Genomic DNA, 57,471 nt, shown 5'->3' with positions numbered 1-57,471 from the left:
ATCGATATCTCGACGTCCTTGCGCTCGAGTCCGGGCATCTCGGCTGTAACTTCGATCGCCTTGTCACTTTCGGAAATTTCGATGTTCGGCACGATGTTCGCTTTGCCGCTCGGGCCGATGCCTTGCGCGAACTCGCTAAAGAGCCGATCGATCTCCCGATGCAGACCGAATAGCCCGAAATCGGGTCGCATCAATGCGCCCGCATCTCCAAACGGGACCAGTGATTTTAACCTCATTGCATTCTCCTTCTTTGAGTGAAGTTCTGCTGGCTTGGGGAGGACTAGTAAGGCCGGACGACAATCCGGTCTTCGACCTTTGTGACGCCGGGCGCCGACCATGCAACACGTTCGGCTTCCTCGCGCTCGATCCAGGAGCGAACGGTGCCTTCCAGCACCACTTCGCTGCCCCTCACGTCCACGCTGATGCGCTCCGCATCAACCTCGGCGCTTCGTTTGAAGGCATCCTGGATCTTGCGCTGGATGTCGGTGGGCTGGACCTTGGGCTTCAGTGTAATGACGTTGGTGACGCCTTTCACGCCCTTGACCTTGCGGACCGCCGCGTCTGCGGTGGTCTTCTGGTATCGCCACTCCACCGTGCCTTCGAGCGTGATCCAGCCATCCTTGACGATGACCTTTATCTGGTCGTGGGAAATTGGCAGTTGTGACTTCAGCGCGGCAACTGCGTCTCGGGCGATGTCGGGATCCGGACGTTGGTCGATCGCTGGTAGCCGCACTTCGATGTCGTTTGCGACGGCAAGAACACCGGCGACCCGCTTCGCGGCTGTCTCGGCCTCAAGCCTGTCGGTGTAGCTGTGGGTGAACCCCGCTAGCGTGACGACACCATCCTTGACTGACACGGCAATATCGTCGGCATTCAGATCGGGATCCCATTTCAGTTCGTCCCGAACATCGCGCTCTATTTCGCTGTCGGACTTCATGTTGTTCTCCTGGTCTGCACGAGACTCGGTAAACTGTCTCACATCATTTTTGACGATAGAGTTGGAATCTATGCTGGCCAATGGAGGCGGCCATGACGACCATCAACTTCCTCACAAGGTTTTGTGCGGTCGATGAAGCCGTTTCCCGAGAGTGCTTCGCAATGCTGGCTCCAACGAACGATGAACTATGGCCGCCCCAAGGGTTCGTTCCCTAACCACGGATCGGGCCGCAGCGAGTGAAACGGGAGATCGTCGGTCGTTTTGGCGATATCGATTTCGTGGATGTGAACGGCCTCTCCGCCGTGGCGAAGCAGAATTTCCTGTGCCAAAGCTTCCTTCTCCGGGGACTGAACCCGTACCCAGATCAGCAACCCGTCCCATTCGGCGGCAGGTTCCAATCCGCGAACCCGGTCACGCTGCATCACCCGTCGCAGCGGACGTATCGCAACGGCGGCCGCGACGATCCCGCCGAGGACAGAAACGAGGATAACGCTCGGTGGCGTTATTTCGCGCGATATGAGATAGAGCGCGATGGCAAGGGCGACAACGCAGCCGACCACGCTGGCCGTGACGACTTCGAGGCCAAGCCGATCGTCTCCGCCTACGTAGGGCCTCCGCGCCGCTGCCGGTATGTCGGCAAGGTCGGCGGCCGGAATAGCCTGATAGTTTAGCCGCCGTTGCTGTTCATCGGGCGAGGCGCTGATGTCGATGTCGGCTCGGTCAAATCCCGAGGACAACAAATCCTGGGCGGCGGTGTCGAGCGCTCTCCGGGAATGGAAGACGCCCGTCACCTCTCGTGTGCGGAGCTGGTCAAGGACATCGGAAGGTCCGGACATCGGACGCGCGCTCCTGTCCGACTAGGACGATTTATAATGGTATTCCGTCAGCTTCTTTAGTTCCTCCTTTGATGCGCCGGGCAAGGTGATCTTTTGTCCGTTGTCGTCGATGGCGAGGCTCTCATAGGGCACGACTATCAGGCGGCCGCCGACGCCGAGGAACCCGCCGACCTGCAGCACAGCAAAGTTCACTTGCTTCTTGTCCGCGATGACATCATCGAGGGTCCCGATCTTTTCGTTCTTGTCGTTGATAACGTTGCTGCCGAGCAGCTTGCTCATGCGGTAGCCATTGGCCACAACCGAGAAGTCGACCTTGACGAGACTTACGCCGGCTTGCGGAAGTGCCGGAGTGGTAGTCAATGCCGTGATCGACGCGAGCGCAAACCAAATCATCCAGTCGGGAGCGGTCCTGTGCGCTGCCAAGGCGTGACTAGGTGAGTGCGGCGATGCAGTGCGGGTGTCAGAATCAAGAGAGGCTCCAAGTCTGTTGAATGCTATCATGGGTATCTCCTGGGCTTGATCATCACTGCAGAATTAAACCCTCAATCCCGGCAGCGGCGATGACGGTTATCAATGTGGCGGACCGCTAATCGCTCGGGCACGTCCAACGCCGACCTGTTGGCTTGTCAGGCATGGCTATCGGCTGTAGCTCGCAAACGCCGTCGCTATCACGATAGGCGCTGTATCTCTTTGTTACTGCGCCCTTGGGCTCGAAGTCAGCGAGCAGGGGAAAATGCAAATGCCGGTCACAGCGAAGGCCGCCGCGTGGTACCGAGCTCCGTCGACGGAAATTACGAGTATTTCCGCGCTGTGTTTGTGAAAGTCCGAAAGCAACTCGTTATATCGCGTCACCTGATCGGCGCAGATTGGACTCCAGTCAGCTGGGTAGAACGCCAGAATGACAGGCCTGCCCCTGAGATCGGACAACGTGAGCATTTGGTCGTGGCTGACATGCAGCATGAAGCTCGGCGCGACGATACCCGCGGCTCAGGGTGAATGACATCGTCTTCCTGGTGCGTGACTTGCGGCCCGAATTGAATCGATGCCGTTTTAGAGCAATGAGCCACTTGCTTCGTTGATTGCCGTCAATTGTTTGGTGTCCAAATCTTCAACATGGCTGCGGAGCTGCGTCGCCCTGATCCGGCCGGCGTTACGTAATTTTACGGTACGCAAATCCCTCGAATCTTTGGAACGCGGGCATCCTGGATTGTTTATGGAGCCAGATAGTGCCGGCGACCTTCGAAAAGGGTTGAAATCATGAAAAAAAGCGCGCACGCGGCAGACTACTATCGGCGGATTCTTTCGGGGCAGGCCCATTCGTTGACGCAACTAGATGCGTTCGCCAAGATTGTGCTTTGTAATCGTGGTCAGAAAATTCCACGAAGTGTGAGTTCCGCCGGTCAATGGTATTGCGTCATTGCCGGGGCGGTTCGCAGGTGCGCGCTCCGAGCCGACGGACGGCGGCAAATCCTTGATCTGATGCTGCCCCGAGACTTCTTCTTTGTGAGAGGCGACGGGGACGAGGTCACCATCGAAGCGATTGTGGACGAGACGGCGCTTGCCAGCTATCCCGGCGAGGGAATCGAACAGCTGGCCGAGCGTGATCCGAAGTTTGCGCGCGAGCTCCGCGACGTAGCCTTCCGGGCGTTAGGCAGATCCCAAGCCCAGTTGATGATTGTTGGCGGCGTCACCGCACTCGAGAAGGTCGGTTCCTTTCTCCTTTCCCTCGACCGTCGTTCCTCGGACGAAGATGGACAGGTTGTGCTGCCCGTCTCGCGCTACGATATCGCTGACTACCTTGCGGTTTCGGTCGAGACGGTATGTCGCTCCTTCACCAATCTGCAGCAGCGGGGTGCCATTAGGCTGGCGGGCAAGCGTACGGTCAAAATCCTGAACCGCGCTGCGCTGGAAGACAATATTGGCGAACCAGGGAGCCGGGGCCTAACTCTATCTCTTAAGCCTGTTGAGCGTCGAAGTGATTTCTCAAAAGAAGGGCTTGCGCGAGCTCGCGCATGCCAAGCCGGTCCATCATACGCGCGGTGAACTTCGACCATCGCCGAGGCCGAGATTGTACACGAGCGCCTTATTGGAGTGACCGTCCATCAAGCCGACAGCCACCTGCCGCTCGCGCGCCGTGCTGCGTCCGCAACCTCGTCGTTGTAATCGGACTGCACACGTTCGCTGTATGGCTTCTCAAGGAAATCGATCGCCCGAAGCGGGTCACTACGATTACCGGAGATCGCGTCTGAGGCGTTGCTGGGCCCCAGTTCGTCATGCCTTGCAACCGGATATCGAGCAAGAGGCAACCCGCCTCGATCGGTTTCGCAACTGTGAGGAACGCGGCCGGATGCTCGAAGGTGACGGAGTCGAACTTCGCCGAGCGCAAAAGTCGCTCCATGCAGGGGCGGACTAGCTCACGGTCGTCGAGACAGACAGCTCGTCCCGTGGGCATCGACACGTCGTAAGGAAACGATCGTCTCGCCTGTATCTGGTGCGACCGTCAATCGATGGCCATAGGCCTCGTGATCGATCACAGTCACATTGTAACTATGCCTCGTAGGGCATGGTACCATCTTGGGGGATAAGCAATCAAAAAATGAAGTTGACGTGTCTAGAATCAAAAGGGTCTGTTCGGCCGAACTTGGCTTGGGTCGCGCGACCGCGCTGAGGCGATCCACTATTCTTACATTAATGCCGTTGCCTGTTTCTATTAAGCGGCCGTTCGGGCAACCGTTCGGTTGATCTGTTGGTTCTGTCTGAGCCGCAGCTTGAAGGATAGGATGACAAGCGCGAAGCCAAATGCGATGGCATAGGCCCCCATCCACCATGTCAGAACGATCGCCCCGATGAGCGGCGTGGCGACCAGAAGCGCTCCATAGCCGACGGACAACAATCCGCCCAGAACGAGCCACCACCTGCCGTGGCTGACGCTCAGCCGGAAAGCAGCGGCCGTCATCAACGCGCCCGAGACGATTGACCAGGCGGCAACAAGCAACACGAAGGCCAGAACAGTCATGCCGGGCCACAGAAAGGCAAGGATGGCTACGGCTATATTGACAGCGCCTTCGAAGATCAGCCATCCCCACCGCTCCTCCTTGCGCTGGATCGCCCTTACGGCCGAGATGATGCCGGCAACGCCATCGACAAGTGTGTAAGCCGAGAACAGGAGTACCAGGGAGAGCATCGTTGGGCCGGGAAAGATCAGCGCAACAACGCCGAAAAGGATTCCTAAAATGCCTCGCAGCAGGAACAGCCACCAATTCTGAGCCAAATTCTCGCTCGCCGAGGTGGACTCGGTGCCGAAACCGGAATTAACTGTGCTAATCGGCATGACGTTCTCCCAAGTGCAACCTGGTTTCCGACCAAATTGAAGTGTCGCTGCCTCCGCACCATAATTCTCCTATTCCATGCGCCCAAGGGATGCATTGACGCCCGTCAGTGTGGCTCGGGTAGTCTTTTCGAAAAGCTCGCGGCACTGGGTACCCGCTGTCGCACGATGATCCATCACCGGCAGAGCCCATAGATAGGTGACGTGGCTGGTGTGTCTTCCAGAAGATGCCGGTTATCGGGAACGCGCCGCCTGCCGTTCCGCGGGCGCTACTTGTGGTGTTTCCTCGAAACGGGGATCGAGCTTCTGCGGGCGATTTAGCGCAGCATCAATCGCGTCGTCGACCCGCTCAAGCCATATGAAGCGCAATCGGTTGCGCGCATTTTCAGGGACCTCCTCGATATCCCTTCGATTGCGGGCAGGGAGCATGATCGTGGTAATCCCTGCCTGCAGCGCGCCGAGCACTTTCTCCTTCACGCCACCGATCGGGAGGACCAGGCCGCGCAGTGAAATCTCGCCGGTCATCGCTGTATCGCTCCGGACCGTGCGGCGGGTTAGAAGTGAAGTCAGTGCCAGAAACATAGCCACGCCCGCGCTTGGGCCATCTTTGGGAATGGCGCCTGCCGGGACGTGAACGTGGACATCGGATTTCTGCAGCGCGATCGTATCGATGCCAAATTCAATGGCGCGCGACTTGACGAGGGAGAGTGCCGCCTGCGCGCTTTCCTTCATCACCGCACCCAGCTGACCCGTGAGGATCAGTTTGCCCCGGCCGGGAATGCTGGTCGCCTCGACAAAGAGAATATCGCCGCCGGCGGGAGTCCAGGCGAGGCCAGTAGCGACGCCGGGCACGCTAGTTCGCATCGCGACCTCCTGCTCGAAACGCCGCGGCCCCAGAATGGCAGGAAGGTCCGTCGGCGCGGCGATAAAGCGTGTGACGCTCGCCTCGGCTATCCGCATAGCCGCGTGCCGGCAAATGGCGCCGATATGGCGCTCCAAGTTGCGCACGCCGGCTTCGCGCGTGTAGTTGCGGATGACGGCTGTAATGACGTCGTCCGAGATCTCACATTGCTCGCTGGTTAGACCAGCGGATTTCAGTTGACGCGCGAGGAGATAGCGTTTGGCGATCGCCAGCTTTTCCTCCTCAGTGTAACCCGGCATCTCGATGATTTCCATGCGGTCGCGCACCGGGGCCGGGATATTGTCGATAACGTTGGCGGTGCCAATCAGCATGACCTTGGAGAGATCAAAGGGAATCGCAAGGTAGTTGTCGCGAAACGCCGCGTTCTGCTCGGGATCGAGCACTTCGAGCAGCGCCGCCGCCGGGTCGCCGTGAAATCCCGTACCCAGCTTGTCCATCTCGTCCAGCATCAGTACCGGATTGCGCGTTCCTGCCTTCCGGATCGATTGGATGACGTTACCCGGCAACGCGCCGAGATAGGTTCGGCGGTGTCCGCGTATTTCGCTTTCGTCATGGACGCCGCCGAGGCTCAATCTCACGAACTTGCGTCCCGTGGCGCGGGCGATGCTTTGGCCGAGCGAGGTCTTGCCGACGCCGGGAGGGCCGACAAAGCAGAGGATTGGGCTTTTGCCTTCCGGATTGAGCTTGCGCACAGCAAGGTGTTCAAGAATTCGCCGCTTCACCTTCTCAAGGCCATAGTGATCGTCATCGAGAATTCGCCGCGCTTCGACAATGTCGATCTGTTCCGGATCCAGCTTCGACCAAGGCAGCTCGGTCAGCCATTCGAGGTAGCTTCGCGTCAACCCATAGTCTGCCGCGGCCTCCGGCATGCGTTCGAGCCTTTTCAATTCCCGCCTGGCCTGCTCCTCGGCCTCCTTCGGCATCCCGGCCTTGTCGATCTTGTCACTGAGTTCCTCCAGTTCAATGGACTTGGCGTCGTCGTCGCCTAGTTCCTTCTGAATCTGGCGAAGCTGTTCGCGAAGAATGTGTTCGCGCTGCTGCGACGAAAGGGTCTGTTGCGTCTGTTCGCCAATCGCCTTTGAAAGCTGCAGGACCTGAATTCGCTTCGCCAGCAGGCCGAGCAGCTTGTCGAGAAGCTGGGTTACGTCGAAGGTTTCTAGCAGATCCTGCTTCTCGCCTACAGGAATATCGATGATGCCACCGAGAAAGTCGGCGAGCACGGACGGCGAATCCAGGCCTTCAATCGCCGCTGAAATTTCCGGCGGCAGATTCGGTAGCAACTGGATCGCTTCCCGGGCGCGCATCTTGAGCAGATTCATGCGCGCCTCGACCTCGGGGGTCATCACCTCTGATATGCCGACTTCCTCGATGCGCGCTACGATGTAGGGAAAACCGGAAAGAAATTTCTTGACACGGAATCTGTTTATACCGCGGCAGATCGCATAGTGGGTAGCCTCCGAAGTGACATAGCGCAGGATTTCGGCCACCGTACCGACGTGCCGCAGATCCTGTGGCCCCGGCTCCTCAACGGTGGGGTCCTTCTGTAGCAGCAGACCGATTTTGCGGCCGCTGCGGACGGCTTCCTGTGCGGCAGCGATGGACGACGGCCGGGCAATCGTCAAAGGCAGCACGACACCGGGGAACAGCAGCGTACTGCGAACCGGCAAGATGATGATTGCATCCTCGGGCACACCAGCCTGGCTTTGATCGGTCGTGGTGCCGGATTCGCGTTTGGATGCGTCAACCATCGGTCGATCCTTCTATCGATTGCTTGAAGAAGGCCAGCACGAGACATCCGTTGCGGTATTCCGATTGACCGAACCGTAGGCCCTTAGTCGGAAACGCAATCCGGCGCTCGAATGTCCCGTAGGGGATTTCGAGACGGACCGCGGTGCCATCGCGCGGAATCGTGCCCTGACGGCGAAGGCCAACGACCGAAACGCCATCATCGTCGATCGCCACATTCAAGTCGTCCCGGTCGACGCCGGGAAGAGCGACCGTTATTCGAGCCTCGGAATCGGTCGCAATGATATCAATTGGAGGCTCCCAACGGGCTGCGGAAGCGATGGCGGTGATCGGCTGGAAGAATTGACGATGCAAGCGCTCGGCGCGCTCAATCATTTCGCAGGCAGTGGCCCACATAAGAGTTCCTGGATCGACTGCGGCCATGTCATCCTCGCGCGCGTGCCCGTCGAGCCTATGACGCAACTCCAGAGGTGACCTTGACGATCGTCAACCGGCAGCTATCCGGCATCGTCGTAGTGGGCGATGACCAGTGGTACCGGTGAATGATGCAGGAGTCGTGAAGTCGTGCTGCCTGACAAGAATACGTGCAAGCGCGAGTGGCCATAGCTGCCATCACGAGAAGGTCGGCATCCAGTCGCCGGCATTCTTCGATCACGATGTCGGCAATTTCGTCGTCCTCTCCGACCGCGCGATACTTTACCGCGTTGATGCGTGATGCCGCAGATGCTGCGCGGCATCGTTGCTCCTCGGCGCATCGGTCTGGGCCGGACGCTCGTATTCCACCACGAGAAGCCAAACTTTCCTCGCTGGCTGCAGACAGGAGAGGGATTCGGACAGAGAGCGCGCAGACGGCTTCCGTTCCAGGCAACCACGACGTGATCGAGAGGCGCCATGGTTTTCTCGTCCTTCGGAACAAGAGCAGATGACGTCCCGCACCGTAGAGGAGTTCTTCGATCAGACCCCGCGGTTCGTTTGGTTGGCCGTTCAGGCGAAGCGCCACAAGGTATCGGCGGTTGGTTGCTGCAACCGCTCCAGCCGCTGTAGCGCCGTGGCTTCGGCGGCGTCGCCGGCCTTCCTTGCATCGTGCGGCAGTTTTGCCGGTCCGCTGGACCCTGCATCCTGGACCAAATCTGATATAGCCGCCGGCAAGACGTTGAATAGCAGCTCGGCGATATGACTTTCGAAAGTTGCGGCGATCCGGCTGACAGCGGCCAGCCGCGCGAAGTCTTCTGCTGTCCCATCCAACCGAAGCAAGATGTCCTTGATCATGATGACCTCACAAGACGTCGCCAGCACGCCGAAGAAGAAGGACCGCTCGGATTTCGCCGGCGGTCCAAGTCGGGGGAGGAGCCCCCCGGGGAGGGGGCACCGGCAGGAGGATACTGCCGATCATGCAAGACTACGAATAGAACGGGGCTCCGCATTGACAACGCTCAATTTCCGTTCAACCTTCGTGACCCGTGGGCGGATACTTCGCTGCGTGCTCGTGGAGCGCCGGGCATCGTCTACTGATTGGTGCGCGACCGCGATCAGCGCGTGGACGAGGACGCCTGAGGTTGCGCATTGTACAGGTAAACAGGCAGTTTCTCCAATGCCGCGCGATTTGCCCCCGGAAGCACGATGAAGCCGCGTGAATCGTCCAGCTTCAAACTGCTGAAGGGAACGGCGACCAAGCGGGGTCCGGCGCCGATGAAGTCGCCCACGGAAAGCACGGCGAAGATACGTTCATCCTTGCTGAAGATGAAATCGTTGATCTTCCCGATCGTCTCGTTCTTGTCATTGACGATTATCTTCAACTTCAGCGTCTCGGCGGGATAACCGTTCGCGACCTCGTTGACGTCAAGCGTAACAAGCCCGACTGGTTGCGCCGCCGAGTATTGCCCCGGCAAACAACAGAGGACAACGGCAACCGCAGCAAGCCACGGCGAAGGAAGCCCTCCTTGGGGCGGCTTCCGTCGAGTGCCGTAGAGGCGTTTGCGCGTTACGAGCATGGCGGTACGGTGCCGGCGCCACAGCTCGAACGACGGACGATGTTCTCGGAGCTCGAGCCGCTGGTATTTGGCTCCCCTACAATCTCGGTCACGAGTTTCGTATCGGGATTGATGAACACGATCCGGTAGGGCAGCTTCACTAAGAGAAGGCTCGTGACCTCCGGCACCTGATCGGTGACTTTGTCGGGAAGCGCTTGCGCCTTCATCGAGTCCGGCTGCTTGCTTCCGACCTGCGGTTGCGTGCCGCCGGGCGCGGATTCCGGTGGCGAGGCCGCAAGTCCCTGGCCAGTTATTTGTTGCTGACTCGACGTCAGATCAGCTTGGGCGGTGTCGGCCTTCCGAGCAGCGGCGAAACCTGCGCTGCCAAGAAGTGCAAGGGTGACGGTGACTGCACAAAGGGGTTTCTTCATGGTGTTATCTCTTCGATCGGGACCCGGCGTCGTGCGTTGGCCATTGTACTCGCAAGGAACGGCAAGGCGGCAGGCCTGGAGACCATCGTCAAGATTTGCGGGAATTGAATGATGGAGCGCAAATCGCCAACGCTAGGCCGTGTGTGGTGGATCCAGATATGTCGGCGTCTTTTTCGCGCGTTGCGGCGTCATTTTTGCCGGCGATGGCTTGCCGGGAACACCACGAGGTCCAAGCAACTCCTGCTGGATATCATCCTCGGTCTTGCGTGGCAGTCCATCATCAAGTTGGCGAGGTTCACCGAATATCAGCATCTTGCCACTCCGGATTTCCTGCTTAGTCCATGAGAGTTCAATTTCGTCCAGGAGACTTCAATGGGCATTGACGGTTGTCAAAACCGACCAATCGTTTTCTAACCACCATCGGCTGGCTTTGGCAAAAGGCAAGGTAAACCGGAGGATCGTTCCGCCTCCAGCGTTTGGTTCGTAGCGCGGCGCGCCGCGACCAGAGGAAAGATTATCATCGAGAAGTTCTAATTCCTCCCGATGATCGACCGGACAGGCAGCTACGTAAAAGTACTGAATTGCCGACTGCGTTGGACTCTTAGTAGTTGCCAGTCACTGAAGCCAAAGCGAGTTGAGGCGTTGCATGCAGGACATTCAGAAGCGGATCGATGAGCAGAAGCAGATCGATGAGATAGATGTCCAGGCGGCCGAATCGGCCTTGATTGCTGATCTGGCTACGGATTATGAGGCGCGAATCTACAACGGCAGGCGCGCGCGGCAGCTTCGTGAGTTTGCGGCGGACCTGCGTAAGCAGACACAAATCACAGGGAACGCACCGTCTTTCGCGGGCACCGTCGGGCCCTCGTCCGACGGTCGTGCTCGGTAAAGGTCCCGTCCGCCATGCGATATCGATCAAAGCCACACCGTTTTGAAGACCAGCTAGCGGTAGCAAAGGAGCGGCTGCAACAAGAGGTCGCGAAGCTGCCTGCTGGTTCCGGAAGGGATGTATTGGTCAGGAAACTCAGCCAGGTTGATACAGCTGAACGCATGAATGCGTGGCTATCATCGCGCGGCTTGTCGACGCCGACGCTAGTTCCGTGGGCGAGCGTAACGCGGAAAAATGCGCCGAAGCGATAGACTGCAGGATTGGTCTTCGGAGGCGATGCTAAGTGCCCTCGCAGGTATAGTTGCGACGCCAATTAGCTTGCCTTCCTGGCCCGCATCGACGACCGTTTCGCCGCGACTTGCCTGGATCTCCTAGTGGCACGCTGATGATGCGCTAAAGGCGTGCTGCGGCCACCTGCTGCGCTCTGGCGCAATGCATCCATCAGGTCAATAACCTCAGCCGAGGGCCGCTCCTTTAGTTTATCGATCTTTTCGCCGCGTTGTTTCCTCTTAATTATCGCTCGCAGGGCCCGCTCGTAGTGATCTTCAAATTGTTCGGGATGAAAGTGACCAGCCTTCATCGCGAGTATTTTCCTCCCTAGCTCAAGCATTTCTTTCGGTACTCTCTCCTCTGGCAGATCAGCGAAATAATCCCTTTCGTCCCGGATTTCATAGGGATATCGCAGCGTCACGCCCAACAGGCCCTTGCCACGCGGCTCAACCGCCATCACATGTTCGCGCGTCGTGAGCACCACCCTGCCGAGCGCTACCATACCCTCTTTCCTGATTGCTTCTCTGATGACCACGTACGCCTGCCGGCCGATTTCTCCCGCCGGGGTCATGTAGTAGGGACGACTCAAATAGAGATCGTCAATCTCGCTTCGTGGCACGAACTGGTCGATCTCGATTGTATGCGTCCCTTCGATCTCGATCGCCTTGAGCTCATCCTCGGTGAGGGCGACATATTGGCCCCTGCCGGCTTCGTAGCCCATGACGATGTCTTGCGGGTCTACCTGCTTACCCGTCTCGGCATCGAGCTTGCAGTATTTGATCCGGTGCCCGGTCTTCTTGTTGATCAGATGAAATCGGACTTTCTCGCGGTCAGAGATCGCCGGAAACAGCTGGATCGGACACGATACTAGCGACACACGCAGATAGCCCTTCCAGTAAGCACGTGGACCCATCAACCTCTCCATTCGCAAATCTATCGTGTGTCAGCTAGTTGCAACGAGTTTCTGACTGGGCTGTCTACTTTGCGACAGGGCCAGACGACGCCCAGGTGACTGGCCAAAGCGCGCGGATCTCCTTCGGCAGAGACTGAACTACGTGGCCGATTTCTCCTGCGGAGACATGGTTCTCAAGGGTCTTGAAGACGGCACGTACAGCATCTTCGCGGTTGACGAGCGCTGTGTTGGGGAGGCGCGTGTCAATCCAGGCTAGGAATTCGTCCCGCGACCGAATCTTTTCCGGCTTCCGGGCCGGACGCCATGCCTCGTAGTAGATGCCACGTATTAGCATCGGGAGTTGTTCGCCGAGATGAGCCGCCTCATCGGTTGTCAAGCGGTCGCGGAGGCAATGCAGCACCACTCGCAACGCCTGATAGGCCTCGTGACGATCAGAGCCTAGCATCTCGCCGATTTCTTTGAGCCACGTGTTCGTTTTGTGAAGCGTTTCGTCAAACACTTCTAGGCCGGTCAAGCTCATGATCACACCTTCCGGATTGAATGCTAACATTCCAAATGCGGGTCGAGCCCGAGTGATCGGTCACGCCCCCCAAAGCTTTAAGATTTTGCGCGCGACCGCCTGAGGCGCCTTGATGGGCGTCAATTCGGAGCATTTGCCCTGACCGTAAGCACTGCGCAGTGACGGCCTTGCAAAGAGTTCTAGGTCTCCCCCGGCTTGCCCGTCTATAAGCGACGCAGTCAACGTTCAATGCGGAACGAGGCTGCACCGATACACAGGTGAATTATTTCTATCCTCAATTGACAAGTATCAGCATTGTCGTTCGGAATTTTGAACCGGGTTGGCTAGGAGTACTTGAGGGGAGTGGACCACAAGCCGCCACTGGGGACCCACTGGAAAGATGCCCATGCGCAACCAAGCTTCGGCGACCGTTGGTTTTGTGCTCGACTCAACGATGGGACAGCATCTACGCGGCCATCGAAAGAGTGATGATCTAGCCACTGCCAGGACAGTCGATCGCTTCGTACCGCAATCAGGTAAAAAATTCCGCGTTTGAAGCCGCAGGAACGATAGGGCGAAAAGCGGATTGATAGAGGAGCTCGTCTGAAGGAGTTTCCTGATGGATCTGAAAGGCAAGAAGATCGCCATCCTGGCGACCCATGGCTTCGAACAATCCGAACTTGAAGTGCCTCGCGACCGTTTGAAGAAAGCGGGTGCAACCGTCGAGGTGATTTCGTTGGCTACTGGCGAAATCAAGGGGTGGGACATGAAGGACTGGGGTCGGCCGGTGAAGGTCGACAAGTCGCTCGATCAAGTGTCGTCGTCGGACTACGACGCCATCGTGCTACCGGGCGGCCAGATCAATCCCGACCTGCTCCGGGTCGAACCGAAAGCCCTCAAGTTCATTAAGGAGATTTTCGACGCCCAGAAGATCGTCGCCGCGGTCTGCCACGCACCGTGGCTGTTGATCGAGACCGGGATCGCGAAGGGACGGATGATGACGTCCTACAAGTCGATCAAGACCGACGTCATCAATGCCGGTGCGAAATGGGAGGACTCCCAGGTCGTAGTCGACCAGGGTGTGATCACCTCGCGGAACCCCGGTGACCTCGAAGCGTTCAGCGCGAAGATCATCGAGGAGGTCAAGGAAGGCCGCCATGTCAGGCGAAACGTAGCCTAGCCACCGTGTGTCGGCCGTTGTGGTGCAATAGCGGCCGAAGCGGGGGCGTCCTCGTCTCGCCGGGGCCGCTTGCGCCTCGCCGTGGAATCGCAGGAGGCACCAATGACAATGGTGCGAAAGATACGAATTCACCGCCATAGCGGGAGCGACTTCGTTCGAGCCAATCAACTGAGCAGTCGCAGCCAGACGTTAGACCCAAACGCGCTGGTTCCGACTCGCGGCCAAAGGCTACAAGCGCACTGCTGTCAACGAGCTGCGAAGTCCTTAGCCTGATCGGCGGTGTGGCGGAGAGCGATAGCGGCAAGGCCAGCCTTCACCTTCACGCTGTGTTGGTCTGCGGGTGGCTCGGTGCGCGGTGGTCACTTTCTGTCAGGTTCAGTGCGGCCGACGCTGGAAGTCACGATCAACGAAACAGTCAAGTATATGCGGCGGAAAAAGCGCTCTTTCGCCGAAGACGGCGCCGAACTTTGCTATCGCGCGATGAATAATTAGGATCACTTCTGAAAATGATTGAGCTCGGGCTTTGACGGGATGCGTTGTGTGAGCATGGCAAAATTTGTGAAAAGTTGATCGTTGTCAGCGCGTAGAAACGGGCTGCCAGTTACTGGCGTGGGGAATCCGGCGGAATCTAACTCGGAGACTCCGAACAATGGCAAAGAAGCTCGAAAAATCGCAGTGGAGCGTCTATTTCGATCTCATTTCAAAAGCACTGGGCGGCAAACATGCCGAGATCGAGGTGACGTCGCTTAAGCTCGGTGATCAGGTCGAGGCGCACTGGCTGCCGTTCTTTGGGGTTTCCTATGATCCAAAGGACGACCTAATCTCGCTCGTGCTCGAAGGACACGACCATCTGATCCGCAAACCAAGAGAAATATACATCGAAGGCGAAGGTCTGGAGTTGTCCAGCCTTGAGGTTATCGACGCGGACGGCGTGCGTCAGATCGTCGTCCTCAGAGATCCTCTGATGCTGCCGGCGCCATCTGCGGTAAGGGCGGGCTGATCTTACACCAATTCAAAGAAACAAACGAATGCTCATGCTTTATGCCGCGATCATCCAATCGGGCGTCTGCTCGCGATGAGAGCCCGGACGCGCTCCAACAGGAGTAGCATATGCTCAGGCGTCATAGTTTTAAACGGCTCTTCGCACAAGCGAAATTTGGAAGGGATGCCGCAGCAATAGCCCGGTTCAGCCGTCGGGAGCGATCGAGGGTCCCCGACAGTGCTGCAAGACGAAGACAGCTCCGACTCAGGCATTCAACTCCACGAATCTGTCAATCGATCGCAATAGGTGATTGGCGGAACGTGCCGCTCGGGAGGGCCGGCAGGCGGCGCATTTCCGCGGTATGGCGCCATGGATCATCTCGTGGCCCAGCGCGTTGATCGAAACGCCCGTAACTAAGGAGCAAGCGATGTCCGAGCTAACCGTTTCACGCGAAAAGGTCAGCTTTCTGATCGAAAAAGCGCATGAGTTTGATGTCAAGGACCTGCCGACCGATGAAGAGTCCGGATCGAATCCTACTGATGATGCTGAAGTCGACGTGTTGCAGGACGATGGTTGCGACGCTGTCGCTGCCGAGCTGGCGAGCTTCATCAGGGCATTGAACGAGGACGAACAGATCGACCTTGTCGCGTTGATGTGGCTCGGACGGGGCGATGGCACGATCGACGAGTGGGAAGATCTGCGTAGCCAGGCGGCCGAACGGCGAAACGAATACCGCAACCCGCGTTGGGAGACCGTGCGCTACCTGCTCGGCGAACCGCTGTTGGGCGATTTCCTGGCTGAGGGCCTGGACAAGTTCGGAATATCCTGGGGCGATGAGGCGCCCACGCCCTGACGAGCACAATCATGGTGGCCGAGAGGAGCGTCGTGAAATTAGCTCAAGCTGATCGAACAAGCCCTTGGATTGGAAACGCGGAATCCGCGCTGTTGGCGCAGCCGAGCGCGGGACCGGAGACCAAATCAGACCCATTAACGCGTACGTACTATGACAAAGCGCACCCTGACATTTTATCGACGAGGCAGGACACTTCGAAAGGCGAGAGTGGAAAGCGCCAATGAAAAGCTAACGCGCTCTCGATGTCTTGAAAATCAGAGGCGCGCCGACGCGATCAAAGGGAGACTTGCGCACGCGAAAGTGGAGATAATTTATGTTGTCTGACTATCCGAAGCCGCCTTACCCCAATCAGCACCCGGTTGGACCGCGAAGCTGGACCCGCGTCCGGATCATGGCGAGCAGCTACAGTGGCACAGGTAAGTTGAAAGGCATGCGGGCCGCCATCACGGGCGGCGACAGCGGCATTGGACGAGCGGTGGCAATCGCCTATGCGCGCGAAGGTGTCGACGTTCTTATCGCCTGTCTAATCGAGCACGAGATGCGCAGGAGGTCAAGGCGTTGGTCGAGAACGAGGGGCGCAAGGCCGTCTTAATCGCCGGCGAGCCCTAGCAGCAGCAGCCCCGATTGACCCCACCCCAGCTACGTATATCTCGACTACCCTTTCGAAGCTCTCGTCATATGAATAGACGTCCAAGAATGAGCCTAGGATCTGATGCACGGCAAAGCCGCGCACTAAGCTCCGAAGCATATCCAAGGCGTCTTCTGCGTGTTGCCCATGCACCCCACATTCGGCGAGAACAGATTTGATGAGGTCGCAAAGTTCTCCGTGGCTTGCCCTCCACTCAGCGCAATCGCTTGTGGACGTTCTCGATCCGGCAGCCCACAAGGCGGGACGCTCCAACGCATATTGTCGCATTTCTCGGGCAACTGACCTAAGAGCATCAAAGGACGTTTTGCCCTCGCGTGCTGTCGTCAGCCTAGCGAGCAGGTCGCGATAGCACTTGATGGCGAAAAATGTCCGCAATTCCGGAATTGTGCAGCGCCTGTCGGAGGAGAAATGTTCTACCTCTGAGGCGAGATCTAGCGCAAGCCGCTGATCCCAGGATGCCGACAACATTTCATTGACGTGGAAGCTACGTTCGCGGTTCATAAATCCAGCCCCACGTTCAGGAGGAAGGCCGGTTGCTTCCGCAGACACGCGACTTCGATCACGTTGCCGCGTGTGCTGACTCTTCTACATTGCCTTGACACCGGCTTTGGACGGGACGTGATAGAACTCAGTGAGATCAGCCGGGAGACTTGCCTCAAGTTGTGCGCCGGTGTGCCAAGCGCTCAACACCAAGCAGTTTGTCGACCACAAACCATCGATCGACCTGCATCTGGCGTAAAGTGGGGTGGAGAAAACTACGCGCTTCGGCTCCGCTAGATTTAAGGGCGGGAACCCCAGCGTTTGCTTGTTCCTATCCTTTTTGTGGAGGACATTGGCTCGCGGGAACGAAACGTTTCCGGGCTCCACTGGCGGTGTTTCTGTCTGCCGAGACGTCTGACGGTGATGCATCGTGGGTCGTCAAATCTGCAGCCTCCGCGTTATTGCGCATTCCGGCGAAAAGCTACTAAGTTTCCTTAGAGTGGACGTGCAACAACGCAGTCTCGAGTTGCGTTTGTTTCTAGCAGATGCTCTGTGATTTCAATCGGCGGCCATGGATCAATTCGTCGGCTGATCTACGGTTAACGAACGGCAAACACGTGGAAACTATCTTCTCGACCTCCTCGGTTCATCCCCGCGACCGATTTGATTATTGGCACAGCCTGGCCTGCAAGAAGATCGTGGGTCATGACTCTGTGCCGGAAAATCGCCTGACATTCCAAGCCGAGATCAAAGCCGCGAAGTTCGGCAACCTGGACCTGGTTGAATTCAGCAACTCACCGATGCAGGTCTCTCACACCTTGGCCCACGTCGAGCGCACCGGCCCCGACACGTTGTTCCTGTGTTACCAATTGTCGGGCAGGGTCCTTATCGTCCAGAACGCGCGCGAGGTTAACCTGGACGCCGGTTCTTTGATGCTGCTTGAGCCGCTGTTGCCTTATGATGCGAAGTTTTCGCCAGACTCGAAAACTCTCCTCATCAAGGTTCCGCGCCGTGAGCTACGCGCACGGATCGGTACAAACCGCGAGTTGATCGGGCGTCGCGTGACTGCCGAGCGGACGGACGATGATCTGGCGCTTTCGGTCGCTGCAAAATTGCCGTCGCTCGCTGGGAGGACAGCTTCCATAACAGAAGAAATGGTCGGCAATCACGTGCTTGACTTACTCGGACTATCCATTGCGAGAACAATTGGGAGCGCTACCGTTCGCGTCTCGAATCCAAAAGCGCTATTGCTGGGGCAGATTCGTTCAGTGGTGGAAGCGAGGCTCACCGATCCCGACCTCGACGGACAGAAGGTCGCCGATATCGTTGGAATAAGCGTCCGATACGCCAATGCGCTTCTTGCCGAACAGGACTCCTCACTTCACCGTCTCATTCTGTCCCGACGGCTCTCGCGTTGCCGGTTTGCTCTTGAAGACCCCAACCAAGTCCATCGAACCATAGCCGAAATTGCACAGGGATGGGGGTTTTCGGACATGACGCATTTTGGCCGCTGCTTTAAAGGGGCTTATGGGGTTTCACCGCGCGAGTATCAGAAAGCAGCGGCGCAATCCCGGCAAGATGGTCGGCCCTGACCCTGGGCGCGCTTTTCGGGAGGAAATCGTGGCCGACCTCCATCGGCGGTCCGCTTAGAACTGTCGACGTATTTTTGCTTCTGGATTTCAACAGCATTGCAAGCGATGTCAGCGTCACCTTGCCGGCTGGATCTTGGTCGGCTGCCTCGAGCTTCGTCGCGCCGATCGCGCGCGCCTGATCGAAGCGCCGAACGCTGGCGACATTGACCGGGTTATAGCTCTTGCGCACTGCTTGTTGCGGTCGGCCGTCTTGGCCATCTTGTTGGACTGATCCTCGGCCGTGCGGCCGCCGGCGTCGCCGTCGACGGCGCCCGAGCGGCGCTGGGGGATCTCGGTCTCGCCGAACGCGAGCTCGCACACGGATGCAGACATTGGGCTCACAGCTCGCGGTCGCCACCAAGGACATCGCCGAGATGAAGGCGTCGATTTTGTTACAAGTGATCTCTTCGATTCGATCGCCCGAACATGTGATCTGCTGGTATCTAAGGTTCCCTACGCACCGGACACTGCCGCCAAGGCGAGCGATAATTTTTGGAGCGGTGGAATAGACGGTACTGAGCTTCTGCGAAGAGTCGTCGTGGCTCTTCCCACGAGTTGGACGCGGACGGAACAGCCTGCATCAATTCCCTGTTTCCGAATCCTCCGGAACGAAGGTCAGGGATCATTTTAATGCTTGGCTTGGAGGCAATCTCACCGAGTGGGGATGTGCTGGATAACACCTGGCATGTGCCGGGATATCAAGATTTGCTCTCCGAGCAGCCATTCTAAGGTGATATGAGCGCGTGGCGCTTTGGCGTGGTCAGTATGCGTCGATCTCGGATTGGCCGCGGTTGGTGGAAGGAAGTCGCAGGCAATGGCGTGTTCTTTGCAGAAGATAGAAGCTGCAGCGTCATCGCTGATCACGATGCCTACGGGTCATCTGCTGGATTATCGCCGAACAGCCCGTAGCGTGCGCTGTCGAGCACAGCATCGATTTCATCGATCGTCAGAAGAGTTCCTATAGCTGGGCATCAGGCTGCTATTCCGTGGCGGGTCAGTTCGTCACCCTTGCGCCGGCCACGTAAATCCCGTCCCATTGTCGTCCAGTGCAAAGCCCGCGATTGTCAGCGTCTAGCGCTGGGCGCAGGTCTTCTTGACCCAGTCCCGGCTGCGGGCGCCGGTCGGATAGACACTGTTTGCTACCTTCGACACCACGCCCTCGTAGCCGAGCTTGCAAGCATGGGTGAACATCTTGGGGCCGTCGATCGCGAAGCTTTCGCTGAACTGGATGGCGGCGCCGGCAAAGGCCGTCAATAAGGTCGGCAATAGCCGCAAGCGAGTTGAGGGCCGGCTGAGGTCGGCGATGAAGAAGTCGTTAGGAACGGCACCTTCGAAGCGTGGTTAGCAACGTGCCGCTCCCCGGCACAGCGCATTCGCGAATGAAGGTGCCCCGGCTCTTGCCCCCCAAAGACCCGGGGCACATTCGCGATTCATTCCCATGGGGGCCGTAGCTGTGGAGCGGATAAAGCGCAGCTTTTTTCCCGCCGGGTACCCGCTAAGCGGGCAGCTCGAAAACCAGACCGCGTCGCGACGCTGGGAAATAGTGGCAACATTACCGCCACTGGATTAACGTGGGTTATTTCCACCCGATGCAAACCGTTGCTAGCCGCGCTGTTATCGTTGGATTAATGCCGGAGTGAGTTATGCCTGCCAAGCCGTGGTCCGAAGAGGACGAGCAACAGTTGCTAAAAATGATACGAGAGACAGCCCTAACGCAGTTGGAGATCGCCCGGAAGCTTGGACGAACGGAGGCTGCGGTAAGCAGTCGGCTTACGATCATCAGAAAGCGGGAGCAGGTTGTCGGCGCCCGAGCAAAGCACCCCCGCGGCGTGCCTGCTCGAGCTGTCATTTCGTCCTCTCGAAGGACGACCGGGAAATAGGAACTAAACGGCCGAGTGCTGGTTCTGGCGGGAAGGTAATCATGGCAACTCGGCCTCGGCGCCCCCCACCGCGCTGGGGCCATTTCGCGAAGAGGCCGCCAACTGAGTGGCCTCCGCTATCGAAAAATATCCTACGCACCCTACAACGACGACCAGCCAGACGAGCGATAAAATTCGATATACGGTATTGGGCAGCACCATTAAGGTTCTTCGGCCTCCTCCGTTACCGAGCCTTCTTATTTGTCATGCTGGCGGACCCGCTGTCCAGCTACACTTCAGGAACAACTGTTGCGGTGACGGGCGGAAAGCCGTTTATCTGATCGCTCTCTTCATCAATTTCATCCATTCGAGAACCTTGCCAACAAGCTGCCTTCAGCTCTCGGCGGCGAGTCAGTTCGGGCAGAGAGCCGAACCTTTCAGCTTTTTGCGCGCCATCAATCTCGCACCGCCGTCAAGTCTGTCGACCTAGATTATCTTTCAAGCTTCGGTTACTGAGATGATGACCTTGAGAGCGTTCGTCTTGGCCGCCTCGCCGAACGTCGCATAGGCGTCCATGATATTGTCGAGCTTGAAGTGGTGCGTGATCAGTCGCTTGGGATCGATCTTGTTTGATTGTACAGTCTTAAGCAGCATCGCCGTTGTGACGGTATCGACGAGTCTTGTCGTGATCGCGACGTTACGGTCCCAGAGGCGTTCTAGATGCAGATCTACCTTGACGCCATGGACGCCGATGTTAGCGATGACACCACCAGGCGCCACGATGTCCTCGCAAGTGACAAAGCTTGAGGGAAGGCCGACGGCTTCGATCGCGGTATCGACGCCACGACCGTCGGTCATCTTCATGATTTTCTCGACTGCCTTGCCGTCCCTATTGTTTATTGTTGTGGTCGCACCGAAGCGGGACGACATTTCGAGCCGGTTGTCGTCAAAGTCGATCATTATGAGTTCCGACGGTGAGTAGAATTGAGCCGTCAGCAACGCCGCAAGCCCGATCGGGCCGGCTCCGACGATCGCGATGGTCGCGCCGGGTTGAACCTTGCCGTTGAGCACGCCGCATTCGAACCCGGTGGGCAGGATATCGCTCAGCATTACTGATGCTTCCTCATCCGCTCCGGCGGGGATGCGGTATAGGCTGGTTTCGGCAAAGGGAATGCGGACATACTCGGCCTGGGTGCCGTCAGTCGTGTTGCCGAGGATCCAGCCCCCGTTGACACAATGCGAGTACATTCCGCGGCGGCAATAGTCGCATTTTGCGCAGGACGAGATGCAGGACACGATCACGCGGTCGCCGGCCCGAAAGGCGGTGACGGCGGCGCCGACTTCTTCGATGACGCCGGTACCTTCGTGGCCAAGGATACGGCCTGGTGTACAGGTCGGCACGTCGCCTTTGAGGATATGCAAATCTGTTCCGCAAATCGTCGTCCTGACGATCTTGACGATAGCGTCCGTTGGCGCGGCAATCTTCGGCTTTGGGCGATCCTCAAGCGCCTTCTTTCCGGGGCCTTGGTATACCAGCGCTTTCATAACCATTCTCCTACGTTCGATTTTGCCAATCGAGTGAATCGTCTCGAGCATCAGGCGATGCCCCAGTGTCACCGGTGCGCCTGGGCATAGTCGCGTTTCATTGCAGAGAGCAGGTGAGCGGTCAGAACCGCGCCGGGCGCTCCGATCGGACAGCCGTGGGCAACGGCACCGCACTCGACCTTGATGACTGAGCGAGTCCAAGCTGCCGGTCAGGGCGATGGTGATCGATGCAGAGGCCTCATCTCGATGCGTCCAATCTCGCCAACCCGATCAGGCGCCTGCCGGACGACAAGATGGAGCCGAGCCCCAACATGCGTAGCGAAAACTATGACAGTTACTTCCTAGTTCCCTTGATAACCATCAATCGCCCGTATTATTCGGCGAGCAGGAGCAACTGGGAATATATGCTTGTTCATCACAGGTGTAGGATTGCGACCCGACCGCGCCCGAGCCGATCGACGTCACTGTCGACGGAAGACGCATCAAGCCTGCGCCGATTACTTCGAGGCGCTCGTGAGAGGACCTGTTCATTGACGATGGTCAATGCCTGAAGCCGTTGCGGAGTTCATGATTCCTTGTGATGCCAGCAGCAAAGGAAGTTTCTATGCGGCTCGGGAAAATATGCATCGCTCTTGCGATACTACCCGGCCCGCCCGCTTCCGCCCAGGCCGGCCGGTCCGGGTTTTGTCCTGTAAAGCATGCGGAGATTGTATCCGCATGAAGCCTGCTCAGACATTTTGATGTTCTCGATTGTTAAGTCCCGGAACGCCAGCAAACATTGCGAACCGGCGCTCACGCGATCGACAAACAATGTACTACTGGTGTTGGGGCATCGGTTGACGGTCTTTGGAACGCAGGTTCATCATGAAAGTCGGAATCGTTGGAGCAGGTAGGGTAGGGTGTTCCTGTGCTCTTGCCATGGTGGTACGGGGGAGTGCCCGGACAATTGTGATCGTGGACCGAACGTCTAAGCGGGCGAGGGCGGTCGCCACCGATCTTCGTTACGGAGCGCCGCTCGGCCCAAAGACCACCATTGTCGATGGCGACTATGAAGAGCTTGCCGATTCTCAGCTGGTCATGATTGCCGCAGGCATCAATGAAAAGGCGGGGGGCGCCACCGACCGCAGCGATTCCCAGGGCAGGTTGCGGTTGCTTGACAAGAATGCTGAAATCTACCGCGAGATCGTTCCGCGCATTGTGCACGCCGCGCCTAGCGCGGTGATATTGGTCGTGACCGATCCGCCGGATCCGCTCGCCGATATTGCGCGCGCAAGCGTATGCCATGATCGCGTGCTAAGTACCGGTACGTTTTTGGATTCCTTGCGTTTCCGCGTTCATCTGGCGGCGCATTTCGGCGTCGATGCCAATCATGTAGAGGCGCAGGTGGTCGGCGAACATGGGACCTCGCAGGTATTCCTCTGGTCAACCGCCCGGATCGCCGGCGTGCCGGTCGGCGAACTCGTCGGACTTCGTGGCCGAGTGCCTCACAGTTTACGCAGGCAGATCGAGGCAGACGTTCGTTACGCGAATATCTCTATCATCGAAGGCAACGATGCGAGCCAGTTTGGCATTGGTATCGTTGCGGCGCGGATCGCGGAAATTGTTCTTCGCGATGAACGAGCGGTGATTCCGATCGGCAGCTATAACGGCAAATTTCGCGTTACTCTCTCACTTCCAAGCGTCGTCGGGCGCGAGGGAGTGCTTCGGATTTTCGAACCCGAGATGTCCGTCGAGGAGCAGCGGGCGCTGGAACTGGGCGCGGCTAACTTAAGGAGGTCGCTAGGTCGTCGGTAGACGGAAAGCATTTTGTCGGGCTGCAGCGCCGGACGCGAAATGCGCCCGGCGTGCCAGAGCTGATTGATAATCAATCCGTCAGCCTGGTCCGCCGCTCTCGTGACCTCACGCCGTGCCTCCTGCTTGCGGCGTGGATGCCGGGGGCCAGGTTGGCCTTGCATCGACAGTTGCTTGTAGTAGCAGGCCGCGAGGGCACGTTGCCGGTTGACGCGCCCGCGAGCGCGTCAACGACGCCATGACCATTCGATGCGGCAGCCTGAAAAGGACCCAGCCGGTACGGCAGGAACAGCGTGTTGGTGTCCGCCGTCTGCCTGACGCGAGGGCTGCCGCAACGATGGTGGCTTCGTCTATGTTTCCCTCCTTTCGAGGATGAAGAGACCCGCGGGATGGTGACCCGCGCTGAAGTCCACACACGCAACAAAGATGTCGCAACTTCGAGGAATTGCTCCGTGACAAAGATCAATTTCGTGTCCGTGCGAGAAGATCGCGCGAAACTGACGACCGTCAAGGGGGAGGCTGGCCTGCGCACGGTATCGTGCGGCGAGGAGACGCTGCCTATGATTATCGCCGCCGTGCAATCGAACCAGCCGCGCGCCAGCCATGTTATGCGCATGGCGAGATTCGAGCGATTTTTTCGGATCGTAGCCAGCGTCGATGTCGACAAGCAAGACATCAAGCGCTACAGCGATTTTATCAACCAAAAACTTTATGATTTCCTGCCGCGGGCCCAGGCGGTCGCCAAGGCGAACGGCGGCGTGATCCTGGAGCCATTCGACCTGCCGGTCACCAGGGGATTGCAGGAATGCATCCATGAATTCGTGAGACTCGACGAAGAGATCGAGCCGCGGCTGATCCTCGACCGCGTCGCCACGCGCCCGCCGATTGATCTTGCTTACGGAGAGGATCGAGGCTCGCCTACCGGACATCGTGGGAGGTCTGAGTGTCGCGCTCGCGCATACGTTCAACATCATCGTCCCCGGGTTGTAGAATCCATCGAACGAGCACTGGCGGAAGTGTTTTCGTATTTTCGATCTGCTGCTGTAGCTGCGCGAACAGCCGAGTAGCCAAACATCGCGACGGCCGTCGCGAGCGAGGAGAGAGCGATGATCAGGGATGTAATGGTGTGGCTGGACGGCGGCGCCTCCGACGAAATTCGTCTGGCAGCTGTCGCCGACATGACCCGCCAGCTGGAGACCCGCGTGGTCATCGGGTTGTATCTCAACGTTCTGCCTTTGCCGGGGTCGATTGAGGGCGACGTCACCGCCACAATCGTCGAGCATGCGCGCCAAACTGGTAATGCGGTGGAGGAGGCACTAGCCAAGCGGCTGCGAATGCTGGATCGGATGGTCGAGGTCCGGCGCCTCGATGTCTTGTCCGATGACGTAGCCAAAATTGCCGCGCGAGAGGCGCGCTCCGCCGACACCTTCGTGGCACTTCGTCCCAATGGCGCGATGGATCCGGAACAGCTCGTCGAAGGCGTGCTGTTCGGCTCTGGCAGGAATGTCTATCTCGTTCCCGAGACGGAGCGGCCGAGGATCGCCTTCGATCGCATTATGGTCGCTTGGAACGGGAGCCGGGAAGCGGCTCGTGCGCTTGCCGAAGCGATGCCGTTTCTTCACAAGGCGGAAAGTGTGTCGGTCATCGTTGCGACTGGCGAAAAGCCTACCGAGGAGGAGGCGGTGATGGGGATCGATGCCGTTAATCATCTTCGGCATCATGGAATCAAGACCAGTCTGCATCGCATCAAGTGCCGCTCAAGCGAAGTCGGGCCGCAATTGATGGCTGAGGCCGAGCGCCGGAAGGCGAACCTTATCGTTATGGGCGGATATGGTCACATGCGCCTGCGCGAGCGGCTGCTCGGCGGGGTGACCTACAGCCTGTTGCACGAAGCGCCTATCCCGCTGCTGATGGCGCATTAGGACACGTCGCACCTTGCCCCGACAGCGAGATTGCAGATGCCGACGATTGATAGCCGCCGCGAGCAGATGTTTCCCAAGCTTGCGCCGCATGAAATCGACCGTCTTCGCCGCTTCGGCGCGGTGCGGAATTACCGTGCCGGCGAAGCGCTGTTCGTGACCGGAGAAGTCGCCCCGGGCATGTGTGTGCTGATCAAGGGCTCGGTGCGCGTCGTCAGGCGCGATCCGCTAGGCCATTGCGCGCCGATTGTGGAGCAGGGACCCGGTGAATTCGTCGCCGAAGTGGGACAATTGTCAGGCCAGCCCGCTTTTGTCGACGTTCACGCCATCGACGATGTCCAAGCCCTCTTGATCCCGCCGGAGAATCTACGTGCGTTGATGATTGGGGAGCCCGAACTCGGCGAACGGATCATGCAGGCTTTGATCCTCCGCCGCATTGCGCTGGTGGAGGCAGGCGCCGGTGGTCCAGTCCTAATCGGCCCCGAATCGAGCCCAGACGTTGTGCGCCTGCAAGGCTTTCTCGCCCGCAATGCGTATCCACATCAAGTGCTCGATCCAGCAAAGGACCCCGACGCGGCGAAGCTTGTCCAGCAGTATGCACCAAATCCGGCCGACCTGCCGCTTGCGGTGTGTCCGAAAGGAACAATCCTGAAAAATCCGAGCGAAGCAGAGCTGGCGCGCGCGCTTGGAATGGTGCCGATCGACGACGAGAGCCGAACCTATGATGTCGCAGTCGTTGGCGCTGGCCCGGCGGGCCTCTCGACGGCGGTGTATGCCGCATCAGAGGGCTTGTCGGTCGTCGTCTTCGACGCCCGTGCCTTCGGCGGGCAAGCCGGGGCCAGCGCGCGGATCGAGAACTATCTCGGTTTTCCCGCCGGCATATCCGGCCAAGCACTCACCGGCCGCGCCTACGTCCAGGCGCAGAAATTTGGCGCGCGGATGGTGATCCCTGCGGGGATCTCGCGGCTCGATTCGAGGGAATCGCCGTTCACGCTGCACCTGGAGGATCGGCGGTGTGTGAGGGCCTCGACGGTTGTGGTTGCGAGCGGCGCCCGCTACCGCCGCCTCAACGTGCCGAATCTGCCGAGTTTCGAGGGACGCGGCGTTTGGTATTGGGCTTCGCCGATCGAGGCACGCCTGTGTCGGGGCGAGGAGATCGTCCTGGTCGGAGGCGGAAATTCAGCGGGCCAAGCCGCCGTATTCCTGCGCAACTTCGCAAAAAAAATCTGGATGCTGGTTCGTGGACCAAGCATCACGGAGAGCATGTCGCGTTACCTGATCGACCGTATCGCGAATCTCGATAATATCGAGGTGCTGACTCACACTGAGGTGGTCGCGCTTTATGGCAGCCGGGAAGGGCAATTGGAGCGCGTACGCTGGCGCAACAGCTCGACCGGCGAGGAAACCGAGAAGCCAATCCGCCACCTCTTCCTCTTCATTGGCGCGGAGCCGGCAACGGCTTGGCTTAAGGGCGCCGGCATCGCGTTGGACAGCAAGAATTTTGTACTGACTGGATGGGACACTCCCTCCACCATCCGCTCGAAGGGTGGCGCTGGCCGTCCGTTGCTACTCGAGACCAGCGTAGACGGTGTATTCGCCGCCGGCGACGTGCGATCTGGGTCGGTCAAGCGCGTGGGTGCTGCGATCGGTGAGGGTGCCGTCGTCGGGGCGGAGCTACACATTGCGCTTGCCAACGGCCAAGTGCGAGACAAGAGTGAACAACGCGCCAGTCAAGACTCGCGCGAAACCGAAAACGCACTTGCAGTCCCATCACAGCAGTGAGCAGCGGCGATGCCGAGATGTATCACGGCCACGACTTGCGAAGTTGACCATTGCCAAGGTCGGCAGGGGTGGACTGGATACGATCCCGTTCGGACATCGCGCTGCTGCCGCGGCTTTGAGTAGCTTTTCGAATGCGATCATGAAAACCACCGTACCCGGCCGTTTCGCGATTTCAAACAAGCCACGAGTATCTTGACGGCGGTCAAGGGTCAGCTCGGCGGTTTGCGGCATCATCGTTCGGGTCAAGGAACCCAGCGGAGAAAATCCATGTGCGACTACAGCCTACATGCCGTTACGTCACGCCCCGCAAAGGTGGGAGAGAGTTTGGTGTCGACCAGCTTTCGCGGCACATCGACCCGCGGCTTTGCCACCAAGGACGAACCCACCGTCGCCGTTTGTCTGCTGCCGGGCACCGAGCTCGCATTCGAGCAGGACGTGAGATACAATCGCAACTGGTTGTTGACCAAGAGCGCGGGCTTCCGTGTCGCCCAATTCTGCGTGATCAAACCGGAAACGCCGGCGCAACACCACGATGCCCTGCTGTTTCCCGATGGCACCATTATTCTTGTGAACCTCCTGTCGGAAGGACAGCATGCTCGGGTGCTTCAATTGCCAGCTGTCTGGCTGGGAAAGAAGAGCGGCGATCACGCTGGGCCCGCCCCCGTCTACTCGGCCGAGCAGGATAACCGCGTTGAGATCGAACCTGCTCAACAGGCATCATAGGTCCGGCCGGATAATTGGTGCTGCTCCCGTCCTCAGGGGCGCAGAGGGCGACGCGATAGCTCGTCAAGCGTTCGTGAGAAACGTCCAGGCCCGCCCGAAGCCGCAATCCTGCGCCCTTGTCATCTTCGGTGTCACAGGAGACCTGACCAAACGGCTGGTGATTCCTTCGCTTTACAATCTTGCGGCAGCCGAACTGTTGCCGGAAAGATTCTGCGTCGTCGGCGTCGCGCGCTGCGGCATATCGAACGAAGCGTTGCGCGAGAGCCTAATGAAGGGTCTGCATCAGTTCGCAACCCGCCCCGTGGAAGACGCGGTCGCGAATCGTCTTCTCGAATGCATCACCTCGGTCGTGGCCGATCCCGGCGACGGCTCTTCTTACGATCGTCTTAAGGAGCAGCTTGAACGGTTGGAAGCCGCGCGCGGCACCGGGGGCAATCGGCTGTTTTATTTGGCGACACCGCCTGATGCCTTCGCGCCGATCGTGCGCCAACTCGGCCGTCTCGGCTTGTTGAAGGAGGACCCCGACGCCTGGCGGCGGGTTGTGATCGAAAAGCCGTTTGGAACCGATCTGGCATCGGCGCGTGTGCTGAATGCGGAATTGTTGAGCATCCTCGGCGAACACCAGATCTACCGAATCGATCACTACCTTGGCAAAGAGACCGTCCAGAACATCCTGGTGCTGCGCTTCGCCAACGGAATGTTCGAGCCGATCTGGAACCGCCATCACATCGATCACGTGCAGATCATCGTGGATGAGCAGCTCGGTGTTGGCCATCGCGGTAGCTTTTATGACGCGACCGGCGCGCTTCGCGACATGGTGCCGAACCATCTGTTTCAGCTGTTATCGCTGGTCGCTATGGAGCCGCCGAGACACTTCGATGCCCATAACGTGCGTTCGGAAAAGGACGGAGTGCTGTCGGCGATCCACTGTCAGAGCGAAGAGGAGGCGCTGAAAAACTCCGTGCGCGGCCAGTACACTGCCGGGAAAATCGGCGACACGGAGATTCCTGATTACCGAAATACCCCGGACGTCCGGCCGGACAGCGCTACGGAGACTTACGTTGCGATGAAACTGAATATTGACAACTGGCGCTGGGCCGGGGTCCCCTTCTATTTGCGCACCGGAAAGGCGCTCGCCATGAAGCGCACGGAAGTGGCGATCAAATTCCGCGAGGCGCCGTTTGCGATGTTTCGATGCACGCCCATCGAGCAACTGGCTGAGAACTATTTCGTCATCGGCGTCGAGCCGAGTGAAGGCATCACGCTGCAGTTCAACACCAAGGTGCCGGGGCCAGTGATCAGGATCGACGGCGTGCAAATGAAGTTTCTCTATAAGGACTACTTCAAGTCCGAGCCTGCGACGGGATATGAGACCTTGATTTACGATTGCATGATTGGCGACAACATTCTGTTCCAACGCGCCGACGGCGTGGAGGCTGGCTGGCGCGCGGTTCAGCCGCTCCTCGACGCCTGGAAACGAGTGGGCAGCAAGGGGTTGGAATTCTATCCTGCGGGCAGTGAGGGCCCTCCGGGCGCGTTTGAACTTTTGAAGCGCGATGGCCGAAGCTGGCGGAAGCTCTGACAGCGATGCGCTCGGGGAAACAGCCGCCGAGAGATTGTGGGCCTGGATTCAGTGTCGACCGCGATACTGTGGAATCGGCTCACTTATCGCTTATCAAGGGTTGTGAGCACCGGCAGTTTCAACGGGGCTGTGCTTCGACGAAGAAAATTTAGGGATCAATATCTGAGAGCGGTTGCGTGGGCAGCGAGCCCAGGCCGAGAGTTGTGTATGGCGCTCAAAATCGAAAACTATGCGATGATCGGCGACTGCAAGACAGCAGCCATGGTCGGGCACAATGGCTCGATCGATTGGCTGTGCTTGCCGAGATTTGATTCGGCTGCGTGCTTTGCCGCTTTGCTTGGCGACGCAGAAAATGGACGGTGGCTCATTGCGCCGAAGGATGAGCCGATCGAGACGTCGCGGCGCTACCGCGCAGGCACGTTGGTCCTCGAAACGGAATTCAGAACGAAGGGTGGCACTGCGACGCTTATCGATTTCATGGCACCGGGAAATCGGGCCGAGCTTGTACGCATCCTCGTAGGTCGACAGGGGCGAGTTGAGTTTCACTCCGAATTTGTAGTGCGATTCGACTATGGGGCGACGGTGCCGTGGGTCAACCGGCTTGATGACGGCAGCATCAGCGCAATCGCCGGTCCGGAGCGTCTGGTGCTGCGTACGACAGCCGCGCTTCACGGCGAGGACCTAAAAACAGTTGGTGAACCTACGGTCACGGCCGGCCAGTCAATCCCGTTCATCCTCTCCTACGGGGCGTCGTTTCAAGATCCTCCTTCGGCGATTGATGCCTTCGACGCGCTGAAACGAACGGAAGCATTCTGGCGTGGATGGAGTGATCGGTGTCCCGAATTCGGTCGCTGGACGGAAGCGGTCAAACGTTCGCTCATTACATTGAAGGCTCTGACCTACGCCCCGACCGGCGGGATTATCGCCGCGCCCACGACCTCTCTGCCGGAGCTTATTGGTGGAATCAGAAATTGGGACTATCGCTTTTGCTGGTTGCGCGACGCCACGTTCACCCTGCTGGCCCTAATGCACCTCGGGTACTACGACGAGGCGCGGGCATGGCGAGACTGGCTCCTTCGCACCATCGCCGGTAGTCCGGAGCAGGTGCAGATCGTGTACGGAGTGGGAGGCGAACGCTGGCTGCCGGAGCTGACCATTCCGTGGCTCGGCGGTTATGAAAGATCGTCGCCGGTGCGCATCGGAAACGCCGCCTACCAGCAACTCCAACTGGACGTCCTCGGCGAGGTCGCCGACGCCATGTTCCACGCCGGGAAGGGCGGTATAGGTTTAACCGACCGCGGCCGCGCCCTGCAGCCCATCATGCTGAAATATCTCGCCAGCGCTTGGCGCGAGCCGGATCAAGGTATTTGGGAGGTACGCGGCGAGCGGCAGCACTTCGTCCATTCGAAGGTCATGGCCTGGGTTGCGTTCGATCGTGCCGCGAGTGAATTCGCCACCCGCGGATCAATCGAAGCATCTCGGCATTGGCGAGCGGTCGCCGACGAGATCCACGCCGACGTGTGCGACCGCGGCTTCGACCGCGATCTCGAAAGTTTCGTGCAGGCTTACGGCTCAAAACGGCTCGACGCTGGCTTGTTGCTGATGCCGCTGGTTGGCTTTTTGCCTGCAACGGATCCGCGCGTGAGGAATACCGTGCAGGCCATTGAAAAGAGACTGCTGGTCCAGGACGAGTTTGTTCTGCGGTATGAACGCGCAAATCCCGGTGATGGCCTGCCCCCGGGAGAAGGAGCGTTTCTGGCATGCAGCTTTTGGTTGGCCGACAATTACATTCTGCAGGGCCGCTATTTGAAGGCCCGTAAGCTGTTCGACCGCCTCCTATCGCGTTGCAATGACGTGGGACTGTTCGCCGAGGAATACGATCCGTTCGCCGGCCGCATGCTGGGCAATTTTCCGCAAGCCTACAGCCATGTGGGTTTGATCTGTTGCGCCTTGAATCTCACCCGGGGAACGTGTCCTGCGAAGGAACGCGCCGAGCCGCAGCGCCCGGCGATGCGTCCGATTCCGCAAGCCGCAACGGAGCCGGACTGACGTAGACGTTCCTGCTGGACAGCGGCCCGCGGGCAATGTCAACCAGCCGTTGTGGTTCTTCGAATACCATTTTTTTGCTGCTGGCGGTGGCGAAAACGGGCAATTGTCAAAGACAAATATTGCCGCTTGAGGTGATGTGTTTTCAGCGTCTCATGCAAGGAAAAGGAGTAGTCAATGGTACTCAACGTGGTGACGATCAGTGGCAGCCTGCGCAAGGGCTCGTACAATACCGCGCTGATGCGGGCGTTGCCTAAGCTTGCGCCTTCGAATCTTCATCTTTCCGAGGCGCCGCCGTACGACGGCATGCCCCTGTACAATGCGGACGTTCAGGCCGCCGGCTTTCCAGGTGAAGTGACGACCTTCGCTGAAGCCATCAGGAAAGCCGATGGCATAATCATCGTCTCGCCCGAATACAACTGGACTATTCCCGGAGGCCTGAAGAACGCGCTGGATTGGGTATCGCGCCTGGAAAATCAGCCCTTCAGGGAGAAGCCAGTCGCCATTCAGTCCGCCAGCGGCGGTCCCCTGGGCGGGGCGCGAATGCAGTATCATCTGCGAATGGCGTTTACCTATCTCAGCGCCTTCGTGTTTGGGATACCGGAAGTATTCGTCGGGCTAGCCCAGACCAAATTTGATTCGCATACGCTCGAACTGAAGGACGACCCGACCAGGAAGGTGGTTGCCGATCAGCTCGCGGCCTTCGCGAAATTCGTTGCTCGCTTCAAAGGGTGAGCGCTTCAACACTATTTCTTCCTTGGCGACACGTTCCCACCATTGTCCAGGATCGCGGCCACCGACTGTCGGTCAGGTGGATCGGCACAGTCGTGCCAGTATTTGCCGATCTCGAATTCTGGCAGCTTGATCGCAAGCCTAGCCAACTGCATTTCACAACCTGACGAAGCACTGAGACGGTGAGCGTATAATTTTATATGTGCGTATGTCTCGTCGCGCCCCGCATTGACAGTCGTGTATCGACGGCGTGAGCCAGTCATCATTGGCCAATTATTCTACGAGCGGCGATGGACCGATCGTAAGTTGATGCCTACGTAAAAATACGACATAGCGCATCCTGCGTGTGGCCGATATAGCATAAGTGCGTAGGCTGCGCGGTTCAGTCATGCGTCTGCTCGCAGCACACACAAAAACGAGAGCGGCTCGCGTCGGCGAAACCAATGTTCCTGGCTCCATCTGATACGCTCAGAGGGTTTGCGACAATCAAGAAACCCGCATGCCCGAAATGTGGACGCGCTATGGCCGCGGGCAGGGCCGCGCCAGGCGCGCTCGGTCATCAAGAACTCACTTTTGCTTGCTCGACGTGCGGCCAGTCCACGACACTTTCAATCCCCATCGATCCGCTCAGGAGTGATGCGGTAGGTTGGCTTAGAAGCGAGCTCAGGCCGCCGAAATAGTCATATTTCTTTGCATGCAGCGGCAGAAGAAGGGAAGAACAGGATCATGGTTAGAGTACAGCCGCTCAACGGCGAAGAACCCGAGAGGTCCGAGGACGTTATTCAGCGCGAACTGCTTGGTCAGCGCGGCGTGCTCGGCGCCCCGGACTCGGCCAGGCCGAGCCCTCAAGGCGAAAAGGATACGCATGATTTCTGCGCAGTGCATAGAGTGGCGAGGACTGCTGGTGGATTGCTTATTACTGTACTTTGCGTCGGCTCAGGTCGAGCTGCGTACATCCCGTACCACGATCTGCCTGCCGCTCGCGGCGGGCATTCGCCGTGATCGACTTCGCTATGTCGGCCTTTGTGACCCTGTTACTGGTCGTCGACCCCGTCGGATTGGTGCCGGCGTTTCTCGCGGCAGCAGGCGGACTCAGTAGCCGAGACAGGGCGCGAATCGTCGTCCGGTCTCCGCTGATCGCTGCGGGGATCCTTGTAGGTCTTGCATTATGCGGGAACTGGCTGTTGGGCCAGCTTGGGATCAGCATTCCAGCTTTTCAGATCGCGGGCGGACTTCTTTTGTTCGCTGTTGCCTACCAGATGGTCTTCGGTGACCGGCCGCACCGGGAGGCACGCGAAACCGACAAGACGATGGCCGAGCAGGTTTCGGATATCGCCGTCTTTCCGTTGGCTATCCCGCTGATGGCCGGACCAGGCGCAATTGCCACCACGCTATTGTTGTCCAGCGCCGCAGGCACGACGTCGAGACTGGTTGTGCTCATTCTGGTCATTCTGCTCGTGTGCCTGACCTGCATGATTTGCTTTGCTCTGGCCGTGCCGATCGCGAAAACACTGGGCAACACTGGAAATGCCGTGTTTTCCCGGCTGCTCGGGATATTGCTCGCGGCTTTCTCGGTTCAGTTCGTATTGGATGGGGTCGCATCCGCTCACGCAAGCGCCTGAATAGTCGGTGGGCGCGTTGACGAGACGACCCATCAATGACCGCATCGGCATGCCATGCTAATTTGGCAACGGTCTGAGGCGGCCCCGCTGAACGTCAGTCCGCCTCCACAGAATCGCCTCCGGCCGGCAGACTTCGCCGCACCGGCAGATATTCCACGCCGCCGCTGTTTTGCATGCGGACGGGTTGCGGATACAGTTTCAGGAGCTCGAAAACGCCGTCAGGCATGTCAGTGTTCACGGGCAGGCCCAGCCGCTTCGCTGTCGACGCCCAGATCGGATAGTCATGCGTCCAGGCACCGGATGCGAGCTGTTCCGCCAGCTTGGCGGCTTGTTCAGCGGGCAGCCGCCGCTCCAGCAGCTCGCTTGCCGACTGTTTGACCTGCGCAATAGCCTTGCGGCCGACGTCGGCCATTATCAGCGTTTGATCTTCAATCTTGGCTAGCGGCTTCTCCTCGACAACCTTAATCAGCGAGACTGCCGGCGACTGTCCGAGCTGCGGATCGATCGGGCCGAGCACGGCATGGCTGCTCATCACGGTCTCGTCGGCCGCCAGCGCGATCAGCGTACCGCCGGACATGGCGTAGTGCGGCACGAAGACCGTGACTTTCGCCTTGTGCTCGCGGATCGCCCTGGCGATCTGCAGCGCTGCCAACACGAGTCCTCCCGGCGTGTGCAGCACGAGGTCGAGGGGCACATTTTCGTCTGTCATCTGAATGGCGCGCAGAACCTCCTCCGAATCGTTGATGTCGATATAACGCGCGATCGGGAAACCCAGTAGCCGCATGGTTTCCTGCCGGTGCACCAGCAGGATCACCCGCGATTTTCGCTGGGCCTCCAGCTGCGAGATCTTGCGCACGCGCATCGCCTCGAGCATGCGCTGGCGCAACAGCGGCTGGATCGCCGAGAACATGAAGAAGATCCAGAAGAGATCACCGATCGACATGGAAGCCTCCACGAATAGCACCTCACATCCGCCCTTCAGGATCGAAGCCGAGCACGCCTTCGTCCCGATAGTAGGCCCGGTAACGCCGTTCGGACTGGACGATGAGAGAGACAAGTGCGAAGCCTGCCACAAACCCGCCGATATGGGCCCACCACGCGACGTCCGCGCGCATTGGCGTTACCGCCAAGCCCGGGATTCCCTGCAAGATCTGCATGAGGAACCAGAACCCGACATAGAAGAAGGCATAGACTTCGAAGAACAGCGGGATGAACAGGATCGGGATCACCACGACCACCCGGGCGAAGGGGAACAGGCGCATGTAGCTCCCGAGGACACCGGCGATCGCTCCCGAGGCGCCCAATGCCGGTACGATCGAGACCGGGTTGAAGAAGATATGCGCGACAGAAGCCGCAACGCCGCAGGCAAGATAGAATGCCAAATAACGGCCATGACCCAGCCGATCTTCGATCGTCGGACCGAACAGCCATAGCGTCCACATGTTCAGGATGAGGTGCAGCCACCCGCCGTGCAGGAACATCATAGTGAAGAGCGGCAGGACGTCGTCGATGGCCGGGTCGATCCCGTCGGAGGCAAGAATCCCGGAATAACGCGCAGGGACAAGCGCGAATTGATACAGCAGCTGCTCAAGCTCGTAGGGGCTAAGGCTGATCTCGAACAGGAACGCGATACAGTTGGTGGCGATCAGCACCCACGTGATCACCGGCGGGTAACGGGTCGGGACAGTATTCCTGATCGGGAACATCTGCGTCTCTTCGTAACCGTTCCGCGATGCCCGGTAGATACTGCGCCCAGATTCCTGGACGGACCATGACGATCGTCAATTTTCGGGCGGGGAGGGCCAAGCGTCGCCGCCGGCTGCGGGTTTCGGTACGTCCGGGCGGACCTGCTCTCGCTATCCCCCGGTTACGGCGAGAACGGCTTCCTTGATCTTGGCCAGCCCGAAATGCCCGATCATCTCCAAATCGACGTGCGGTAAATTGGGCATTTCATTTGAAATGACGGTTGCGTCAACAATTGCCGGGCCATCGATCGAGAGAGCTTCGACTACCGCTGCCATCAATTCCCACGGGCGTTTGGCCATGTATCCGTGGCCACCGCACGCACGGGCTAATGCTGCGAAATCCGGGTTTGGAAAGTCGATGGCTTCGCGAAATGGCACCAGTCCGACGCTTTCGGCTTCCAGCGTGATCAGTCCGAGCGACGAATTGTTGTAGATGATGACCTTGACCGGCAGGTTGTGATGCACTGCTGTCAGAAATTCGCCCATCAGCATATTGAACCCGCCATCGCCGGTCAGCGCGATCACCTGACGGGAGCGATCCAACGCCTGTATGCCATTGGCTTGGCCGAGGGCCGTTCCCACCGCCGCATTGTTGAAGGATCCGATGATCCGCTGCGTCCCGGTCTGACGGATCCAATTGGCGGACCATAGCGTGTTTAGGCCGGTATCCAGGACGAATATCGCGTCGGAACGGGCGAGATCGCTAACCGCGCGGGCAACCGCCTGTGGATGGATCTGATGGTCGCTCCGCTTGATATCCGCTTGCTTGTTGAGCATGGCGTCCCATTTCCTGCGCTCGTCGGCGACCTCGTCCCAGAATTCGGTATCGGTCTTCTGGGCAACCCGGCCGAGTAATTGCTTCAGCGTCGGCCGGACCGATCCGGCAACGCCGAGCGCGGTCAGAACGCGTCGTCCTAGCACCTGTGGTCGTTCATCGATCTGAATCACCGTGCTCTTGGTCGGAAGGAAGTTGGAATAAGGATAATCAGTGCCGATCATCAGGAGCAGGTCGCAACGCATCACGGCATTGTAGACGGCCCGCGTCCCGATCATGCCGAGACCGCCCATCCAGCGGGGATCGTCGTAGGGCAGGAGGTCTTTGCCCTTAACTGTATGGATCAGCGGAGCCTTGAGCCGATCCGAAAGAGCGCACAACAGGTCAACGGAGCCGCGGCAGCCGGCGCCGCACATCATCACTATCTTGCCCGCCTGTTCAATCCGCCGGGCTAGTTCGGCGATCCTTGCCTCGCTGGCGGTGACTTCCGACCGGGGCTTCAAGGTTGGGATGCTGGGAACGGTGCCTTGCGCTTTCGCTGCGATCACGTCCTGCGGAAGCGTCAGATGTGCGACGCCCGGGCCGGCATAAGCGGCCGCTATCGCCTGATGGATGACCGCCGGTGCTTGCGCTGCGGTCGAGATGGTCTCGGTGTAGAGCGACACGTCACGAAACAAAAGATCGGGTTCAGTGGTCTGGATGTAATCGGTGCCATGTAGCTTGCGCGGCATGTCGCCAGACAAGGCCAGCACTGGCGCATGATCGCGGGCCGCTTCATAAAGACCAGCAACCAGATGATTGCTGCCAGGTCCAGTGGTGCCGGCACACACTGCGAGCGTGCCGGTGATCTTGGCCTGGCCGGCGGCGGCCTGCGCCGCGCCTTCCTCGTGGCGGACGCCGACCCACTCGATCTTGCTGCGTCGGACCACATCGGCAAGCGGATTGAGCGAGTCGCCGATCAATCCGAAGATGTGCCGAACGCCGATCTGTTCGAGGGCACTTACCAGAATGCCGGCAACTGTCTGTGACATGTTCCGTTCCCAACTCTCGCCACCGAAGTTCGTTCAATGCGGCAGGCTGGCGCCCCCACCGGCCATAGACCTTGACCGGCGTCAACCCGTCAACGAGGCGACGAAGTTGTGATAATTGCTGGCCCAGCTCCCTTGTTCCAACAGCGCTTGTCGCGGCAATGTGCGAGCAGTCGCCGCATGGGCGCGCCCGGTCGAGACCGGACGATGAGCCGCTACCCCCCCCCCCGTTTATGCGGGCGGTGGCCGCTCTCAGTAATTTAATGTTGGAACAACCCGTGCGGTCGAGATCATCCGGATGTACGCCGGGGCGCCACACCTCCTGGTCGATCGGCGCGCCAGCAGGCAGACCCCACATTGCTCTGATACTGTCGTCCCATTGCAATTCGTTGGTGTCCGTAGCGGGTGAGGATGTCGTGTTTTTGTAGCTCGTGATCTGTCGCCTTCGTTGTTGATTATCGGCGTGGCCGGAAGGCGCGGACGGCTCGGCCGATTTGGTCATGCCAGGGATATTGTTGGTGGGGACTTTGTCAGTTTCTTTGTTCGACTTGAAGCCCGTTTCTCCGCCCCGACCCGCACGATCTTGACGGCGGCGCGCGCAGGAGCGGTCAAGGACGCGCGCTTGCGCGCCCGCCAGGGCTTGTCCTTGACGGCTCCGAGCACACTGCCAGGCTGAGGCGCGTCGGGGCTGATCTGCTGTCCGTTGGCGCTAAACATCGCCAACCGATGCGGTCCGAGGAACACGCTGACGGTGCCATCGGGATACTCATGGAGGCGCACCACAGCCTTGACGAAGTGAGGCCTGAGCCGGCTCTGCGGCAGCTGCAGCCGCCGACCGTTCCATGCAACGATATTATCGTTGGCGACGGTTCGCTCCTCGATCACGCACAGCGCCTCGCGCCAGGCCTCATGCCGGTCGGCCACGAATGCCGAGCCTTCCTGTTCGGGCTTGATCGCAAACGCGGCGTTGTGCCCGGGGATGTAATGCGCCTTCAGCCACGCGTTGGCAGCCTCAACCGTCGTGATCCCGGCAAGCCGCAGCTCCTTCGGCAGCCGATCCTGCAAGGTGCCGAACACCCGCTCGGAACGCCCGCGCGCCTGCGGCGAATAGGCTGCGATATGCTCGATCCCAAGATGCGACAAAGCCCGTCCCACCTGGGTTTGTTGCGTCTTCGAGACCTTCTCGCCAGCTTTTGGGGTAAGGAAATAATGGCTGCCGCGGTCGGTGTAGAGCGCGCAGAACAGGCCATGCTCGCCAATCACTTCGCGCAAGGCCTGGAAGGTCGAGGCCGTTCCTTCTTCCTCGACCAGGACCATCGAGTAGACCTCGCTGGTCGCATCGTCCATCGTGACGATCAGGTCCCTCGCGGGCAGACCTTCGATCCAAACGTGGCGCGATCCGTCCTGGTGCAGCAGCATGCCCCGAAGCGGCCGCCGTGGCCGCTTCTTGCGGTGCGCCGAACGCTTCGGAGCCTTCCGCACCAGCCCCGCCGCGTGCAGCGCCAGCTTCGTCACCGTATAGCCCAGCACATAATCATGCCGCTTTTGCATCTGCTCGTGGAAGTGCTTCACCGTGAAGTCCGCGTACTTGTCCCGGTACAGCGCAAGCATTCGTTCCAGTTCCTCCTCCGGCGCCCGCCGTGGCGAACGACGCCCCAGCCGGCGGTCGACAAGCCCGTCGTCCGCCTCATAGCGCTCCGCCCAGCGTTGAAACGTCCGAACACTGATCCCAAGAACCTCCGATGCTGCCTCCTGCGTCAGTTCCTTCGCCTCCGTCCGATCCAGCAAATCTGAAAACCGCATCCGTCGTACACCCTCGTGAATGGATGCCGTGCCCATCGCGCCCCCTTTGTTCCGGAGCACCGAAAACACGACACTTCACGAGCTACAAACAGGCGACAGATCACGAGCTACTGACACATTGCAATTCGTTGGCTTGTGGATTCCACGCTTAACGGCCAAGCTTCACAAGATCGACGGCGGCCGGGCGATTACGATCAGCTGCACCATTTCATCGCCGATTGCACGTCTGGGATGCGACACCGGTGGAGACAGAGCTGCTCAAAGACGCCGACCGGCTTGTCGGCGGCGGTGATGCGGTGCTGGTTATCGACGACACTGTGGTGCCGAAGAAGGGCGAACACTCAGCCGGTGTTGCGGCTCAATATGCCTCGGGCTTGGCAAAAAGGGGCGAATTGCCAAACATTGGTGTCGCTGACGCTCGCGTGGTGAAGTGCCGGTGATGATCGCATTGCGTCTCTTACTACCCGAGAGCTGGACCAGCGATGCGGTACGGTTGAAGCGCGCCGGCGTACGGTCAACTACCGATCGCCACGGTCCAAGCCAGAGATCGCTTTGGCGAAGATTGATCGCGCGATAGCAGCCCGCGTACGCTTCGGTTGTGTGCTGGCGGACGCGGGATACGGCCTGAGTGCGCCGTTTCGACAAGGACTCACGGCACGCGGGCTGGCGTGGGCCGTTGGCATCCCGCGTCACCTCAAGGTATACCCGGTCGGCGTCAAGCTTATCTGGCCGGTTGCAATGCGCGGGCGTCCCCCAAGCGGTCCATTCCGGACATCCTGTCGCGCCCGGCCGAAGACATGCTGGCCGACACCAATTGGAAAAATGTGAGTTGGCGAACGGGGACAAAAGGCCGATTGAAAGCCCGGTTTGCCGCGGTTCGGGTGCGGATCGCCGATGGATCTCCCCAGCGGATCAAGGATAAGGGCCAGCAACATCTTCCCGCCGAGGAGGCTTGGCTGACCGGCGAACACAGGACGTCAGGGGAAAAGAAATACTATCGCCAATCTGCCCGCCGCGACAGATCTGCGCACATTAGCCGCCGCCATCAAGGCACGATAGATTTGCGAGCAGGCGCATCAGCAGTTGGAAGAGGAACTCGGGCTTGATCACTTCGAGGGGCGGTCCTGGCAAGGCCTGCATCGTCACGCGCTGATGACCATGATCGCCTACGCCTCCCTGCAACACCCAAGCCTCGTCAAGCGGGGCGGAAAAAAAGAATCAACGGACCGCCGCCGCAGCCAAGCTTACCGGCGGTACGCCACACCATCGTCGACTTCATCCTTCGACCGTCAGCTCAGCGATGCCCATACTGCCGAAAACGAATCCGTGAAAAGCTGCCAGAGAATCAGTATCGTATTGTCGGAGCGGAAAAACTAATGAGTTCTTACCCTAGATCCTCCGCACTCGGGAAGGATGACAGGCGCGCGCAAGGCCATCAACCTTGCTATTTGCCGGCCAATTTCTTGATCGCCGACTTGATCGACGACGCGGCCTCGTCATAACCCTGCCATGCCGTGCCTCTGGCGAGCAACGCTGGCGCAGTGCGCACGGTGTAGCGCTCCGGATCGAGATCACTTTTCACCTGCGCCCAGGTCAGCGGCATCGAAACGGTGGCTCCGTCACGCGCCCGCGGCGATAGGGGTGCGACTGCCGTCGACGTGCGATCGTTGCGCAGATAGTCGAGGAAGATCTTCCCCTTGCGCAGCCGCTTCGATATGTAGAGCAGATACTGGTCGGGCGCATCCCTGGCCATCCACTGGCAAATGCCTTGCGCGAAGCCTTTGGCTTCCTTCCAGCTCAGCTTGTCTTTTGCACGATAGAGCAGCGGCACGACCACATGCAGACCCTTGCCGCCAGTGGTCTTGCAAAAGCTTTCCATGCCGACATCGGCCAAGCGCTGTCGCATCTCCTTGGCCGCAGTGACCACTTCGGTGAAATCGACGTCGGGCGCCGGATCAAGGTCGAACACGAGCCGGCCCGGCGTGTCATAGGCATATGGCGCGCAATTCCATGGATGCAGTTCGAGGCCACCGATCTGCGCGACCATGGCAAGCCCTTCGACGCGATCAATCTGCAAGTATGGTTTGCGGCCGCCGGAGACTTTTGCGAGCTTGAGATATTTCGGTGTTCCCTGCATGGCATGACGCTGGAAGAAACGTTCGCCGTGGATGCCGTCGGGACCGCGGATGATCGAACAGGGTCGGCCCTTGATGTGGGGAATCAGCCATTCGCCGACCGCCTCAAAATATCGGGCGAGGTCGAGCTTCGTCACTGGCCTCCCGTCGCCGCCGTCCGGCCACAACTCCTTGTCGGGCTTTGAAATGACAACGCCCATGACCTCGGTGGATGTGCGCTCCGCCCCTGCGGGCTGCACCCCAGTCGGTTGCCGCGATGTCGCAGTTGCGCGTGCGACCGGATTGACAACTTTGTAAGTTACCGGCTCTTCCGCCTTGACCTCGCTGGCCAGCTTGTTCTGCCGAGATTGCTTACGTCGTCCCATGTTTGCAATGGCTCCTGGATACCAGAATTGTGGAAAAAAAGTTGGATCAGGCCGTCGGCCGATGTTTTCTCCATGCACCTCAGCCTTAAGTTCGTCGACTGAGTTGCTCCATGCAGTCTTCAAGCAATGCCGCAGGCAGTCGGTGTGGGACCATCGCGCTCGACGCCGCGTACCGAGCGCGCTCGACATGTGCCATAGCTTTGCTGATGAGCCGCCCGCCGTTTCCCACGTGCCATCCTGTCGTTGACCGGCGATGCGCTCGACCCCCCTTTCGTGCCGACATCATGATACCGGAACGCGACGAACTGGCGTGCCGGCGCCACCTGAATTTGGAAGAATTGTCCGCCGCCGCGTGTGCCCGGTTTGGCGCGGCCGCGCCGCCCAAGTCCGGTTCCGCGAAGGCGACCGCTGCACCTTGAGCAATTTGCTTTTGTCTGCTTGCCTTTGCGTTGCGGTGGCCATTGCGCGCACCCATCTTATGCGCCGCTTCAACGCGCACAATTACTCAAAGATCCGATTTTCTCGCTATTGAGGCTCCTATGCTTCATTGACTCGTCGGTTCGTCGCGATTGAACGCTTCGGGAGCGTTCGCCGGTGATCCGTGGAGGTGTGCCGACGACGTTGGTTGCGAGAACCACTCCGGTCGCCGCAGCGCTCTGCCGAAGCGCTTTCATCAGACTAGTTAGCTTGGTCGAGGTTCGACAAACGCAGTCGGCCTTTCGGCGTTGTCAATGAATCGCCGGCAAGCGGCGATGGAAGCGGCGACCATTCCATCATTGCGGCCGAGAATCGGTCCTTTGGCCCTTGACGGTCGTCATGGAACCGGCGGCGCGATGCGCATAATCATTTTTCGCCGAAGCCGATCGAGGAGACAGTTCCATTCAGATCAAGGTTGCGAAGCTCATCGCTGCAACACCCGCCACGGCATTTGCGATCGTTGCGAACGTCGCCGATTGGCCCGACATCGCGCTCGATCAGAAGCATCGAAGTGCTCACCCCCGGCCCGATCCGCGCCGGCACGCGGTTGCGCGAAGATCGCGTCATGTTCGGCGCCGAGGCGACGCATGAGCTGGAAGTCGTGACAGTCCATGTACAGCGGCAGGCGCGGCATGATGCTGATCTTTCGCAGCCGTCCGGGGACGGTGCCGGGACAGGGACTGCAGCTGCTCACGGCGCCGTCCATGAGAGTGAGCCTGCGCGACGAACTGGAACGCAACGCCGACTTCGCGGCGACGATCGACCGGCACGTTGCCGTCTAGGCTCTGCAGGCGTCCTCGCAGCGGTTCCTTGATTGCGTGTTGCTTGATGACCGTCAATGACCGGGCGTGCGCGTCGGCGCATGTTGACCGCCAATGACGGCGACCAGGAGACTTCGATCATGAAAGGATTCAGACCGCTGCACGATCGCGTCCTGGTGCGACGCATCGAGGCCGAGGAGAAGACGCCCGGCGGCATCGTCATCCCCGATACCGCGAAGGAGAAGCCAGTCGAAGGCGAGGTGCTGGCGGTCGGAGCCGGCGCGCGCGACGAGAACGGCCGGATCGTTCCGCTCGACGTCAAGGTCGGCGATCGCGTCCTGTTCGGCAAATGGGCTGGCACCGATGTGATCATCGACGGTGAGGACCGGCTCATCCTCAAGGAGGCCGACATCCTCGGCGTGATCGAAGGAAAGACTCGCGCGCACGCCAAGGCGGCGTAGCGCGCAGGCGTCGACGGCATCGATTTCGTCTTCAAGGAGTAAGCCAATGGCTGCCAAGGAAGTCCGGTTCAGCGGCGAGGCGCGCGAGAAGCTGCTGCGCGGCGTCGACATTCTGGCCGATGCGGTGAAGGTCACGCTCGGGCCCAAGGGCCGCAACGGCGTGCTCGACAAGTCGTTCGGGCCGCCCCGCATCAGCAAGGACGGCGTCACGGTCGCGCGCGAGATCGAGCTCGCCGACAAGTTCGAGAACGTCGGCGCCCAGCTGCTCAAGCAGGTCGCGCTGAAGACGAGCGAGTTCGCCGGCGACGGCACGACTACGGCGACGCTGCTCGGGCAGGCGATCGTCCGCGAGGGCGCCAAGGCAGTCGCCGCCGGCATGAACCCGATGGACATCAAGAACGGTATCGAACTCGCCGTCATCGCGGTGGTGGCGGACATTGGTGACGGATTCGGTGGACGTGCACGAGGAGAACTGGCCTGAACTGCGAACGGTCTCCATTGCGCCGCCGCTGGCCTCTGCCTTGAAGCGACTGGCAGCCGACGGCCCGCGCGGCGAGCTTCATTCGAAAAGCCTGCGCCGAACGGCTGCGCAGGCAAGGGAGGAGATATGATGCCAGGACTGTTTCTCGATCGTCGAGACGCGGGCAGACGACTCGCCGAGAAGCTTGGAGGCTACTCCCGTCGCCCGGACGTGCTCGTTTTGGCGCTGCCGCGCGGCGGCGTGCCCGTCGCCTATGAGGTAGCCCGCGCGCTCAACGCACCTCTGGACGTGTTTGTGGTCCGCAAGCTCGGCGTCCCCGGCCATGAGGAGTTGGCGATGGGCGCGGTCGCGACAGGTGGCGTGCGCGTGCTCAACAACGAGATCGTCGAAGCCCTGGGCATTCCCACGCCTATCATTGATGCGGTTGCGGCACGCGAGCGCCTGGAGCTGGCACGGCGCGAGCGGCTTTACCGTGGCAGCCGTCCGCAGCCCGACGTGCGCGGCCGCACGGTGATCCTGGTTGACGACGGGTTAGCGACAGGTGCCACCATGTACGCCGCGATCGAAGGGTTACGACAGCAGGGGCCTGCGCGCATTGTCGTCGCGGTTCCGACGGCATCGCGCGACGCCTGTGAGGAAATGAAGAAAAGGGCCGACGAGGTCATTTGCGCAATTACGCCGGAGCCATTCCAGGCGGTGGGTCGTTGGTATCAGGAGTTTTCACAGACTACGGACGATGAGGTGCGCGAGCTGTTGGCGAGCCAAAGCAAGTCCAACGCTGAAGTCGCACGTTTTCGCGCAGCAGATGATGTGCTTCGTCAATGACTTGCGCGAGACTGCGTATCCCCTGGTCGGATCCGTGCGCGACTATGATCCGTTGATCGGGCGGATCGGTGAAGCGCGCTTCGCTCTGCTTGGTGAAGCGTCCCACGGTACCCACGAGTTCTATCGCGAGCGGGCCGAAATCACGAAGCGACTCATCATCGAAAAGAAGTTCACGGCGGTCGCGGTGGAGGCAGATTGGCCTGACGCCTATCGTCTCAATCGCTATGTGCGCGGCGCTGGCGACGATGTCGATGCGGTAGATGCGCTCGCCGATTTTCGTCGTTTCCCGACCTGGATGTGGCGTAACGCGGTGGTGGTCGAGTTCATTGAGTGGCTTCGGGCACACAATGATGGACTTCCTCCGGGTGTCGGAAAGGTCGGTTTCTACGGGCTCGATCTCTACAGCCTGCACGCATCGATGAAAGCCGTGCTCCGTTATCTGGAGAAGGTCGATCCCGGGGCGGCGATCCAGGCGCGTGAACGCTACGCCTGCTTCGATCACGTCGGCGAGGATACACAGGCCTACGGCCTGATGACGCGCCTGAATCTTTCCAAATCGTGCGAGGAGGAGGTTGTCAACCAGTTGCTCGAGTTGCAGCGCCGGGCGGCCGATCGTACGCGCCGTGGCGGCGCCTTGGATGATGATCTCTTCTATGCCGAACAGAATGCTCGCCTGGTGAAGAACGCCGAGGCCTATTACCGCTCGGTGTTCCTCGAGGCGGTGTCATCATGGAATTTGCGCGACCGACATATGGCTGAGACGCTTGAGGCGCTGGTCAGCTACCTTGATCGAAAATCCGGTCGCGCCAAAATCGCCGTCTGGGAGCACAATTCGCATCTCGGCGACGCTCGCGCGACGGAAATGGGCCGGCGCGGCGAACTGAATGTCGGCCAGCTCACACGCGATAAATACGCCGACGATGCGGTTCTGATCGGCTTTACTACGCATCGTGGCACGGTAACGGCCGCTTCCGATTGGGGCGGCGCGGCCGACCGCAAGCGCGTCCGGCCGGCGCTCGGCGGCAGCTACGAGGCGCTGTTCCATGCTGCAGGGCACGACCGATTCCTTCTGATCATGGACGACAGCGATGTGGTGGTGCGGCAATTGGGCGCGCCTCGGCTCGAGCGCGCGATCGGCGTGATCTACCGCCCCGAAACCGAGCGGCACAGTCACTATTTCCAGGCGCGGCTGCCGGACCAATTTGATGCAGTCCTGCATTTCGATGAGACATGTGCGGTCAAGCCGCTCGAAACCACCGAGGCGTGGGAAGCCGGCGAACTTCCGGAAACATTCCCGTTCGCGGTATGAACGTCGGGCCATAGCAAGCGAAAAGGAAGCATGCCATGAACAGTTCCGCAGCTCAAATGATTGAGGGGCAATTGGTTAGCGTCCCTGCTGGTTCCGTGACGCTTAACGGCAATCTGACTATGCCGGAGGACGCACGTGCGGTGGTGCTTTTCGCTCACGGGAGCGGCAGTAGCCGCCACAGCCCCCGCAACCGGTATGTGGCCCGTGTGCTCAACGAGGCGAAACTGGCAACCTTGCTGATCGACCTGTTAACGGTGCACGAGGAAGTGGTCGATGCGCGCACGACGCACTTGCGCTTCGACATCGACCTGTTGGCCGAAAGGCTCGTCGATATAACCGACTGGCTCATCCAATTCCCCGATACCAAGAACTTTCCGATAGGCTATTTCGGCGCCAGCACCGGGGCCGCAGCCGCGCTGGCGGCCGCAGCGATCCGCGCCGATCCAGTAGGGGCAGTTGTTTCGCGCGGAGGCCGACCGGATCTGGCCGGTGCTGCCTTGACGCGCGTTCGGGCTCCAACGCTATTGATCGTTGGAGAACACGACAAGCAAGTCCTTGAGTTAAATCGGGCTGCTCTCGCGCAGCTGCGCTGCGAAAAGCAATTGGCGATCGTAACGCAAGCAACGCATTTGTTTGAAGAACCGGGAGCGCTGGATGAAGTGGCGAGCTTAGCGCGCGATTGGTTCAAGCGCTACCTCGTCGTGGCCGCTTAAGCCACTGCGACCGGGTAGGCCGCCCCCGACGAACTCCGTCGCAGGATCGTTGACTGTCCTCCTCCGGCAGTGGGGTTTGATAGCGCTGAGGGCCTCAAGCCAAAGTCCGAACAGGCGAGCAGGTATGAACCAAAATCGAAATCGATCGCTTGGCAGCACGGATTGATGCCCGTCATAGTCGCGGCCCAGGCACGGTCGTAGACTTGAGACGTACCCGAAAGCTCGCGGCAAAGTCCGGCTGGCCGCGTGGATGCTCATCGCGCAGGCCACGGAACATGGATACGTCGCGATATACAGAGCCAGAGCCCAACTCGCGTCCAATAGGCGCCTCGCGGAGCATCGCATACGGTCTCGAGCGCATCGGTCTGGTCTCGCTACGTTTTCCATGGCTCGTTTGGCTTGCCACCGTCGTGCTGTTGATAGTGGGAGCATTCGGGATAGCGCGTATCAAGGTCGATGACTCCCTTAGCCAGCTGTTCCGGTCCGAGACACCCGAGTTCTGGACGTTCGAAGAAGTGACGCGGCGCTTCCCGTCGAACGAATTCGACGTCCTCATCGTGGTGGAGGGCAAAGATCTGCTTGTGCGCGATTCGGTCGAAAAGCTGCGGGATCTAGTCACCGACCTGCAACTGATCGAAGGCACAAGAGGCATTATCTCGTTGTTTTCGGCGCGCGAGCCGCCAAAGGGCACCGACTTGCCCGCGCCGCTGTTTCCGGATCAACTCCCTGCCGGCGCCGAATATGACCGGCTAGTCCAGCGCGTACTGAACAACGAGATCATTCGCGGTAAATTGCTGTCCGAAGATGGACAATTAACCCTCATTGTGCTCGCACTGGACCCGGATGTCGTTGCGAGCAGCCGTTTGCGCGAGGTCATCGGCGAAATTCAGAGAACAATCGATAATGACCTGGCCGGCAGCAGACTTACCGCTCGCCTGTCCGGAGTACCGGTCATGCAACTCGAGATCCGCAATGCCGTGGAGCGCGATCGGCTGCTCTATAATGCATTCGGATTCGCAGCTGGAGCTTTGATCGCGATCCTGTTCTTCCGCCGGTTGTCATTCATGATCATCGCCGCCGGCCCACCCTTGATCGCCATCGTGCTGGCTCTCGGCGCTCTTGGCTGGCTTGATTTTCGCCTCAACATGTTTCTCAACGTCATGACGCCGCTGATCATGGTGATCAGCTTTTCGGACAGCATGCAATTGACGTTCGCAGGCCGCGACCGGCTGCTACAGGGCGAGGGGAGGTTTGAAGCATTTCGCAACGCCATGCTTGTGGTCGGGCCGGCATGCGTACTGACGCATGTGACCGCTGGTCTTTCGTTTATTGCGTTGCAATTTTCAGAATCCGATCTGATCCGGACGTTCGGCGAGGCCGGCCTGGTCGCAACTCTAATTGCCATGTTCGCGGTTCTGATGTTGGTGCCGCTTCTCGGTGTTCTGCTGATCCGGAACGAAGCGATGTTTGTTGTGGAAGTCAGAGGCGCGGACTCCGCTTTAGACGTGTTGCGGCGTTTCTGTTTCTGGGTTGCTGCCCGGATGGTGAGCCGGCCGGGGCTGTACAGCCTGCTCGGCGTCCTGGTTGTCGGCGGCCTTGGGCTAGTCTACGCCAATCTTCAACCTCGCTATCGATTGGCCGATCAGGTGCCCGACAGGGAACAGGCCGTTGCCGCGAGCCATCGTCTCGATGCCAAGCTCAATGGTGCCAATCCGATCGATATCCTGATCAAGGTTCCTGATGGCAAATCACTTTATGATCCGGAAACGCTTGCCGTGATAGCGGAGGTGCATGCGACCCTCGACAAGCAGCCTGGCATCGCCAATGTATGGTCGCTGGAGACACTGCGGCGCTGGCTTGCGGAGAAGATGGGCAAGTCCGACGTGGCGACGCTGAAGCAGTATGTCGATATCCTGCCCGAATATCTGACGCGTCGCTTCATTTCTGCGGAACAGGACGCCGTTCTGGTTTCCGGCCGCGTTCCGGACGTCGATTCCAGTCAGCTTCTGCCCGTCATCGAAGGCCTCGACAAAGCGCTGGATGCTGTCCGCGCAAAACATCCGAGCTACAAAGTAGCCGTGACGGGCCTGTCGGCTATTGCCGCCCGGAACAGCGCCCTCATGATCAACAAGTTGAACAGAGGTCTGACGCTTGAGTTTCTGTTTGTCGCCGTCTTCATCGGTCTCGCGTTCCGCTCGTTCGTCGTCATGCTGGCGAGCATCCTGCCCGGAATATTCCCGATCGTGCTCTCTGGATTCGTGTTATGGATTCTGGGAGAAGGCCTGCAGTTCGCGAGCGTCGTGGCGCTGACGGTATCTTTTGGATTGGGCCTGAGCGCTACCATTCACTTTTTGAATCGGCTACGGCACGAGGAACGACCGTACGAGGATCCGGCCGTTGCCGTTGAGCGGGCGACCGTCCTGGTTGGTCCGCCTTTAATTCTGACGTCCATCGTGCTTGCGTGTGGCCTGATTGTAACCGTCTTCTCCGGTCTGCCGTCGCTCCGCCTGTTCGGTTGGTTGAGCGCGTTTGCCATGCTCGCGGCGTTGAGCGCAGACCTCTTGATCCTGCGGCCGACGGTGACGTTTTTGGGCAGACTTGCACAGCGGGTGGGCGGCAAGCCGTTTTACCGATAGTGGGGAGATCGAGTTCTCCTCACCTTGTTCTGGCGAGCGCGACAGAGACTTCAGTGATATCGTGACCCGGCGACTCAATCACCACGGATTGCCGGTCACCTCGCGTATTCAGGGTCAAACGGGCTGAAAATCCGGCACCGTCAATTCTGGCCTCGATCTCGCCACCACTCGCGCGGCCGGAAACACCACCGGAGGCGTGGCGGCTGGTTTCGGTCCAGGTTCCATGCAGTGCCCCGCCTTCTGAAACAATGTTGCTATCGACATCAAATCGGTAGCTGTCGCTTGCGCAGCGCAAACGTTGCTGCAGTCGTGTACCGCTTTCGGTGACGGAATAGGTCGCCTGGCAGCGTAGGCGTTCACGTTGGCCGCTAGCCAGTTTGATGAAGCCGCCGCCCGACCAACTCCCGCTCAAGCCTGAGAAGGGGCTTTGTAGGGCATCACTTGGTACCGAGGAATGCAGGAGGGCGGCCACGAATATGGCCAGTGTCGTTGTCATGAGAGTTGTCCTGGTTAACATATCATCATCATTCAGGATGGATAATCCCATGATGGGGATCACCAGTGGAATTGTCTTTGAACGGCCGTCAAAACTCCATTGACCGTAATGCCGTGCCAATCGTCACATTTCTCCCGCCGCGCCGACGAACTTCAGAATGGGACTCGAACCGCAGAAAGGACTTCGGCGTCTTTCCGAGCGCGTCGTCGTCGACTTTGCGTCGGAAGTCTTGTGGTGGCACTGGCACTGACGCCTATTCCGCGGCTTGGCGCCAATTTGCGTCCTGATCAGAATATACCTTCACTTGCCGCGGCGGCCCCATCAGAACCGGCTGGAAGAACACCGCCGCCCACATCGTGCACAGCAGTGACAAGGCCATCAGCTTGCCCATGCTCGACATGCCGGGATAGCTCGACGCCCACATGCTCCCGAACGCAATCGCGGTGGTCATGGCGCTGAATAGTACCGCCCTGGTCAGCGTCGATTGTAGCAGACCGATTCTTCCGGCGCGCCACGCCATGACGTAGTAGATCTTGAATGCGACGCCGACGCCGAGCAGCAGCGGAAGTGCGATGATATTTGCGAAATTGAGCGAGACGCCAATCAGCACGCAAGCCTCGAGCGTAAGGACACCGGCGAGGAGGAGGGGGATGAGTGTCAGCAGCATATCGGTCAAGCGCCGCAGCGCTATAAGAAGCAGAATGGCGATCGAACTGATTGCCAGAACACCTGCTTCGACAAAAGCTGACATGACTGTCCTCGCAGCTTCATAGAGGCTGATCGCACCCCCCGCCGCCAACGGTTCGATACGAAGTACTGCGGTCGCGAAATTTCGCAGCACGTTGGTATCGTTCGGATCGCCCGCTGGCAGTGCCTGAACGCGGGCTCTACCATCGGACGTTAGCCAATTGCGTAGGAGATCCGGCGGCATCGTCTTGATGGTCACCACTTCCGGGACAAGAGACTTGCGTAGAAGGTCGAGATCGTAAATGAGCGGCTGCACGACCGCGGCGTCGGCCTTGGCCCGAATATCGGCATCTGCGCTCGCGAGGCGCCTCAGCAAATCCGAAACATGCCGTGCGGCCTCGGCGCCGGAGTCGTTTCCGCTTCCTGCGGCCAGGCCAAGAACTTCGGCTGCCTTTTGAATCGCAGCAATATTCTCCCGATCGCTCGGGCCAGGCCGCCGCATCGGAGAATTGAGGGCTGGGCCAATCTGTTTCCAGGCGGCCTTCAACGCGGCAATTTTTTTGTCTTGATCGGCTGGGATCAGACTGCTCAGCGTCAATGTTCGTGAGACTTCGGAAAGTGCAGCTAGACGTTTGGCCGCTTCATCCGCCCTTTCGAGTGACGGCGCCAATACCTGAGCATCGTTGCCGCTGGCTTCCGGCTCGTTCTGCAATTCACGATAGGTCACCACGGAAGGAGAATTCGGATTTTGCAGATCGACTGGATTGAAGTTGAACTCCAAATGGAGCAACAGCGGTATACCGGCGAGAACGACGAGAAACGTGCCAACGATTACCGCAATGCGATGCCGTTGAAGGAAATTGTCGAGCGGTGCGAGGCTTCGAAAGCCAACCGGCGCGGGCTCGCCTGGAGGTTTGAGCAGCGCTAGGCTCGCCGGTACCAATGTGATGCTGCAGGCGAATGCGACCAGCATGCCGCAACCGGCGATCAGGCCTAACTCCGACAGGCCGCGATAGCTGGTGGGCAGAAATGCGAAAAATCCGATGGCGGTGGCCGCGGTAGCCAATGAGAGCTGATCGCCCGCCTTGCGGGCAGCCGATCGCAGAGCGTCGTTCAAGTCAGGGTGCTCGTGCCGTTCGGCGCGATAGCGCACGCTAAATTGGATGGCGAAATCTACTCCGAGGCCGACAAACAGCACGAACAATGCGATCGAGAGCAAATTGAAAGAGGTGACCAGAACGAGGCCGAGAGCGGCCGTCGCCGCAAGCCCGGCAATCAGGCTGAAGAAGACCGCAGCAATGATTTTCCAGGAACGAAGACCCAGCCAGAGAATGATCAGAACGCCGAACACCGCCGTCAGCGTGTCGCGCACAGCACTGTATCTGATGACCGAGAATTGATCATCATTCATCGGCACCTCACCGGTTAGATCAACCGTCGCGCCGAATTTGTTTTGCAGGTCCAGATCCGAGGCTGCTTGCCGTATTCCGTCTTCCGCCTTGTGACCAGGCTGAAGCGCGGCAAAATCGAGCGTGGGTTGAACTCCAATAAGGTGTCGCAGCCGCCTTGCCGGCGGCAGCTGATTTTCCAACAGCTCCTGCCAGGAAAATGTGGCCGGTTTCCCGGACAGAACCTGGTTGAGTGTTCGATTTGCCAATGACAGAGGCCACGCAAGCTGATCCAGCGTGATTTGGCCTGCCCGTATGCCCTCGGCCGCAAACGAGAGCGCCGTCATCACGCCGCGCAGACTCGGATCGCTTGCGAGCGCCGCTATGAGCGGCTTGGCTCTCGTCAATCCCTCCGCGGTCCTTTTGACATCCGCCGGAGACTCGAACAATAATCCATTGCGTTCGAAAAAATCCCCGCTGTCGAGTAATTCCACGGTGGGAAACAGATCAGAGTTTTTCGAGAGGGCCTGCGCCAGCGTGCCAGTCGCCCGTTCGGCGTTTTCAGGCGTCGTCGCTCTCACGACAACCAGAATGCCTTTCCTCGGAAAAGCCTCGGACAATTCCAGCTCGCGCTGACGCCATGGCAGATCCTGGGAAATCAAACCCTCTATGTTAGTATTGATCGAGAATCGGGCGGCATCAAAGGCCGAGGCTCCAAGCATCAGCAGCGCGCCGGCAATAACGATCGTCCACCGATTGCGAGCGCAGAAATCGACAATTCGCACGATCACAGAATGAATCATAGCCGGGCACCAGCTCTCGATTTGCTACGCCAGGATCGAGATGAACCTAGAATCGATCAAGGATCGCAATTTGCGAGCGTTCGCATCCACGTACCGCAATCGAGTTCTTAGCATCATGGTATTGCCCGACGGAAATGTCGTTGACAAACGTCAAATGTCCATCAGTGCAGGACGCGCCTTGCTAATCGTCGCCGCTGCCATCTAGGTCGCCGCCACATTCTATGCAACGGCTCTCGTCGTCGGGATCTGTTTGATCTTTCGTAGTTGACGTCCGTCATTTTCAATCCCGTCGCCAATGCGTTACTCAAGGCGGAAAGCCGAAACCCAGTCAGCTTTAGCGGTCGAATCTATGGATAGCGTACTTATGTTGCGACGAAGGTGGACCAGCGCGACCTGCTTCGCTTTGCGATTGGCGGTACGGGAACTGCCGCCGGTTGCCCGTGGTAGGGGAGCCGGCGACCGCCAAGGCTGTCAAATATCCCGGTGGTCGGCAAGAGCATGAGCACGTGCGACATGCGGCTAAGATCCAGCGACTGTCACGCAGGAGCCGAAGGCGAGCCACGGCCAGATCCGGGGGGAATGAAAGGAAGAAAGCGATGGTGCGCATGAAATTCCTTTGTGACGCGGATCGATGCATCGACTGCAACGCCTGCGTCACCGCATGCAAAAATGAGAACGAGGTGCCTTGGGGGATCAACCGCCGGCGGGTCGTCACGATCAACGATGGCAAGCCCGGCGAGCGCTCGGTGTCGATGGCCTGCATGCATTGCACCGATGCGCCCTGCGCGGCCGTCTGTCCGGTCAGCTGCATCTATTCGACCGAAGACGGCGTCGTGCTTCATTCGAAGGATCTGTGCATCGGCTGCGGCTACTGCTTCTATGCGTGCCCATTCGGCGCGCCGCAATATCCGCAGGTCGGCAATTTCGGCTCGCGCGGCAAGATGGATAAATGCACCTACTGCGCCGGCGGCGGCGGACCCGAAGCGCCGGGCAGTGCCGAGGAATTCGCAAAATACGGATCGAACCGGTTCGGGGAGGGTAAGTTACCGATGTGTGCCGAGATGTGCTCGACCAAGTCTTTGCTGGCCGGCGACGGCGAAGTCATTGCTCAGATCTACAAGGAACGAGTATTCAAGCGGGGCTACGGTTCTGGCTCATGGGGTTGGATGACTGCTTATGGCGAGGCAGTTCGTGTTTGAACCGCAACGCGGAGTGGGCAGTGAAGTGCTAGGTGGAAATGCGGAGAGGCTGGTCGTCATGGCGTTTCGCGTGCGTGTTCGCCTTCTTGTCGTCGCAGTCGCCCTCCTTTCGATTGCCGCGGCGGTTCCGACCCAAGCGCAAAAGCGCGGCCCGGATGGCGCCCCTAACCCAACAGCCAGCGTCATCGATGAGCAGACGCTTCTGAATCAGGCCCCCCGTGTCGAAGGTCGGGTAGATATTCCCGACCCCAAGGCCGGTGTTTTGATCGAACCGGCTGGACGAACGTGGCAGTATGTCCATGAGGTGCTGCTGCATCGGGCCAGCGCAGTCATAATCCTCGGCACCATCGCGATCCTCGGATTGGCGTACTTGATTGTGGGACCGATCCGGATTGCCGAGGGGCGCTCGGGAAAGAAGATCTTCCGCTTCAAGGCGTATGAGAGATTTGCACATTGGCTGACGGCGGTGTCGTTCGTCGTTCTTGCCTTGACCGGCCTTAACGTTACCTTCGGCAAAGTGTTGCTGTTGCCGGTGATCGGCCCGGACGCGTTCACGCTCGTCTCGCAGGCGGCAAAGTACGTGCACAACTTCACAGGTTTCTCGTTTGCGATCGGCCTCGTCCTCATTGCCGTGATCTTCTTCAGGGACAACCTTTTCCAAAAAATTGACCTCGACTGGATTAAGCAGGGTGGGGGTTTCATCAAGAACAAACATGCCCCGGCCGGACGCTTTAACTTTGGCGAGAAGCTTGTCTATTGGCTTTCAGTGGCGGCTGGCGCTGCGGTCTCCGTATCGGGGTTCCTGATGATGTTTCCTTTTTATGGTGTGAGCATCGCCGGGATGCAACTCGCGCAGATCGTTCATACTGTGGTGGCCGTTCTGCTCGTCGCCCTGATCTTGGCCCACATCTATATCGGTACGATCGGAATGGAGGGTGCATTCGAGGCCATGGGTACCGGCGAGGTCGATCTCAACTGGGCTAAAGAACACCACGATCATTGGATCGCTCAACAACTGGCAAATGAAGTTCGGTTGAGGCCGCCTTCGGCGACTGTGGCGGAATGAGCGTTGGCGGGACGGCGCGCTTCGATCCCAGCCGGCGCGCCGCATCTGGCTCATCGTCAGTCTGCATAAGGAGCAATTGCCGGCGGCCCGAAAGGAGGCGTTTCATTGAGATCAACAGCTCTTGCGGTGATTCCGGTCGGCGTCTTGGTTGAACGGCGCAAGGCGAGAAGCGTCTGGGCTGACTTTCTGTGGGGACCGGTTTCAGTGCTTGCCGGAACACCAACGGCCGCTCCTTGGACACCAGTTGACACGCGAGAGGACACGACCTTGTTTTTTGTAGGTCAAGCCGTGATCGAACTGCACCGAACCGAGACTGCCAACTATCACGACAACCTCGCGTCGGGAACACCGGCGTTATGGACGGCCTTGCGTCCAGTTGCCTCGGAGCGAGGGCCGTATGAAATCCTCGCCGTAACGGCCGATCCAGCCGAGGGAGAAGGGTTCACCAACGCGGAAACCAACCATGTGGAAGCCGTGCCAATGCCGCCGGACGTCGTGAAGATTGTCGCCCAGTTCATCGCCGAGCATCATGTCGATCGTCCTTTCGTCAAGCGCCAACGTGACCAACAGACGTCCTCGCATCGGAAAGTAAGACAAGAGCGCGAGCGATAACGGAACGGGATAGTGTCATCTTGCGTTCGATGTAACCGGAAACAGGAGAAATACAATGCGCGCGTTCATCGTCGCATGCTTTGTCGTCGGCATCATTGCTGCGGGGGCGGCTGCTGTTCTCGACAATTTTGTGCAAAAATCTTCAGCGGCAGCACTGACGGAACCGGGCGTGAGAATTTAGCGCGGGTTCTTCGGCCCCTTGGCCGCCCCGATCAAAAGTGCGCATGATCCCTAGCTGCGTGCAAGGAGAAGTCCCATCTCAACCGAGTTCGAACTGAAATGCGCCGCACCGCCGGAGAAGTTCGAAAAGCTGAAGCGCATGCTCCTGGCGATGCCGACCGCAAAATCGGAGGCCCGGTCGACGCTAGTCAGTACGTACTACGACACACCTACGCTTGCGCTCCACCGCGAGCGGTTATCGCTTCGGGTACGCAAGCAGGGCTCGGAGTTCGTCCAGACCGTCAAGGTCGAAGATCCAGCTCGGTTGGATACTTTGGAGAGGGGCGAGTGGGAGGACCATATCCGGAGCAAATGGCCGATTCTCGATGCGCCGATGACTGGAAGGTGGCTGCGCGACCTGGTCCGCGATGAGGAGTTGCGTCCCGTCTTCATGACGATAGTCACGCGAACAACGATCGAAATTACTCGGGACCCATCCGCGCGGATCGAGGCGGCTATTGACGAGGGAGAGATCCGCACTTGCACCCGCGGTGCAGGCGCGCCGGTCAGCGAAATCGAACTTGAGCTCAAGGAGGGCGATCCGCGAGTGATCTTCGATGTAGCGTTGCAACTGCTCGAAACTGAGCCAATCCGCATCGAGCCTTGCAGCAAGGCCGAGCGAGGTTATCGACTGCTTGGAGCCGATAGGTTGATACCGCAGGCAGTCCATGTGGGACCTATCACGCTCGATCCTGTCATGAGCGTCGAGGCCGCGCTACAACGCATCGGGCGACACTGCCTCACCCACGTTCTTAGCAACGAACAGGCCGTTCTCACGGGTGATCCGGAAGGCATCCACCAGATGCGGGTCGCCGTTCGCCGTCTTCGCTCCGCGCTTTTGGCCTTGAAGCGGCTCCTGCAGGAGAAGCATTACCACTGGGCCTCGGAGGAATTGAGATGGCTCGCTCACTCCCTTGCACCGGTGCGCAATCTGGACAGTTTTGCCGCCTCCCTGGTCGGCGCGGTCACCCATGCATTGCCTGCCAGCTCAGACTTCGAACATCTCATCGATGCCACGGAGCGCCAGCGAGATGCGGCGCTTGAGCATGTTAAACAGGCGATCATGTCCGAAAGATACGCTACGTCGATGTTGCGGCTGTTGCGATGGTTTGCGGCCCGTGGGTGGCGTGATCAGGAAATATCAGAACATGCGGTCGTTCTTTTAGCGCCTATCGTCGATGTCGCTCCCGACCTGATCGATCGGCATCACCGCAAGGCTTGCAAACGTAGCAAGAAGTTCGAAGGGTTTACGGCAGCTCAGCGGCACAGGCTGCGTATCGCGCTGAAGCATTTGCACTACATCGTCGAATTTCTGGGAAGCCTGTTTAGCAGGGCCAGAATTCGAACGTTCGTTGGATATTTGAAGTCTT

Annotated in this window: 49 protein-coding genes and 6 pseudogenes (1 of these 55 only partly in view); 29 read left to right on the top strand and 26 right to left on the bottom strand. The window is 59.2% G+C overall.

The genetic code is table 11. From position 1 onward, the window contains the following. The 5 genes from PMN64_RS04770 to PMN64_RS04750 all read right to left on the bottom strand — a co-directional run. A protein-coding gene (locus PMN64_RS04770) for an Hsp20/alpha crystallin family protein (RefSeq protein WP_225645944.1) crosses the window boundary here: on the bottom strand, positions 1 to 236 show its 5' portion. The gene continues 235 nt to the left of window position 1, outside the view; the window shows 236 of its 471 coding nt (coding positions 1–236); the start codon lies at positions 234 to 236; its stop codon lies off the left edge, out of view. 44 nt (positions 237 to 280) lie between these two features. Further along, positions 281 to 937, bottom strand: a complete 657-nt coding sequence (locus tag PMN64_RS04765) for a BON domain-containing protein (protein ID WP_225645947.1) — start codon at positions 935 to 937, stop codon at positions 281 to 283. A gap of 185 nt (positions 938 to 1,122) precedes the next feature. Beyond that, a complete protein-coding gene (locus tag PMN64_RS04760; RefSeq protein WP_411779888.1) occupies positions 1,123 to 1,773 on the bottom strand; it encodes a hypothetical protein in 651 nt (216 codons plus the stop codon). 21 nt (positions 1,774 to 1,794) lie between these two features. Then, entirely contained in the window at positions 1,795 to 2,274 is a 480-nt protein-coding gene (locus PMN64_RS04755; protein WP_411779887.1) for a PRC-barrel domain-containing protein, read from the bottom strand. Between the two features lie 192 nt (positions 2,275 to 2,466). Further along, positions 2,467 to 2,709, bottom strand: a complete 243-nt coding sequence (locus PMN64_RS04750; protein ID WP_411779910.1) for a redoxin domain-containing protein — start codon at positions 2,707 to 2,709, stop codon at positions 2,467 to 2,469. Positions 2,710 to 3,030: 321 nt separating this feature from the next. On the opposite strand from PMN64_RS04750, the gene PMN64_RS04745 reads away from it, so the two are divergent. Continuing rightward, positions 3,031 to 3,816, top strand: a complete 786-nt coding sequence (locus tag PMN64_RS04745) for a helix-turn-helix domain-containing protein (protein WP_411779886.1) — start codon at positions 3,031 to 3,033, stop codon at positions 3,814 to 3,816. Positions 3,817 to 4,483: 667 nt separating this feature from the next. On the opposite strand, the gene PMN64_RS04740 is transcribed toward PMN64_RS04745, so the two are convergent. The 7 genes from PMN64_RS04740 to PMN64_RS04710 all read right to left on the bottom strand — a co-directional run bounded on the left by PMN64_RS04740 (position 4,484) and on the right by PMN64_RS04710 (position 10,482). Next, positions 4,484 to 5,104: an HdeD family acid-resistance protein gene (locus PMN64_RS04740; protein ID WP_411779885.1), complete on the bottom strand. Its 621-nt coding sequence runs from the start codon at positions 5,102 to 5,104 to the stop codon at positions 4,484 to 4,486. A gap of 231 nt (positions 5,105 to 5,335) precedes the next feature. Continuing rightward, a complete protein-coding gene (gene lon / locus PMN64_RS04735) occupies positions 5,336 to 7,771 on the bottom strand; it encodes an endopeptidase La (protein ID WP_411779884.1) in 2,436 nt (811 codons plus the stop codon). After that, positions 7,764 to 8,192, bottom strand: coding sequence for an Hsp20/alpha crystallin family protein (locus PMN64_RS04730; RefSeq protein WP_411779883.1), 429 nt, complete (start codon positions 8,190 to 8,192; stop codon positions 7,764 to 7,766). The genes lon and PMN64_RS04730 overlap by 8 nt, the downstream gene beginning before the upstream one ends. 561 nt (positions 8,193 to 8,753) lie before the next feature. Continuing rightward, positions 8,754 to 9,038 carry a hypothetical protein gene (locus tag PMN64_RS04725; protein ID WP_411779882.1) on the bottom strand — a complete coding sequence of 95 codons (285 nt, stop codon included), beginning with the start codon at positions 9,036 to 9,038 and terminating at the stop codon, positions 8,754 to 8,756. A gap of 260 nt (positions 9,039 to 9,298) precedes the next feature. Beyond that, positions 9,299 to 9,760: a PRC-barrel domain-containing protein gene (locus PMN64_RS04720; RefSeq protein WP_411779881.1), complete on the bottom strand. Its 462-nt coding sequence runs from the start codon at positions 9,758 to 9,760 to the stop codon at positions 9,299 to 9,301. After that, a complete protein-coding gene (locus tag PMN64_RS04715) occupies positions 9,751 to 10,170 on the bottom strand; it encodes a hypothetical protein (RefSeq protein ID WP_411779880.1) in 420 nt (139 codons plus the stop codon). The genes PMN64_RS04720 and PMN64_RS04715 overlap by 10 nt, the downstream gene beginning before the upstream one ends. 132 nt (positions 10,171 to 10,302) lie before the next feature. Then, positions 10,303 to 10,482 (bottom strand): hypothetical protein, encoded by a 180-nt coding sequence (locus PMN64_RS04710; RefSeq protein WP_057836313.1) that lies wholly within the window; start codon positions 10,480 to 10,482, stop codon positions 10,303 to 10,305. A 334-nt stretch (positions 10,483 to 10,816) separates the two neighbouring features. Here PMN64_RS04710 and PMN64_RS04705 point away from each other — a divergent pair, with 334 nt between their 5' ends. Continuing rightward, positions 10,817 to 11,059, top strand: coding sequence for a hypothetical protein (locus tag PMN64_RS04705; protein WP_283089969.1), 243 nt, complete (start codon positions 10,817 to 10,819; stop codon positions 11,057 to 11,059). Between the two features lie 313 nt (positions 11,060 to 11,372). On the opposite strand, the gene PMN64_RS04700 is transcribed toward PMN64_RS04705, so the two are convergent. Together PMN64_RS04700 and PMN64_RS04695 are read right to left on the bottom strand one after the other, a co-directional pair. Continuing rightward, the gene (locus PMN64_RS04700) at positions 11,373 to 12,242 is read right to left on the bottom strand and encodes a Ku protein (RefSeq protein ID WP_283089970.1); all 870 of its coding nucleotides are present in this window, start codon (positions 12,240 to 12,242) and stop codon (positions 11,373 to 11,375) included. Between the two features lie 64 nt (positions 12,243 to 12,306). Continuing rightward, complete coding sequence (locus PMN64_RS04695) at positions 12,307 to 12,792, bottom strand: DUF2267 domain-containing protein (RefSeq protein WP_411779879.1); 486 nt, start codon at positions 12,790 to 12,792, stop codon at positions 12,307 to 12,309. Between the two features lie 568 nt (positions 12,793 to 13,360). On the opposite strand from PMN64_RS04695, the gene PMN64_RS04690 reads away from it, so the two are divergent. The 4 genes and pseudogenes from PMN64_RS04690 to PMN64_RS04675 all read left to right on the top strand — a co-directional run. Next, positions 13,361 to 13,921: a type 1 glutamine amidotransferase domain-containing protein gene (locus PMN64_RS04690; protein WP_283089972.1), complete on the top strand. Its 561-nt coding sequence runs from the start codon at positions 13,361 to 13,363 to the stop codon at positions 13,919 to 13,921. Positions 13,922 to 14,570: 649 nt separating this feature from the next. After that, positions 14,571 to 14,921, top strand: a complete 351-nt coding sequence (locus tag PMN64_RS04685; protein WP_283089973.1) for a DUF5335 domain-containing protein — start codon at positions 14,571 to 14,573, stop codon at positions 14,919 to 14,921. A 409-nt stretch (positions 14,922 to 15,330) separates the two neighbouring features. Next, a complete protein-coding gene (locus PMN64_RS04680; protein WP_411779878.1) occupies positions 15,331 to 15,756 on the top strand; it encodes a DUF3775 domain-containing protein in 426 nt (141 codons plus the stop codon). A gap of 316 nt (positions 15,757 to 16,072) precedes the next feature. After that, positions 16,073 to 16,359, top strand: a pseudogene (locus tag PMN64_RS04675) (SDR family NAD(P)-dependent oxidoreductase); the annotation flags it as partial. On the opposite strand, the gene PMN64_RS04670 reads toward PMN64_RS04675, so the two are convergent. Further along, positions 16,307 to 16,873: a TetR-like C-terminal domain-containing protein gene (locus PMN64_RS04670; RefSeq protein WP_411779909.1), complete on the bottom strand. Its 567-nt coding sequence runs from the start codon at positions 16,871 to 16,873 to the stop codon at positions 16,307 to 16,309. The pseudogene PMN64_RS04675 and the gene PMN64_RS04670 overlap by 53 nt on opposite strands. Positions 16,874 to 17,502: 629 nt before the next feature. Here PMN64_RS04670 and PMN64_RS04665 point away from each other — a divergent pair. Continuing rightward, entirely contained in the window at positions 17,503 to 18,477 is a 975-nt protein-coding gene (locus tag PMN64_RS04665; RefSeq protein ID WP_225645967.1) for a helix-turn-helix domain-containing protein, read from the top strand. A gap of 114 nt (positions 18,478 to 18,591) precedes the next feature. Here the strand turns inward: PMN64_RS04665 and PMN64_RS04660 are convergent, their stop codons facing one another. From PMN64_RS04660 to PMN64_RS04650, 3 genes and pseudogenes are all read right to left on the bottom strand, one after another. Further along, positions 18,592 to 18,849, bottom strand: coding sequence for a hypothetical protein (locus PMN64_RS04660; protein WP_411779877.1), 258 nt, complete (start codon positions 18,847 to 18,849; stop codon positions 18,592 to 18,594). A 638-nt stretch (positions 18,850 to 19,487) separates the two neighbouring features. After that, positions 19,488 to 19,758 (bottom strand): annotated as a pseudogene (locus PMN64_RS04655) (DNA ligase); the annotation flags it as partial. A 1,115-nt stretch (positions 19,759 to 20,873) separates the two neighbouring features. Beyond that, positions 20,874 to 21,920, bottom strand: coding sequence for a zinc-dependent alcohol dehydrogenase family protein (locus PMN64_RS04650; protein WP_253587574.1), 1,047 nt, complete (start codon positions 21,918 to 21,920; stop codon positions 20,874 to 20,876). Positions 21,921 to 22,784: 864 nt separating this feature from the next. Here PMN64_RS04650 and PMN64_RS04645 point away from each other — a divergent pair. From PMN64_RS04645 to PMN64_RS04605, 9 genes and pseudogenes are all read left to right on the top strand, one after another. Next, positions 22,785 to 23,714 carry a lactate/malate family dehydrogenase gene (locus tag PMN64_RS04645; protein ID WP_301322233.1) on the top strand — a complete coding sequence of 310 codons (930 nt, stop codon included), beginning with the start codon at positions 22,785 to 22,787 and terminating at the stop codon, positions 23,712 to 23,714. Between the two features lie 386 nt (positions 23,715 to 24,100). Further along, positions 24,101 to 24,701 (top strand): annotated as a pseudogene (locus tag PMN64_RS04640) (DUF1931 family protein). A 116-nt stretch (positions 24,702 to 24,817) separates the two neighbouring features. Further along, positions 24,818 to 25,633: a universal stress protein gene (locus PMN64_RS04635; RefSeq protein ID WP_411779876.1), complete on the top strand. Its 816-nt coding sequence runs from the start codon at positions 24,818 to 24,820 to the stop codon at positions 25,631 to 25,633. A 36-nt stretch (positions 25,634 to 25,669) separates the two neighbouring features. After that, positions 25,670 to 27,412 (top strand): FAD-dependent oxidoreductase, encoded by a 1,743-nt coding sequence (locus tag PMN64_RS04630; RefSeq protein WP_411779875.1) that lies wholly within the window; start codon positions 25,670 to 25,672, stop codon positions 27,410 to 27,412. A 267-nt stretch (positions 27,413 to 27,679) separates the two neighbouring features. Then, positions 27,680 to 28,135 (top strand): hypothetical protein, encoded by a 456-nt coding sequence (locus PMN64_RS04625; RefSeq protein WP_283089982.1) that lies wholly within the window; start codon positions 27,680 to 27,682, stop codon positions 28,133 to 28,135. A gap of 73 nt (positions 28,136 to 28,208) precedes the next feature. Next, a complete protein-coding gene (zwf, locus tag PMN64_RS04620) occupies positions 28,209 to 29,717 on the top strand; it encodes a glucose-6-phosphate dehydrogenase (RefSeq protein ID WP_411779874.1) in 1,509 nt (502 codons plus the stop codon). A gap of 207 nt (positions 29,718 to 29,924) precedes the next feature. Beyond that, entirely contained in the window at positions 29,925 to 31,766 is a 1,842-nt protein-coding gene (locus PMN64_RS04615; RefSeq protein WP_411779873.1) for a glycoside hydrolase family 15 protein, read from the top strand. Between the two features lie 174 nt (positions 31,767 to 31,940). Continuing rightward, a complete protein-coding gene (locus PMN64_RS04610; RefSeq protein WP_411779872.1) occupies positions 31,941 to 32,498 on the top strand; it encodes an NADPH-dependent FMN reductase in 558 nt (185 codons plus the stop codon). Between the two features lie 995 nt (positions 32,499 to 33,493). Further along, the gene (locus tag PMN64_RS04605; RefSeq protein WP_411779871.1) at positions 33,494 to 34,117 is read left to right on the top strand and encodes a MarC family protein; all 624 of its coding nucleotides are present in this window, start codon (positions 33,494 to 33,496) and stop codon (positions 34,115 to 34,117) included. Between the two features lie 94 nt (positions 34,118 to 34,211). Here PMN64_RS04605 and PMN64_RS04600 read toward each other — a convergent pair whose 3' ends face one another. The 4 genes from PMN64_RS04600 to PMN64_RS04585 form a co-directional block, all read right to left on the bottom strand. Continuing rightward, positions 34,212 to 35,060: an SDH family Clp fold serine proteinase gene (locus PMN64_RS04600; protein ID WP_283089987.1), complete on the bottom strand. Its 849-nt coding sequence runs from the start codon at positions 35,058 to 35,060 to the stop codon at positions 34,212 to 34,214. 22 nt (positions 35,061 to 35,082) lie between these two features. After that, positions 35,083 to 35,823, bottom strand: coding sequence for a rhomboid family intramembrane serine protease (locus PMN64_RS04595; RefSeq protein WP_283089988.1), 741 nt, complete (start codon positions 35,821 to 35,823; stop codon positions 35,083 to 35,085). Between the two features lie 150 nt (positions 35,824 to 35,973). Further along, positions 35,974 to 37,668 (bottom strand): thiamine pyrophosphate-dependent enzyme, encoded by a 1,695-nt coding sequence (locus PMN64_RS04590; RefSeq protein ID WP_283089989.1) that lies wholly within the window; start codon positions 37,666 to 37,668, stop codon positions 35,974 to 35,976. A gap of 495 nt (positions 37,669 to 38,163) precedes the next feature. Continuing rightward, positions 38,164 to 39,504 carry an ISNCY family transposase gene (locus PMN64_RS04585; protein WP_411779870.1) on the bottom strand — a complete coding sequence of 447 codons (1,341 nt, stop codon included), beginning with the start codon at positions 39,502 to 39,504 and terminating at the stop codon, positions 38,164 to 38,166. Positions 39,505 to 39,639: 135 nt separating this feature from the next. Here PMN64_RS04585 and PMN64_RS04580 point away from each other — a divergent pair. Continuing rightward, positions 39,640 to 40,798, top strand: a pseudogene (locus PMN64_RS04580) (IS701 family transposase); the annotation flags it as partial. 114 nt (positions 40,799 to 40,912) lie between these two features. Here PMN64_RS04580 and ligD read toward each other — a convergent pair. Then, positions 40,913 to 41,812: pseudogene (gene ligD / locus PMN64_RS04575) on the bottom strand (non-homologous end-joining DNA ligase); the annotation flags it as partial. Positions 41,813 to 42,811: 999 nt separating this feature from the next. Continuing rightward, positions 42,812 to 42,952 (bottom strand): hypothetical protein, encoded by a 141-nt coding sequence (locus PMN64_RS04570; protein ID WP_225645982.1) that lies wholly within the window; start codon positions 42,950 to 42,952, stop codon positions 42,812 to 42,814. A gap of 125 nt (positions 42,953 to 43,077) precedes the next feature. On the opposite strand from PMN64_RS04570, the gene PMN64_RS04565 reads away from it, so the two are divergent. From PMN64_RS04565 to PMN64_RS04535, 7 genes and pseudogenes are all read left to right on the top strand, one after another. Beyond that, a complete protein-coding gene (locus tag PMN64_RS04565) occupies positions 43,078 to 43,227 on the top strand; it encodes a hypothetical protein (RefSeq protein WP_283089993.1) in 150 nt (49 codons plus the stop codon). A gap of 119 nt (positions 43,228 to 43,346) precedes the next feature. Further along, positions 43,347 to 43,667, top strand: a complete 321-nt coding sequence (groES, locus tag PMN64_RS04560; protein ID WP_283089994.1) for a co-chaperone GroES — start codon at positions 43,347 to 43,349, stop codon at positions 43,665 to 43,667. 46 nt (positions 43,668 to 43,713) lie between these two features. Further along, positions 43,714 to 44,106 (top strand): annotated as a pseudogene (locus PMN64_RS04555) (TCP-1/cpn60 chaperonin family protein); the annotation flags it as partial. A gap of 171 nt (positions 44,107 to 44,277) precedes the next feature. Then, positions 44,278 to 44,973 (top strand): phosphoribosyltransferase, encoded by a 696-nt coding sequence (locus PMN64_RS04550; protein ID WP_411779869.1) that lies wholly within the window; start codon positions 44,278 to 44,280, stop codon positions 44,971 to 44,973. Next, complete coding sequence (locus PMN64_RS04545; RefSeq protein WP_411779868.1) at positions 44,954 to 46,282, top strand: erythromycin esterase family protein; 1,329 nt, start codon at positions 44,954 to 44,956, stop codon at positions 46,280 to 46,282. The genes PMN64_RS04550 and PMN64_RS04545 overlap by 20 nt, the downstream gene beginning before the upstream one ends. A gap of 35 nt (positions 46,283 to 46,317) precedes the next feature. Next, positions 46,318 to 46,995, top strand: a complete 678-nt coding sequence (locus tag PMN64_RS04540; protein WP_411779867.1) for a dienelactone hydrolase family protein — start codon at positions 46,318 to 46,320, stop codon at positions 46,993 to 46,995. A 275-nt stretch (positions 46,996 to 47,270) separates the two neighbouring features. Further along, a complete protein-coding gene (locus PMN64_RS04535; protein ID WP_283089997.1) occupies positions 47,271 to 49,631 on the top strand; it encodes an efflux RND transporter permease subunit in 2,361 nt (786 codons plus the stop codon). A 19-nt stretch (positions 49,632 to 49,650) separates the two neighbouring features. Here PMN64_RS04535 and PMN64_RS04530 read toward each other — a convergent pair whose 3' ends face one another. Together PMN64_RS04530 and PMN64_RS04525 are read right to left on the bottom strand one after the other, a co-directional pair. Next, positions 49,651 to 50,247: a hypothetical protein gene (locus PMN64_RS04530; RefSeq protein ID WP_283089998.1), complete on the bottom strand. Its 597-nt coding sequence runs from the start codon at positions 50,245 to 50,247 to the stop codon at positions 49,651 to 49,653. 133 nt (positions 50,248 to 50,380) lie between these two features. After that, on the bottom strand, positions 50,381 to 53,005 hold the full coding sequence (locus PMN64_RS04525) for an MMPL family transporter (protein ID WP_411779866.1): 2,625 nt from the start codon (positions 53,003 to 53,005) through the stop codon (positions 50,381 to 50,383). A gap of 596 nt (positions 53,006 to 53,601) precedes the next feature. Between PMN64_RS04525 and fdh3B the strand changes: the two genes are divergently transcribed. The 5 genes from fdh3B to PMN64_RS04500 form a co-directional block, all read left to right on the top strand. After that, the gene (gene fdh3B, locus PMN64_RS04520; RefSeq protein WP_283090000.1) at positions 53,602 to 54,204 is read left to right on the top strand and encodes a formate dehydrogenase FDH3 subunit beta; all 603 of its coding nucleotides are present in this window, start codon (positions 53,602 to 53,604) and stop codon (positions 54,202 to 54,204) included. Continuing rightward, complete coding sequence (locus tag PMN64_RS04515; RefSeq protein ID WP_411779865.1) at positions 54,182 to 55,270, top strand: formate dehydrogenase subunit gamma; 1,089 nt, start codon at positions 54,182 to 54,184, stop codon at positions 55,268 to 55,270. The genes fdh3B and PMN64_RS04515 overlap by 23 nt, the downstream gene beginning before the upstream one ends. 105 nt (positions 55,271 to 55,375) lie before the next feature. Next, on the top strand, positions 55,376 to 55,882 hold the full coding sequence (locus tag PMN64_RS04510) for a DUF3305 domain-containing protein (RefSeq protein WP_225645991.1): 507 nt from the start codon (positions 55,376 to 55,378) through the stop codon (positions 55,880 to 55,882). A 55-nt stretch (positions 55,883 to 55,937) separates the two neighbouring features. Next, entirely contained in the window at positions 55,938 to 56,063 is a 126-nt protein-coding gene (locus PMN64_RS04505; RefSeq protein WP_283090002.1) for a hypothetical protein, read from the top strand. 138 nt (positions 56,064 to 56,201) lie between these two features. After that, a partial coding sequence (locus PMN64_RS04500) for a CHAD domain-containing protein (RefSeq protein ID WP_411779863.1) occupies positions 56,202 to 57,471 on the top strand: 1,270 nt, incomplete at its 3' end.

It is taken from the genome of Bradyrhizobium sp. UFLA01-814 (genome assembly GCF_046718885.1).
GTDB lineage: Bacteria > Pseudomonadota > Alphaproteobacteria > Rhizobiales > Xanthobacteraceae > Bradyrhizobium > Bradyrhizobium elkanii.
This window is presented reverse-complemented; position numbering and strand designations above follow the sequence as displayed.

Coding starts and splice junctions, on each gene's coding strand:
- PMN64_RS04765 (WP_225645947.1), bottom strand. CDS start 937: ATGAAGTCCGACAGCGAAATAGAGCGCGATGTTCGGGACGAACTGAAA.
- PMN64_RS04760 (WP_411779888.1), bottom strand. CDS start 1,773: ATGTCCGGACCTTCCGATGTCCTTGACCAGCTCCGCACACGAGAGGTG.
- PMN64_RS04755 (WP_411779887.1), bottom strand. CDS start 2,274: ATGATAGCATTCAACAGACTTGGAGCCTCTCTTGATTCTGACACCCGC.
- PMN64_RS04750 (WP_411779910.1), bottom strand. CDS start 2,709: ATGCTCACGTTGTCCGATCTCAGGGGCAGGCCTGTCATTCTGGCGTTC.
- PMN64_RS04745 (WP_411779886.1), top strand. CDS start 3,031: ATGAAAAAAAGCGCGCACGCGGCAGACTACTATCGGCGGATTCTTTCG.
- PMN64_RS04740 (WP_411779885.1), bottom strand. CDS start 5,104: ATGCCGATTAGCACAGTTAATTCCGGTTTCGGCACCGAGTCCACCTCG.
- lon (WP_411779884.1), bottom strand. CDS start 7,771: ATGGTTGACGCATCCAAACGCGAATCCGGCACCACGACCGATCAAAGC.
- PMN64_RS04730 (WP_411779883.1), bottom strand. CDS start 8,192: ATGGCCGCAGTCGATCCAGGAACTCTTATGTGGGCCACTGCCTGCGAA.
- PMN64_RS04725 (WP_411779882.1), bottom strand. CDS start 9,038: ATGATCAAGGACATCTTGCTTCGGTTGGATGGGACAGCAGAAGACTTC.
- PMN64_RS04720 (WP_411779881.1), bottom strand. CDS start 9,760: ATGCTCGTAACGCGCAAACGCCTCTACGGCACTCGACGGAAGCCGCCC.
- PMN64_RS04715 (WP_411779880.1), bottom strand. CDS start 10,170: ATGAAGAAACCCCTTTGTGCAGTCACCGTCACCCTTGCACTTCTTGGC.
- PMN64_RS04710 (WP_057836313.1), bottom strand. CDS start 10,482: ATGCTGATATTCGGTGAACCTCGCCAACTTGATGATGGACTGCCACGC.
- PMN64_RS04705 (WP_283089969.1), top strand. CDS start 10,817: ATGCAGGACATTCAGAAGCGGATCGATGAGCAGAAGCAGATCGATGAG.
- PMN64_RS04700 (WP_283089970.1), bottom strand. CDS start 12,242: ATGGGTCCACGTGCTTACTGGAAGGGCTATCTGCGTGTGTCGCTAGTA.
- PMN64_RS04695 (WP_411779879.1), bottom strand. CDS start 12,792: ATGTTAGCATTCAATCCGGAAGGTGTGATCATGAGCTTGACCGGCCTA.
- PMN64_RS04690 (WP_283089972.1), top strand. CDS start 13,361: ATGGATCTGAAAGGCAAGAAGATCGCCATCCTGGCGACCCATGGCTTC.
- PMN64_RS04685 (WP_283089973.1), top strand. CDS start 14,571: ATGGCAAAGAAGCTCGAAAAATCGCAGTGGAGCGTCTATTTCGATCTC.
- PMN64_RS04680 (WP_411779878.1), top strand. CDS start 15,331: ATGTCCGAGCTAACCGTTTCACGCGAAAAGGTCAGCTTTCTGATCGAA.
- PMN64_RS04670 (WP_411779909.1), bottom strand. CDS start 16,873: ATGTTGTCGGCATCCTGGGATCAGCGGCTTGCGCTAGATCTCGCCTCA.
- PMN64_RS04660 (WP_411779877.1), bottom strand. CDS start 18,849: ATGTCTGCATCCGTGTGCGAGCTCGCGTTCGGCGAGACCGAGATCCCC.
- PMN64_RS04650 (WP_253587574.1), bottom strand. CDS start 21,920: ATGAAAGCGCTGGTATACCAAGGCCCCGGAAAGAAGGCGCTTGAGGAT.
- PMN64_RS04645 (WP_301322233.1), top strand. CDS start 22,785: ATGAAAGTCGGAATCGTTGGAGCAGGTAGGGTAGGGTGTTCCTGTGCT.
- PMN64_RS04635 (WP_411779876.1), top strand. CDS start 24,818: ATGATCAGGGATGTAATGGTGTGGCTGGACGGCGGCGCCTCCGACGAA.
- PMN64_RS04630 (WP_411779875.1), top strand. CDS start 25,670: ATGCCGACGATTGATAGCCGCCGCGAGCAGATGTTTCCCAAGCTTGCG.
- PMN64_RS04625 (WP_283089982.1), top strand. CDS start 27,680: ATGTGCGACTACAGCCTACATGCCGTTACGTCACGCCCCGCAAAGGTG.
- PMN64_RS04615 (WP_411779873.1), top strand. CDS start 29,925: ATGGCGCTCAAAATCGAAAACTATGCGATGATCGGCGACTGCAAGACA.
- PMN64_RS04610 (WP_411779872.1), top strand. CDS start 31,941: ATGGTACTCAACGTGGTGACGATCAGTGGCAGCCTGCGCAAGGGCTCG.
- PMN64_RS04600 (WP_283089987.1), bottom strand. CDS start 35,060: ATGTCGATCGGTGATCTCTTCTGGATCTTCTTCATGTTCTCGGCGATC.
- PMN64_RS04595 (WP_283089988.1), bottom strand. CDS start 35,823: ATGTTCCCGATCAGGAATACTGTCCCGACCCGTTACCCGCCGGTGATC.
- PMN64_RS04590 (WP_283089989.1), bottom strand. CDS start 37,668: ATGTCACAGACAGTTGCCGGCATTCTGGTAAGTGCCCTCGAACAGATC.
- PMN64_RS04585 (WP_411779870.1), bottom strand. CDS start 39,504: ATGGGCACGGCATCCATTCACGAGGGTGTACGACGGATGCGGTTTTCA.
- PMN64_RS04570 (WP_225645982.1), bottom strand. CDS start 42,952: ATGCTTCTGATCGAGCGCGATGTCGGGCCAATCGGCGACGTTCGCAAC.
- PMN64_RS04565 (WP_283089993.1), top strand. CDS start 43,078: ATGATGCTGATCTTTCGCAGCCGTCCGGGGACGGTGCCGGGACAGGGA.
- groES (WP_283089994.1), top strand. CDS start 43,347: ATGAAAGGATTCAGACCGCTGCACGATCGCGTCCTGGTGCGACGCATC.
- PMN64_RS04550 (WP_411779869.1), top strand. CDS start 44,278: ATGCCAGGACTGTTTCTCGATCGTCGAGACGCGGGCAGACGACTCGCC.
- PMN64_RS04545 (WP_411779868.1), top strand. CDS start 44,954: ATGATGTGCTTCGTCAATGACTTGCGCGAGACTGCGTATCCCCTGGTC.
- PMN64_RS04540 (WP_411779867.1), top strand. CDS start 46,318: ATGAACAGTTCCGCAGCTCAAATGATTGAGGGGCAATTGGTTAGCGTC.
- PMN64_RS04535 (WP_283089997.1), top strand. CDS start 47,271: ATGGATACGTCGCGATATACAGAGCCAGAGCCCAACTCGCGTCCAATA.
- PMN64_RS04525 (WP_411779866.1), bottom strand. CDS start 53,005: ATGATTCATTCTGTGATCGTGCGAATTGTCGATTTCTGCGCTCGCAAT.
- fdh3B (WP_283090000.1), top strand. CDS start 53,602: ATGGTGCGCATGAAATTCCTTTGTGACGCGGATCGATGCATCGACTGC.
- PMN64_RS04515 (WP_411779865.1), top strand. CDS start 54,182: ATGGCGAGGCAGTTCGTGTTTGAACCGCAACGCGGAGTGGGCAGTGAA.
- PMN64_RS04505 (WP_283090002.1), top strand. CDS start 55,938: ATGCGCGCGTTCATCGTCGCATGCTTTGTCGTCGGCATCATTGCTGCG.